Here is a 57671-nt window from a genome sequence, read left to right as displayed (position 1 = left end):
GACGAAGTATAAGGAAGTGTTTAAGTTGATTGTGTTGTTTGTAGAAGGGCAGTACTTTTAATAAGGAGTTATACCTTGTTCTCGTAAGCAATCCATTGCAATTTGCTTTAAATGTATTTCAAAAGTAAACTTCATTTCAGAAGAAGCTTAAAATAAAAAAGGTTACTAATTGCTTAGTAACCTTTTTGCTCCCCCTCTTGGGCTCGAACCAATCCCGACCCCGATAGCTATCGGGGTCGGGACATGATTAACAGTCATTAAAACGTTGTACGGTACGTTCAAGTAATTCAGGATATTTTTTCAAGTCCATAATAAACTTTTTGCTTTTCATATTTTTGATATGTCGTTCAAGTTTCATGGCATGGGCAATAGAATTACAATGCATAGTTAAAAAGATTTCCCACGGCTGACCTCCTTTAGTAGAATAAGAACTATCTGGGTCATTGTGCTGAAGTAATCGCTTATTTATGTCTGTCGTTTGACCGATGTAGAATTTATCAAGTTTGGAAGAATAGAGTGTATATACAGTATCCATAAAAAATAAAATAAAAAAAGCCTTTAGAATTTCTAAAGGCTTTAGTGTGCTCCCCCTCTTGGGCTCGAACCAAGGACCCCATGATTAACAGTCATGTGCTCTAACCAGCTGAGCTAAGGAGGAGTGTCTCCGAATTGGGAATGCAATATTAAGAGTTTGTTTTCTATTTTGCAACAGCTTCAAGCAAATATTTCTCATCTTATTCAGTATGAGTTCATTTAATTATAAAAAAAACCAAATGGACAAATTTATGCTTAAGAGCTGATGTAAACGAAGCGGAATAGGGAGTATTTAAAATAAAGAATCAGCTTAATCGTTTAAATAATCTAAGAAGAAAGGAATATTCTTCAACAATTTATAACTTTAACATACCTAATAGTTATTAGCCCGAGAAATACCATGAACATTAAGAAAATAGGCATATTGGTCGTAATAGCTTCCATTTTTGGAGGAATTACAGCTTTGACAGGATATCATTATTTTGTAAAGTCAAATGAGTTTACAACAATAGAGTCGATGCAGCAACGTGCAACGTTTGCTAACTTTTCAGACACAGCTGGCTTAAGTGTTCCGGCAGGTTTGAATTTTATTTATGCAGCAGAGTTAACAACTCCCGCTGTTGTGCATATCAAGACAACCTATATGCCTGAAACAACCCGGCCAAATACGCGTGATGAAGAATTGTTTAGATACTATTACGGCGATCCATATGAAAATTACAATCAACCGCGCGAGGCTTCAGGCTCAGGTGTAATTGTTACTGCAGGTGGTTACATCGTTACAAACAATCACGTTGTAGAAAAAGCTTCAAAAATTCAGGTTGTATTAAACGATAAAAGAACATACGATGCAAAGCTAATAGGCACAGACCCTACAACGGATTTAGCGTTAATAAAAATTGAAGGAGAAAATCTTCCGTATATAACCTATGGCAACTCAGATAATGTACGTGTTGGTGAATGGGTACTTGCAGTTGGAAATCCATTCAACTTAACATCTACTGTAACGGCCGGTATCATCAGTGCCAAAACAAGAAGTATTAATTTATTGAGAGATAAAGATAATATGGCGATAGAATCGTTTCTTCAGACAGATGCTGTGGTAAACCCCGGCAATAGCGGAGGTGCATTGGTTAATTTGAGAGGAGAATTGATTGGAATCAACACGGCGATTGCGAGTCCTACTGGAGCGTATGCAGGGTATTCATTTGCGGTACCGGTTGCATTGGTTAAAAAAGTAATTGATGATATTATGAATTACGGTCAGGTGCAGCGCGGCTTACTTGGCGTGGTAATTCAGGATATGACAACAACATTAGCTAAAGAGAAATCACTTGACTTTATAACAGGCGTATATGTAAGCGGCGTTAATCAGGGTAGTGCAGCAGATCTAGGCGGAATAAAAGAAGGCGATATCATTACTAAAATAAACGACATCAATATCGGAGCTACTACCCAGTTGCAGGAAGTTGTGGCTAGATACAGACCTGGGGATAAATTGAAAGTTCGCTATATACGTAAGGGTACAACAGGCGAGGCCAATGTTGTTTTGAAAAACAAGTTGGGTGATATGGCAATTGTACCGAAAGGCGACAATTCTGTTAAAACGAAGCTGGGTGCAGATCTACAGCCGGTATCAGGTGGAGAAATGAGTGTGCTTGAAATATCGGGCGGAGCAAAAGTTGCAAAAATATTCAGCGGTAAGTTAAAGGAGGCTGGTGTACGCGAAGGATTCATTATTACATCGATCGATAAAAAACCAGTAAGTTCACCGGAAGATGTTATCCGGATTTTGGAAGAAACAACCAATGGTGGAATTTTGATGGAAGGAATTTATCCGAATGGAAAGAAGGAATTCTATGGAATTGGTTGGTAATAAACTAATTATATAATAGTAAGGCAAAATAAAAAAAGTGTTCGCAGGACACTTTTTTTGTGTTAAAACGTATAATCAAAAATGAATCAGCAGGAATTAATAAAAAAAATCAGTCACAAATTTCAATTGGCAGATCGAAATCCTTCAGGAATGTCGGCATCGGGATCTTTGTCGGGAGAAAAGATTTTTTCTAAACATTCTCCCATTAATGGAGAGCGCCTTGCTGATATTGAGGTTGCAAACAAGGATGCGTACAATAAATTAATAGAAGAAGCGCAACAGGCATATGTGATTTGGTCGGCCATGCCTGCGCCACAACGCGGAGAGATCATTAGACAGATAGGCGAAGCATTCAGGGAAGACAAGGAAGATCTTGGAGCATTGATCTCAATTGAGACGGGAAAGCTCTTGCAGGAAGGATTAGGAGAGGCTCAGGAAATAATAGATATATGTGATTTTGCAGTCGGACTTTCAAGACAATTGTACGGCTTGACCATGCATTCAGAAAGGCCTGATCACCGTATGTATGAACAATATCATCCATTAGGTGTCATCGGTATTATCTCTGCATTTAATTTTCCTGCTGCAGTATGGTCGTGGAATGCAATCATTGCTGCCGTGTGTGGCAACGTGAGCATCTGGAAACCTTCTGAGAAAGCACCATTGTCTGCCATTGCCTGTCAGTACATTGTTTCAAAAGTTCTTAAGAAAAATAATCTTCCTTCAGGAATTTTCACGTTATATCATGGCGGTGCAGAGCAAGGCAGCTGGCTTGCCGAAGATGAACGTATTGCGTTGGTCTCTGCAACAGGATCTGTAGCAATGGGTAAGAAAGTAAACCAGGTTGTAGCAGGTCGTTTAGGGAAAGTATTGTTAGAGTTAGGTGGCAACAATGCAATCATTGTCACTGAAAATGCGAATATAGAAATGGCCGTCCGTGCAATTATTTTTGGAGCAGTAGGCACAGCAGGGCAGCGTTGTACGACTACGCGACGATTGATTGTTCATGAAACGATTTACAACGCCATCGTAGAAAAATTAAAACACCTATATGGACAGTTAGTGGTAGGCAACCCCTTAGAGAAAGGTGTATTGGTTGGGCCATTAATAGATAACAGCGCTGTTGAGCTGTATGAACAGCGGATAAAAATAGCGCTGGCGGAAGGGGCAGTTCTGTTGGCAGGAGGTAAGAGACTAAAGCCTGTTGGATTAGATGGTGGAACATATGTTATGCCAACCTTATTAGAGGCACAACCTTCGCTGCCTTCATTACAAGAAGAAACCTTTGCTCCGATCTTATACGTATCAAAGTATTCAGGAAGTGTTGATGTTGCCATTCAACTAAACAATAACGTGCGGCAAGGCTTATCATCTGCAATCTTTACAAATGATATGCAGCAAATGGAACGGTTCTTATCTAATAGAGGTTCTGATTGCGGAATTGCAAATGTAAACATTGGAACCTCCGGAGCAGAGATTGGAGGAGCATTTGGAGGCGAAAAAGAAACAGGCGGAGGTAGGGAGTCAGGCTCAGATAGTTGGAAAGCTTATATGCGAAGACAAACAAATACAATTAATTATGGAGCCACTTTACCTTTGGCTCAAGGGATAAAATTTGACCTTTAATTTATTAGCATGATTCAATAAATTTTAATAATATTTATTTACATTTGGTTACTTAACTTTTTTATATATGAAAAATACCGAAACTGTAGTGGATACAAAATATCATTCAATCATGTTGGTTGATGACAATGAGATTGACAATCTTATTAATCAGAAAATGATTGAAGCAGCGGGAATATGTACTCACATTTTTGTGCATTCGGGCGCAAGAAGTGCAATAGAATTTTTAAAGAATATTGAAAAACTAGCTAAAGGATCACTGGAACTTTATTTGCCCGATCTTATTTTCCTTGACATAGACATGCCATTAATGGATGGGTTTCAATTCCTGGAAGAATTTGAAAGAATGTCTGATTTGATTAAAAATCAATGTAATGTAATTATGCTTACGTCTTCATTGAATCCTCAGGATCTAATGAAAGCAAAGAAAAATAAGCACATTGTTAAATACATCAATAAGCCGTTGACATTAGACAACCTAAGAAAAATATAATCTTATATCTCTGAAAGTCTGTTAATGAATTGCTCGTTAAGAGGAATGTAATTGAACGGAGAATAATACGTTGGCAAAGCTAAATTAAGTTTTTCTACAAGTTGACTTAGTTTAGCTTTTTTGCCTTTCTTACCTTCATTTAAAGCCGTCTTGCATATTTTTATAATAAGTACTGCATGCGGACAATCATCTTTTCCCAGAAGTCTTATTTGGCGCTGTATGCTGTTCACAAGTTGATTGAACAGATCGTGTTCTTTAACCAACGCATACTGCAATGCCAAAAACAATTTTATTTCAAGAAGGGTATTCGGATATTTTTTTATTGAAGTCTCATTCAATAAGCTATTTAAAAATTTAGCAGCTTCTTCATATTTTTCAGCAAAGAAACAAGCAGTAACTCTGTAGTTGATATAAAGAATAAATTCAGGAAGATTTAATTTATTCGTTTCGTAATCCTCAAACAATTCTTTCGCATCTCCATACATCATTTTCTCGGTACGTTCAGCTAAGTAATGTTTTTGCTTTGCAAGTAAAATACCTGGTGAGAATGTATACAAGGAATAATTAGATACAAATACAGGGATTGATTCTGTGATGTCGTCTATTGCTTTATTTAGAACCTGAGTATTATTAACCAGTGCGTAGTATTCAACTTTTAAATAATCCAGTACTAAGATCAAATGATAATAAATTGCATCTAAATAGTACTGATCAAAAATTGCTTGTATGGATTCAAACGTTTGCTCCATTTCAGGCTTCGCAACCTTTTCAATTTTTAATTCATGGAAAATATTAATGAACGATTGAAAAACAAACAGACGGTGTGATTGATATAAGTTGGCGATGTTATTCATTTCGCCTTGCAACAATTCTAAACCTAGCTTATCTGTTTCGCTTCCGGTAAGGAAATACTCCCCGTATTTTTTGAAGTAATTGCCCAACATGTCTTCAGCCTTGTCTAAAGCAAGCATGTATGCAACGTGTCTGTTGTATTGTTGTGAGTAACTGAAATGATCTTCAGGGGTATTGATTAATAATTTTTTTAATGTTTTATAAATAATTGTTAGTTCATTTGATAAATCATAATCAAGAAGTTCTTTCTCCAATTTCTTAAGAGATGCAATTGCAATGGCACGTTTTTTTGTAAAAATAATGTCGTGTACAGTAGCAACTTTTTTAATCAAAGAAGTTCTCGGACTTTCCATTTCCTGAAGCAGATATTCTTCAATCTTCTGGTTCAAGCGCGATCTAAGCGTATAGTAAGCATTATTATTAACTTCCAACTCTTCCATGATGCGCGTGTCAGAAAGTTGTTTCTCGCGCATGAACTTTAATAAATATGCAGATTTTTCGGCATTGCTGTTTATTAGAGAGTCGTAGATTGCTGTATAATCCTTGGTGGACAGCTGTTTAATGATGTTTTTAAGCTTCGACATGAAAAGTGTTTATAAAACAATACAAATCCTGTTAGTAGGGTGAGTTTACACAAACCAATGTACTAAAAGTAGAAAATAATTTCTATATAATACACATATATTATAAACATTAATCCCCAAATTACTTTTGCAATACAATTTATAGAATCTTGGAATTGTGACTAAAATCCAAAAGAAGTATCAATGGCTTCGGTCCCGCAAGCAGACTGAGATTTAATAAAACGGATGACCTGAATATTCAGCATCCGTGAAGGGGGAAATAAGAAGACCTTATCGCAAACATAAGGCATTTTAGTGGAGAATATCGGATTCGAACCGATGACCTATTGACTGCCAGCCAATCGCTCTAGCCAACTGAGCTAATCCCCCATGATAAGGCAAAGGTATCGGATTATTTTGATTTACAATACTCGCCGCGCTTTTACCAGAATGCTTTCATAATAGCTAACATACAAATCGCTTTCAACAACACCCAGTTTGGTAGAAGAGTGAATGAATTTTACATCCCGTGGTCCGTTTACTTTGCTTACCAGACCAGCATGCACAACTTTGGAGTTGCCCTTTTTATCTGTAAAAAATACCAGGTCGCCTGGCCGAAGATCTGCATATTTGATAGATGTACCTACATTACTTTGCTCGATAGATGTTCGCGGTAAGTCGATATTAACTTCTTTAAAACACAGCAACATCAACCCTGAACAATCCATGCCTGCTCTGCTTGTACCACCATATTTATATGGGGTACCAATGTATGAACGTGCTGCTTTTATTACTTTATCTGCTTTTTCACTACTTTCATGTATATTTCCTTTTGTAGTCTCTTTTTGCTTTTTGTTTTCTGCATCTTTCGATGAGCTAACTTTAGAGCTTTTGCAGCTTAAAAGCAGAGAAATACTTAGTAGAAATATAGTAGGTACGTGACGCATTGGATACTTAATAATTTATTTAACTGAACAAATATGTGTGGAATTACGGGAATTTTTGCTTTTAATCAAATAGGTTCGTTCTACATGATCAACTTGGGCAAAAGTATTGAACTGCTTGCGCATAGAGGTCCTGATGGCAGAGGCACATTTGTAGATGATTTAATAGCACTTGGACACAGACGTTTATCAATCATTGATACCATGAATGGCCGTCAGCCAATGCATGACGTTTCTGATAGATATGTAATTGTTTTCAATGGAGAAATATTTAATTACAAACAGATCAAAGAGGCATTGATCGCTGAATTCGGATGTATGTTCAATACAGAATCGGATACGGAAGTATTATTGTCTGCTTATATTCATTGGGGCGTAGATTGCTTGTTAAAGCTGAACGGATTTTTTGCATTTGCTATTTATGACAAACAAACGCATGAGATTTTTGTAGCACGGGACAGGCTTGGAGTAAAGCCTTTGCTCTACTATATGGATGAGGATAAATTCATTTTTGCATCTGAAATGAAATCTGTATTGGCATTTAATGTCCCTAGAGAAATTGATTGGGCATCGGTTCGTCAATATTTCACATTGGGTTATATACCTGAACCGAATTCAATTTTCAAAAATATTAAAAAGGTTCAGCCGGGAAGCTATCTATTGATAAGCAAAGCGGCTGTAACAAATAAAAAATATTATTCGCTGCCTGAAAAAAACACTATATCAAAGACAGATTCTTTTGAAGACGCCGCACAAAAAGTAAAGGCTTTATTTGAGCAATCCATTACAGACCGCTTGGTTGCTGATGTTCCGGTAGGCGCTTTTCTAAGCGGCGGAATTGATTCATCTATTGTTGTTGCAGCAACATCCAGGCAAGTTGAAAATCTTCATACCTTTTCAGTTGGTTTTAAAGACGCTTCGTTTTACGATGAAACAAAATCTGCAGAATTGGTTGCGAAGACATTCAATACCAATCACACTTCGATCATGCTGAGTCGTACAGATCTGGCGGATAATATCATGGGCTGTTTAGATAGCATGAGCGAACCTTTTGGCGACACTTCAGCACTGCCTTTTTTTGTATTATCTAAAAAAGTAGCGCCCTCAATGAAAGTTATATTGTCGGGCGATGGGGCGGATGAGTTATTTGGTGGTTACAACAAACATCGCGCAGAATGGATGGTTAAAAATCCGACATGGCAAATCCGGATGGCGCAACTGTTTCAATCAATTGTCAGGCTTCTTTCAGGAGACAGAAGTTCGCCCATTGGAGACAAAGTCAGACAGGTTCAAAAACTGTTAAACGGAATGCATCTCACAGATGCCGAACGCTATTATCTATGGTGCTCTATCTTGCCGGATGAACAGCAAACAGAAGTATTGGATCCGTCGATGGAAGGAAAAGAAGAATACATCTTAAGAAAAACGGATGTTATCAGGAGGTTTAAAAATAATAAATACGATTTGAATACAGTATTGAATACGGATCTGGAACTGGTGCTGGGAAGTGATATGCTGCACAAAGTAGACTCTATGTCTATGGCTCATGGACTGGAGGTTCGGGAACCATTTTTAGATTACAGATTACTTGAATATGTTTCAGCACTTCCATCAGATTATAAGGTGAACAAAGATGGTACGAAGATGCTCTTGAAAGAGGCGTTTAAAGATGAGTTACCAAAAGAAATTTTAACAAAACCCAAGCATGGATTTGATGTGCCGTTGACAGCACTTTTTTCTAAAGAATTAAAAACGTGGATTTTAGATGAGCTGCTTTCGGAAGATCTTATAAAAACACAGAAGATATTCAATTGGAATTATATACAAAAAATGCGGGAAGCAATAAATAAAAATAGTAACTTAGACGAAACGCGCATTTGGTCGATTATTGTTTTCCAATATTGGTGGAAGAAATATATGAACTAAGTGATAAAGTCAATAGAAGTATTATTTTTGTATAAATATAAATCGTTTAATTGTTCATTTGGGCAATTATATAAATTAGAAATAACAATAGGATGAAAGTTGCATTAATTACGGGGGTTACAGGCCAGGACGGAGCTTATTTAAGCGAATTTTTGTTGAAAAAAGGATATGAAGTTCATGGTGTAAAAAGAAGATCTTCATTATTTAACACAGACAGAATTGATCATTTGTATGTGGATCAACATGAAAAAAATGTAAAATTCAAATTGCACTATGGTGATTTGACGGATTCTACGAACTTGATCCGTATCATACAGGAAGTGCAACCGGATGAAATATATAACTTGGGTGCAATGTCGCATGTGAAAGTTAGTTTTGATACGCCGGAATATACTGCGAATGCAGATGGTATCGGAACACTTCGTATTCTTGAAGCAATCCGTATCTTAAAATTAGAAAAGAAAACAAAAATATATCAGGCATCTACATCCGAACTGTATGGCTTGGTACAAGAGGTTCCGCAAAAAGAAACCACTCCTTTTTATCCCCGCTCTCCTTATGCAGTAGCTAAAATGTATGCCTACTGGATTACAGTAAACTATAGAGAAGCATATAATATTTTTGCCTGCAACGGAATTTTATTTAACCATGAATCTCCTTTACGTGGAGAAACATTTGTTACAAGAAAAATCACCAGAGCAGTTGCTCGTATTGCTTTAGGCGCACAGGATAAGGTTTATTTAGGAAACCTGGATTCAAAGCGTGACTGGGGACATGCGAAAGATTATGTAGAAGCAATGTGGTTGATCCTGCAACAAAAACAAGCAGAAGACTTTGTTATTGCTACCGGCGTAACAACAACTGTAAGAGATTTTGTTAAAATGGCTTTTGCACGTGTTGGCATTGTAGTAGAATTCAAAGGGAAAGGCATAAAAGAAACGGCTGTTGTTGTGTCATGCAAAAACAAAGAATTTCAGGTTAAAAAAGGTACTGTAGTTGTTGCTGTAGATAAAGCATACTTCAGACCTACTGAAGTTGATTTGTTAATTGGTGATCCAACTAAATGCAAAAAGAAATTGAAGTGGAAGCCTAAATATAACCTTCAGCAGTTAGTGAATGAAATGGTTGATTCTGATGTTAAACTATTCAAGAAAGACGAATATTTGAAACAAGGTGGATTCAAAACATTAAGCCAATTCGAATAGTAATGAATAAAGAAAGTAAAATATACGTAGCTGGACATCGCGGAATGGTTGGTTCTGCGCTTGTTCGGTTATTAGAGAAAAAAGGATACACAAATATTATTACGCGTACCTCTAAAGAGCTTGATCTGAGAGATCAGCAGCAGGTGCGTCAGTTTTTTCAAACAGAAAAACCGGAGTATGTAATTTTAGCAGCAGCTAAAGTTGGAGGGATTCAGGCGAATAATATTTACAGAGCAGATTTCATCTATGATAACATTATCATGGAAGCAAATGTGATTCATCAGGCATATGAAACAAAAGTTAAAAAACTTTTATTCTTAGGGTCTTCATGCATTTATCCTAAAATGGCTCCGCAGCCATTGAAAGAAGATTACTTACTTACCGGTACATTAGAAGCTACAAACGAACCGTATGCCATCGCGAAAATTGCTGGCATAAAAATGTGCGAAGCATACAAAGATCAATACGGTTGTAATTTCATTTCGGCAATGCCTACCAATTTGTATGGTCCGAATGATAATTACGATCTGAACAACTCACATGTGTTGCCTGCCTTGCTGCGTAAATTTCATGAAGCGAAAGAGTCAGGTACTGACACCGTTGAAGTGTGGGGCTCAGGTTCTCCATTAAGAGAATTTTTGCATGTAGACGATCTTGCAGAAGCCTGTTACTATCTGATTCAAAATTACAACGATAAAGAATTTGTCAATATTGGCAGCGGCGTTGATTTGAGCATCAAAGAACTGGCAACACTTATTAAAGATGTTGTTGGTTTTAAAGGTGAATTGAAATTTGATTCTTCAAAGCCGGATGGTACGCCTCGTAAGTTGATGGATGTATCCAAGCTTGAAAAATTGGGATGGAAATATTCAATCGGCTTAAAAGAAGGTATAACCTCTGTATACAAAGAAGCGTTTAAAACAGCATAAAGATACAATATGGTAAGGCCATCTCATGTAAATAGTAGGTAATGCAAAACAAACACATACTATACATTACATACGATGGCCTTACCGATTTTTTAGGGCAGTCGCAGGTATTACCATATATTTTAGGTCTGGAAGAAAAGGGTTACAGATTTTCCATTTTAAGTTTCGAGAAACCGGAGAAATTTAATTCAAATAAGAGCATCATCGAAGGAGTAATCTCCGGAAAAAATATTACGTGGTATCCTAAAAAATACCATAAACGATTTTCAATTTTAGCAACACTTTGGGATCTGATTGCAGGTTTGTTTTTTTTATTTCGTTTAAGAAACAAAGATGTATTTCAAGCAGTGCATTGCAGAAGTTACATTCCTGCAATATTGGGATTACTCTCTAAAAAAATATTTCACACAAAATTTATTTTTGACATGCGCGGCTTTTGGGCTGATGAGCGTATAGATGGCGGTTTATGGAACTTAAAAAACCCTGTGTTTAAAACGGCATATACGTTTTTTAAATGGATCGAAAAGAAATGCATTTTGAATGCAGACTATGTTGTTACACTGACACAAAATAGTTTTGAAGAAATGAAGCAATGGGACTATGTTTCTTCAAAAGTGAAATTTAAGATCATTCCCTGTTGCGCAGACCTGAAGGTGTTTTCTTCGGAAAATAGTTTACATGAAGAAATAGAACTATTAAGACAAAAGCTTTCGTTAGAAAGGAAAACGGTTGTCAGCTATTTAGGATCTATTGGTACGTGGTACATGATCGATGAAATGTTTGATTATTTCAAACGATTCAAGCAAAATTTCCCAGATGCAGTTTTTCTATTTATAACACCGGAAAAGGAAGCAGACATCCTTGAGATTGCTCGCAAACATCAACTGACAAAAGAAGATATTCGGGTAGTTAAAGCACAGCGCGTTGAAGTGCCTTCTTATTTATTGCTTAGCAATCTATCTTTGTTTTTTATTAAGCCTGCCTATTCAAAGAAAAGCTCGTCTCCTACAAAGCTTGCAGAAATAATGGCAATGGGCATACCTGTTGTTTGCAATAACAATGTTGGCGACGTTGAGCAGCAAGTTCTTGAAGCGAAGGCAGGTATTGTTATTAATGCATTTAGTGATGCGTCTTATGATCGTTCAATTTATTTGTTTAAAAATGATTTTGAAAATGTATTCCAAAAGAGTATTTCTTTGAAATATGTGAACGATCATTTTTCATTGTTGAATGGTGTAAATTTATATTCAGAAATTTATTCAGAAGTTATTGCATGATACCGTATAATCAAACATTTACATCTACGATCACGGTTGACGGTACACATATTGATGTGTTTCCAAGTAACGATAATATTGATGTTGAGACAGTCGAATCTTTTGGTGAAGAATGGTCCGCATTTCACACATTCAATGAAGAAGAAATTTTTTCTGCAGGTGATAATTATTTTGATATTGTACCACAAAGTCTGTTGAATAAATCTGCGCATGTATTGGATGTCGGTTGCGGAACAGGGCGCTGGTCGTATTACATTGCAGGAAAGGTTAATTGTGTTGAATGCATTGATCCAAGTAAAGCTGTGCTTGCAGCAGCCAGATTGCTAAAAAACAAACCGAATATTCGCATCAGTCAAGCTTCGGTTGACAACATTCCATTTTCAGATAATTCATTTGATCTGGTGTTTAGCTTAGGCGTATTGCATCATGTGCCGGATACAAAAGAAGCGGTAAAAAAATGTGTGCAAAAAGTCAAACAAAACGGACACATATTATTATATCTCTATTACAATCTTGAGAATAGAGGACTCGCATTTAAAACATTGTTTCATCTATCAAATTCCATACGTTGGATTGTAAGTAAGCTGCCAAGCAAACTCAAAATAGCTGTATGTAATTTATTAGCTATAGTGTTTTATTTGCCGTTTATAGCATTAGCCAAATTGCTATTGGCTGCAGGCGTTTCAGAAAATGTTGTATCTAAAATTCCTTTGTCATGGTATGCCAATAAATCATTTCATATCATTCGTAACGATTCATTAGATCGATTTGGGACACCGTTAGAACAGCGTTTTTCAAAACAACAAATCAGCGGTATGTTAGAGCACGCAGGTTGTACGAATATTGTATTTGCTGATAATGCGCCTTATTGGAGAGTAATTGCACAAAAGAAATGAAAGTAAAACGGATTGTAGTTGTATGCCCCCACCCCGAAGGGGTTGCTCCGGGGCAGCGATTAAAGTACGAACAGTATTTTCAGCATTTCCGTGAAAACGGATACGATATAGCAATCGAGCCTTTTATGTCAAATCGATTTTGGGATATTGTATATAAAAAAGGGAATACGCTTGAGAAGATTTTTTGGACAATATATGGCTATATAAAACGTATTGCCTTACTTCCGTTTTTGCCTTTCTATGATGGCGTGTATTTGTTTTTAAATGTGACACCCTTTGGTTTCCCTATCCTTGAAGGACTCTATACAAAGCTGAATCCAAACGTTATTTACGACATAGATGATCTGGTATTTTTAGGGAAAACATCCAAAGTGAACAGTTTGGTTTCATTATTGAAACGACCTGAAAAATATACATACCTGATGCAGCAGGCAAAACAGGTGATTGTATGTACGCCTTATTTAGAAAAATTTGCATTGGAAAGAAATTCAAATGTGACGGACATTTCTTCAACAATAAATACAGATACATACATTCCGGTGAATACATACAGCAATGATAAACCATTGGTTATTGGCTGGTCCGGAAGTCATAGCACATTAAAATATTTTTACCTGCTTAAAGATATTTTACTTGAATTAAGAAGAGAATACAACTTTAAAATTTTAGTTTTTGGCGTAGATGAATGTCGTATTGAAGGACTGGATATTGAAGTGGTGCCGTTTCATCAAACCATGGAGGTGCCTACATTGCAGCGTTTGGATATTGGTCTGTATCCATTGCCGCTGGACGAACAATGGGTGTATGGTAAAAGCGGATTAAAGGCACTTCAATATATGGCTCTTGGAATACCTACGGTTGCTACCTCCATCGGGGCGAATCTTCGAATAATAGAAAATAATGAGTCGGGATTGTTGGTAACGAGTAAAGAAGAATGGTTATTTGTGTTGAAGCAATTGCTGGACGATTCTCAAATGCGAAAGCGAATCGGTTTAAATGGAAATAAAAAAGTAGTAGCTGAATATTCGATCCATGCGAATAAACATATCTATTTGAAAATACTAGATTCGGTTTTCTAAAGAAGGATTACTTTTTGAAAATATTTTTTTGATTTTCAATTTGCTCGCAGTGGTATTTTCCTGCAAGGTATACAACAAAAGGATAGCAGCAATGTAAAAAGGATATCCTTGTATTTTGTAACGCACAAGGCTTCCGAAATTATATGTTGTAACCCCTACAAAAAAAGAGAAGATCAATCCAAACAATAAAAAGAATTGAAGATTCACATCTTTTGCCAATACATCAATCGTGTTTTTTAATTTTCTTTTCTGAAAAAGTCGAAATGTGATGAAAATTAATATAGACGATTCTATTGCCGAGAGCAGCATGATCGGATTTCTGGATTCCCACAAATAAGGCCTGAACAGCGATACATTTATTGCTGCAGGTATTTTTAATATATAAGCCATCAAGCCATCATCCATATCACCCAGGTCATAGGTAGAACCTTCTGTTTGTAAGGAGACAGAGTGAACATAATTGCGCTGTACTTTAGCTGTCTCCAATAATTTCCCGCTTGAATAACGTTCTTTTTGCGCTCCAAGCTGAGTAACCAATACATAACTGACAACCAAACTCAATACAATAATAAACGGAGCAATCATGGCTCTTAAAATGCGATTCTGGATATAGGTTTTATATTGTTGTGTAACCATAAATGAAAAGCAAGGGGCATATGCCAGCAAGATATAGATCTTAATAGTTAATATAATATAACCTGTGAACAGGATGTAGAATACATAGCTAAGTTTGAATTTATTCTGAATAAATATTCTGAATAAATAATAATGAGAAATGCATAAGCATGAAAAACAAATAGTGTCCTTTAAAATGCCGCTCCCCCATACAATCAAGCTGGGTGCTGCAAAAAAAGCAATTACAATTGTTTGTTTATGGTCCGGGTATAGCTCAAACAATAAAGTTACCAATCGCCAGATGCACCAGAACGAAATGAAACTAAAAAAGAATGTAGTAACCAAATACGAATTGAATGAAAACAAATTAATAAATGCAGTAATTTTTAAAACAATCAATGTATCCGGAGCATTGACGTAGTTCATATGCAAGAAAAGATTTTTCAGTTCGGTATCATTACCTGTCGGGGAATAGAAAAAGATTCTCAGGATACTTTCCGGGTGTTCAAAAATAAGATTGGCAAATATTCGGCCTTCATTATAATAGGTTCCGATATCCCCACCTTTGTAGTAGAAGTTGAAAATCAGTGTAACAAACAATCCTCCAAACACTTTAAGCGACAACCCAAAATACACGTATTTTTGAATGGTTTGGTCTTTGTAAATCAGTTCAACGAGAATTCGCGTGGCTACAAAAAATAAAAAAATGTAAACTGGCAGCAATATATATTCGTAAGGGCTGATCAAATTCTTTCGAATTGATAATTCGAAGATAGAAAGTTTTTGAAAATCGTCCATTAATTCTTTATAGAGCCACCATTTATATTCTTGAAATTAACGAATTAATTGTATCTTGACCAATAAATTCAGCGACAATGAGCATTAAATTAGATTCTATCGATAAGAAAATCCTTGAGATTCTTCAAGCGAATGCTAAAATCACCAATTCACAATTGGCAACTGAGATTGGCTTGTCTCCGGCTCCTACTCTTGAAAGAGTTCGAAAACTGGAAAATATGGGTATAATCAAAAGTTATCACGCTGAAGTTGAACGTGAATTATTAGGCATTGGTACCGCTGTATTTGTTTCTGTGTCCTTATCCGGTCACAAAAAACATCAGATCATGTCGTTTGTTACTCAGATGAATGAAATACCTGAAGTGGTGGAATGCCACCATATCACAGGTTCCGGAGATTTCTTATTGAAAATTCTAGCGAAAGATATTAACTCTTACCAAAAATTAATTTTAGATAAATTGGTAGATATCGAAGAAATCGGAAACATGCAGTCAATGGTTATCCTGTCAACATACAAGGATTCCAAAGTAATGCCTATTTCTTAGCTTTACGCATCCGTTCAATACCTTCGTTGCAATTTCTTGTTACTTCATTGATTGTGGCCGAATAGGTTTTTTCATCTAATTTTTTAACCCGTTGAAGCGCATTTTTGTAATAGGCTTTTGCCCGGTCAGTATAACCTAATTTTTCATACAAAATACCCAACTGACATGAAGCCAATGAATAGCTGTATACCGCTGCATTGTCGCCTTTGTCTTCGCCAAGTTTAATTACTTTTAAAAAGTATTTTTCTGCTTCCGAATGATTCACTAAACGTGTTTCGATTAAGCCCAAATAATAATATGCTGAAAGCGAATATCCCATTTTGGCCATATCGCCGGACTCGGCAAATACAGAGGTTTTCAGTAAATAAAATTTAGATTTTTCCAGCTCACCTTTCTCATATAAAATTCTTCCTAAAAAATAACTTGCATATCTGCCTGTGTTTTCTTCATAGCCAGGCATGGCAATGTTTACCTTATAGTTAATGTCGTAACAAATTTTTTCGCATTCTGCATAATGACCCATGTCCCACGCTGCACGGGCGTACACACGCTGAAAATAAGGATTGTCAGGAAATGTTTCATTCAAATGTTTTGCATAGGGATAAGCCGCTCTTGGCTTATTCTCTTCGTTATTGTAAATGCGCATCAGAAAATATTGCGCTTCAATACGAGTGTAAAATGCGCTGTTTGCACATTCCGTAAGTTGCGACAAACCTACACTTTTACTGCCTTTGGGGAACATGCCTATTAATGGCTTTAACAACGGATATTCTTCTTTCATCCATTCAGCATAGTAATTAAAAATACCTTCACCGAATAAAAACTCCGGACTCATATCGCCCTTGCCTTTTGTATAGGTAAGATAATGCAGTGCACTTTTTCCTTGAAACGCAGCTTTAACATATCCATTGTGTTCTGCAAAATATCTACCTTTAAAACCATGTGCAGCACAAAGAAAAAATGCAGCTTCAATATTTTTATCATCTTCATCAAACAGGGCTTCTCCTTTTTCAATAGAGAGATCTATATATTTCAGAAATTCTTTTTCATATGTATCTTCAAAAGGTTTTGTATCATTATAGGGCATCATCTTCCAGAAATTGCTCAAGCCCATTAAAAAGTAAGGCATCGGATGTTCCGGATATTGGGTTTGGAGATATGAAAAATATTCTTCTGCTTTATCAAATTTAAAATTATACATGTTGTTGATGGCATCTGTAGCTTCCAGTTGAATGGAGTTGTTCGACAACAACATCTCTTCGTCGTCTTGTGAGAAACAACTTAAAGATGCTAAACATGTAATAAATAAAAACAGATACCTTGTCATGTAAATTTTACTATTCAAAATCATTGTATAATTTTAACGAAACAAATGTACATTTATTCCTTTGAGCAATTAATATACCTATGCAACTTTTAAAAGAATTGTGTTCTATACACGCACCTTCAGGGAATGAAGAACCGCTAAAGGATTTTATACTTGATTACATACGTAAAAACGTAGGTCAATGGTCACATAAACCAACGATATATCACGATGGAGATTTGCAGGATTGTATTGTGCTTGTATTTGGCAAGCCACAAACAGCAATCTTTGCGCATATGGACTCAATAGGTTTTACAGTTTCATACAACAATCACCTGCATCCGATCGGTTCGTCATCTGCGAAAGAAGGATATCAATTGGTTGGAAAAGATTCTAAAGGCGAAATTCGCGGAACATTAAGAATTGTTGAGGAAGAATGGATTGTTGAAGCGGGCCGCATCATTGATAGAGGGACGGAATTGACATTCGCTCCCAATTTTAGAGATGAAGGCGATTACATACTGAGTCCATACCTGGATGATCGTTTGGGCGTATGGACAGCCTTGGAAGTGGCGAAAACGTTGGAAAACGGAATCATTGCTTTTACCTGTTGGGAAGAACATGGCGGAGGCTCTGTAGCGTATCTGGCACGCTGGATCTATGAGACGTTTCAGGTAAAGCAGTCGCTGATCTGCGATATCACTTGGGTGACAGATGGCGTGGAAGCCGGCAAGGGTGTTGCCATTTCGATGCGCGACCGCATGATCCCACGTAAAAAATATGTAAATCAGATTATTGAATTGACGAAGCAAACGACTATTCCGTTTCAGTTGGAAGTGGAAGGAGCAGGCGCCAGCGATGGACGTGAATTGCAGCTTTCGCCCTATCCCTGGGACTGGTGTTTTATTGGCGCACCTGAAAAAGACGCTCATACACCAAATGAATGCGTTCATAAAAAGGACATTGAATCCATGGTGGCGTTGTATAAGCATTTGATGGAAAAAATGTAAGTCTGAACCATTGATTAAGCTGATTTAACTGATAGAAAATGATGTTGGATTAATACAAAATAAATTTCAATGTGATTATATGCTCAACATTACATCGAATACTCATAAAAATCATAGAAATCACATAAATCCTGGTTCAGACATCTTACCCTTTCACCGAAAAAGCGTATTTTTGTAACTTCAAAAGAATAAAAAAGAATTAATATGTTGAATATTGTCTTATTTGGCCCTCCGGGAGCAGGTAAAGGAACTCAAAGTGAAAAATTAATTGCTAAATATAAATTAGCGCATCTATCTACCGGTGACATTTTTCGCGATCACATTTCGCGTAAAACCGAACTGGGAGTGAAGGTGAAAGAATATATCGATAATGGTTTATTAGTGCCCGATGAAGTTACTGTTGGAATTTTAAAAGCTGCTATCGAAGCAAATGCCGGAGCAACCGGTTTTATCTTTGACGGCTTTCCAAGAACCGTTCATCAGGCAGAAGTGCTGGATGGAATGTTAACTACATTGAATACAAAAATTCATTCTGTGATTGCCTTAGATGTGAATGAAGATGAGTTAAAAAAACGCATTGAAATTCGCAGACAAACTTCCGGCCGTGCCGATGATGATGCAGAAAAAGTATTGAAACGCATCGACGAATATTTTCAGAAAACCATTCATGTATTGCCATACTACGAAGCACAGGGCAAGGCTGTGAAAGTACAAGGCATTGGCGAGATCGAAACAATCTTTACAGCAATCTGTAAAGCGGTAGATTCAGCAAAATAATAATTCATTTATATCACGACACAGATTGAAATATATAGTTTTCAATCTGTGTTATTCATTTCACCTGGTTAAGCGTTAAGCATTCAGCTTTTCGCCTTTAGCTTTAAGCAAAAAAAAGTGGCTTCATCCAACTTTATAGATTACGTAAAAGTATGCTGCCGCTCCGGTAAAGGGGGCGCGGGTGCTACACATTTTCGCAAGGAAAAACATACACCGCTTGGTGGTCCGGATGGCGGAAACGGCGGCCGTGGAGGGCACATTATATTGAGAGGTAACGTTCAGTTGTGGACCTTACTGCACTTGAAATACACCAAACACATTATGGCCGAAGATGGCGAACGTGGTGGCACAAACAGAGCATCGGGAGCACAAGGTAAAGATCAGATTGTAGAAGTACCGCTGGGTACCATAGCACGTGATCCGGAAACAGGTGAAAAGATTGCAGAGATCACGGAAGACGGGCAGGAACTTATTCTGATACCGGCAGGTAGAGGTGGTTTGGGTAACGAACAATTCAAAACATCAACAAACCAGGCACCTCACTATGCACAACCGGGAGAACCGGGTATAGAGGCATGGGTGGTTCTGGAATTGAAAGTATTGGCTGATGTTGGTTTGGTTGGTTTTCCAAATGCCGGAAAATCTACATTGCTATCGAAAGTATCTGCTGCAAAACCTGAAATTGCAGACTATGCGTTCACCACATTGGTGCCGAATTTAGGTGTTGTAAAATACCGCGACTATCGATCGTTTATCATGGCCGATATTCCGGGTATTATTGAAGGCGCTGCAGAAGGCAAAGGCCTTGGGATCCGCTTCCTGAGACACATTGAACGAAATTCAATTTTATTATTTTTAATAGCTGCCGATTCAAAAGATATCCGTGCTGAATATGAAATATTATTGAACGAACTTCAGAAATACAATCCGGAATTGCTGCACAAAGATCGTATTCTTGCGATCTCAAAATCAGACATGCTGGACGATGAATTGAAAGAGGAAATTAAGAAAGAACTTCCTAAAGGAGTCCAGACCGTATTTTTCTCTTCTTATTTAAATCAGGGATTAACGGAATTGAAGGATTTATTATGGACAACCATGAATAAACCTAAAAATGACTTCATGGATTAAAACTTAACGAGTTGGGCGGTGTCATATTGTCAGAAAAATAGCTTGGCAAACTTATTGACAAGCCTTTCTTGTCAATCATATTATAATTATGGCAAACGAAGAAATTAACGAAGATCAATTGGATAATTCTGCTGAAAAAGAAGTAGTTGCAGAAACTGCGGAAAAGGCACCAGAATTGACAGAATTAGAAAAAGCAACAGCTGATGCGGCTGATTGGAAAGATAAATATGTCAGATTGTACGCTGAATTTGACAACTACAAAAGACGTACAAGCAAAGAACGCATCGATTTGTTGAAAACAGCAAACGAAGATTTGATGAGCAGCTTAATTCCGATCATTGATGATTTTGATCGTGCATTAAAAAACATTCCTGCTACAGAAGAAACAAAAGTATTACGCGAAGGTGTTGAATTGATTCATAATAAATTCAATAAAACACTTCAGCAAAAAGGCCTTACTGCTATGAATGCGCAAGGCGAAGTTTTTGATACGGAGTTACACGAAGCGATTACTCAGATACCTGCACCAACACCGGATTTGAAAGGTAAAGTAGTTGACGAAGTTGAAAAGGGATACCTTCTTGGCGAAAAAGTAATCAGATACGCGAAGGTTGTTATTGGAGCTTAAGAAATGGCAAAGAGAGATTATTACGAAGTACTGGAAATTTCTAAATCAGCATCTGCGGACGAGATAAAAAAAGCGTACCGTAAATTGGCGATTAAATATCACCCGGATAAAAACCCAGACAATCCGGCCGCTGAAGAAAAATTCAAAGAAGCAGCGGAAGCATATGAAGTATTAAGTTCGCCTGAGAAGAAACAGCGTTATGATCAATATGGTCATCAGGCTGCAGGCGGCGGCGGTTACGGTGGTGGCGGAATGAATATGGATGACATATTCTCTCAGTTCGGCGATGTGTTTGGCGGAGGCGGTTCTCCATTTGAAAGTTTCTTCGGTGGCGGCGGTTCAAGCCGTGGCAGAGGCGTACGTAAGGGAAGCAATCTTCGCATTAAGTTGAAATTGAACTTAGAAGAAATTGCGAACGGTTGTGAAAAGAAAATAAAAGTGAAGCGCCAGGTTGCCTGCGACGAATGTAGCGGCACAGGAGCTAAAAATAGTTCGGTACAGAAGTGTGGTACATGTAATGGAACCGGCCAGGTTAAGAAGGTAGTAAATACCATGCTTGGCCAAATGATGTCTGCAGTGACATGTTCAACTTGTAGCGGAGAAGGTACGATCATTAAAGATAAATGTACCTCATGTCACGGACAAGGTACAATTGAAAAGGAAGAGACCATTACAATCAAAATTCCTGCTGGCGTTGTAGACGGTATGCAATTGTCGATGAGTGGCAAAGGAAACATGCCTCCTAGAGGCGGCGTTGCCGGCGACTTATTGATCTTGATTGAAGAGATCGAAGACGAATTATTAAAGCGTGATGGCTTAAATATTATTTATGAACTATATGTAACGTTCTTTGATGCCGTGTTTGGAACAAGCATTGAAGTACCTACGGTAGATGGTAAGGTTAAAATTAAAATTGAACCGGGTACACAAAGCGGCAAGATTTTACGCTTGCGTTCAAAAGGTTTAAAAGACGTAAACAGTTATCAGAAAGGTGATCAACTGATTTATGTGAACGTGTGGACTCCGCAGGAACTTACAAAAGAAGAAAAAGAAATTTTATCATCGATAAAAGATTCAGAAAGCTTCAAACCAAATCCGGGCAAGAATGATAAGTCGTTCTTTGAACGCATGAAAGAATTCTTTTAATAGAAATTATTAATACAGTATTTGAAAGTCCTGCCGATCCCGATCCCGATAGCTATCGGGATCGGGATCGGCAGGACTTTTTTATGCGTATAAATCAAAGAGTTATAAAATTACAATCGATTTTTAGTTATTTAACAAAATCTGCCGAATTAACTATCCTTTTGTTCCCGAAAAACCTTAAAAAACACTATTTTTGCAAGTATTTTTATTAAGATAATACCAATACTATGAAAGTGTTAAAGTTTGGCGGTACCTCTGTAGGTTCTGTAGAGAGCATCCGTAAAGTCGCAGAAATTCTTTCTTCTTATAAAAAGAAGGAAAAGTTTGTAGTTGTTTTTTCTGCTATGTCAGGAATAACAAATTTATTAGTTGAAGTAGGTCAGAAGGCATCCGCTACGGATATTTCATACCAGCAGATTTTAAAGACGATTGAACAGAAACACGTAAGCACGGCAAAGACATTAATTGATGTTAAGAATCAAGGTAAAGTTATTGCACAGCTTAAATTGGTATTGAACGAACTTCAGGATTTATTGCAAGGTGTTTACTTATTGAAAGAATTATCTCCGCGCTCGAACGATTTGGTATTGAGCTTTGGCGAGCGTCTTTCTTCGTACTTGGTTTCAGAATTCTTAAAGCAGGAAGGTGTTGACGTTACGTTCTTAGACGCGCGTAAAGTAATTGTTACAGACAATGGTTTTGGTTCAGCGAAAGTTGATTTCAAAAAAACAGACAAAGCAATCAAAGATTATTTCAAAGATGTTAAGTCGAGTGTGGTAACTACAGGCTTTATCGGTTCAACGGAGAAAGGTGAAACAACAACATTAGGTCGTGGAGGTTCTGACTATACAGCTTCTGTATTTGGTGCTGCGCTTGATAGCGAAGGCATAGAAATATGGACAGACGTAGACGGTATCATGACTGCTGACCCACGCAAAGTAAAACGCGCGTTCACACTTCCGCAGGTTTCATACATCGAAGCAATGGAAATGTCGCACTTTGGCGCGAAGGTTATTTATCCGCCAACGTTGCAGCCGGCATTCAAAAAAAATATTCCGATCTGGATTAAAAATACATTCAATACTGCATTTGAAGGAACATTGATCAATGCGAAAACAAGTGTAACCGATCATTCTGTAAAAGGTATTTCATCCATTGAAAACATTTCAATGTTGAACTTAACCGGAAGCGGTATGGTGGGTGTGCCAGGTGTGTCAGGACGTTTGTTCGGTGCATTGGCAAGAAATCTTATCAATGTAATTTTAATTACACAGGCATCGTCAGAGCATTCAATCTGTTTTGTGATCGACTCCAAAGAAGCTGTTAAAGCGAAAGCTGCAGTAGATGAAGAGTTTGAACATGAAATCAAAGCAGGTAAAATAGATAAGCTTCATGAAAAAGATAATTTAGCAATTGTTGCAGTAGTAGGTGATAACATGCGTCACACACCGGGCATTGCAGGTAAATTATTTTCTTCATTAGGAAAGAACGGTATCAACGTTGTTGCAATCGCACAAGGTTCTTCAGAGATTAACTTGTCTGTAGTGATCGGCAAAGAAGATCTGACAAAAGCATTGAATGTTATTCATGAATCATTCTTCCTGAGTGATGTAAAAACAATCAACGTATTTGTTATTGGTGTTGGTTTGATCGGTAGTGCTTTGTTGAAGCAGTTGCAGAAACAAGGTGCATATCTTTTAAAAGAAAAAGGATTTAAGATCAACGTGGTTGGTTTAGCAAACAGCAAGAAAATGCTTATCAATGAAAATGGTGTAGCATTAACAAGCTGGAAAGAAAAATTAGAAGAGCAAGGTGAGAAGGCAAACTTAAAAGAGTTTGTAAAACGCATGGTTGATTTGAATCTTCGCAACTCAATTTTTGTTGATAATACATCAAACAAAGATGTGGTTTCATTCTATCATAATATTTTAGATGAAAGCATTTCTATTGTTACACCAAACAAACTTGCAAATTCAGGCTTGTTTAAGGATTACAAAAAGCTTCAGGAAACTGCTTTTAAGCGTGGCGTGAAGTTGATGTATGAAACAAACGTTGGTGCAGGACTTCCAGTGATTAATACGTTGAACGATTTAAAAGATAGTGGCGATAAAATTATTCGTATTGAAGGGGTATTGTCAGGCACACTATCATATATCTTCAACAATTTCAAAGGAGATAAAAAATTCAGCGACATTGTTAAAGAAGCAAAGGAAAAAGGATTTACGGAACCGGATCCAAGAGACGATCTCAATGGGAAAGATGTTGCACGTAAGATCTTGATCTTGTCACGTGAAGCAGGGTTCAGTTTAGAGTTTGATGATGTAATTGTTGAAAATATTCTTCCTGCTTCGTGTCTAAAAGCAAAAACGGTTGAAGAATTCTTCGTTGAATTAGAGAAAAACAATAACGTGTTTTCTAAGAAACGCGACGAAGCAGATAAAGTAAACAAAGTATTACGCTTCATTGCAAAACTTGAAAACGGTAAAGCGGAAGTGAGCTTACAAGCAGTTGATGGTACGCACCCATTCTTCTCGCTTTCAGGAAGTGACAACATGATTGCATATACAACAGAAAGATACAAAGAGAGACCATTGGTGATCAAAGGTCCTGGAGCCGGTGCAGAAGTTACTGCAGCAGGTGTGTTTGGAGATATCATCCGTATCAGCAATTACCTAAAAGGGTAAAAGTTTTAAGTTCTAGGTTTTAAGTTTTAAGAAGTTCTAACATACCATGTATGTTAATTTTTAAAATCTTAAAACTTAATACATAAAACTTAAAACTTATTTAATATGAAAGATAGTATAAAAGTATTTGCCCCTGCTACTGTAGCCAACGTTTCGTGTGGTTTCGATGTGCTGGGCTTTGCTGTAGATAATCCCGGCGACGAAGTACTTCTTCGCTTATCAGATAAAAAAGGCGTACGCATTACTTCGATTACAGGAGATGGCGGACGCTTGCCAAAAGATGCCGAAAAAAATACCGTTAGTATTTCTATACTTCGTTATTTAGAAAAATTAGGTATCGAACAAGGAATTGAAATTGAACTGACTAAGAAAATGCCGTTGGGGAGTGGATTGGGTTCAAGTGCTGCATCTACGGTTGCTGGCGTGTATGCGATCAATCAATTGCTAGGCAATAAAATGGAAGTGAAAGATCTTCTTCCGTTTGCAATGGAAGGTGAATTTTTGGCTTGCGGTTCAGCACATGCAGATAACGTTGCGCCATGTTTGTATGGTGGTTTTGTATTGGTAAGAAGTTATGATCCATTAGATGTGGTTAAACTTACTGTTCCATCAAATTTATATGCAACCATTATCCACCCACATGTTGAAGTGCAGACAAAAGATGCGCGCAACATACTTCCAAAACAAATTCCATTAAGTTTAGCTGTTGCTCAGTGGGGTAATGTAGGCGGTTTGGTTGCAGGCTTGCTAATGAACGATACAAGTTTGATCGGTCGTTCTATGCAGGATCTTATTGTTGAACCTGCACGTTCGGTATTGATTCCCGGATTTGATGATGTGAAAAAAGCTGCATTGGATGCTGGTGCATTGGGATGTTCTATCTCTGGTTCGGGTCCTTCGATCTTTGCATTGAGTACAGATCAAGAGACAGCTAACAAAATCGGACAGGCAATGAAAAAAAGCTTTGACGCAATTAATATTGGCACCGATGTATATGTGTCGACGGTAAATCAGCAAGGACCAAAAATTATTTAAGCCGAAGGCTTAAAGCTAAATGCCTAAAGCAAAACAATAAGTTTATTAATTGAAATATTCGCCTTTAGCCTTCAGCTTTAGGCCTTAAGCATAAAAAAATGAAACTATACAGTACAAATCATCAGGTACCTGAAGTAAATTTGAAAGAAGCCGTATTCAAAGGCTTGCCGGATGACAATGGTTTATACATGCCGGAAAGTATTCCGACATTGCCTGCATCTTTTTTTGAAAACATCGACAAACTTTCGTTTCAGGATATTGCTTTTGAAGTATGCAAAACATTGATCGGTGATGAAGTTCCTGAAAAGGAAATCAGAAGCATTGTTGACGATGTATTGACCTTTGAAGCGCCGGTTATAAAGGTTGAAGACAATATTTATGTGCTTGAATTATTCCATGGTCCGACGTTAGCATTTAAAGATTTTGGCGCACGTTTCATGGCGCGGTTAATGTCTTACTTCTTACAAAAAGAAAAGACGGAGATTATGATTCTGGTTGCAACTTCCGGAGATACAGGTAGTGCTGTGGCGCAAGGCTTCTTAGACAAGGCAGGCATTAAAGTAACAATTCTATATCCAAGCAAAAAGGTAAGCGATCTTCAGGAGAAACAACTTACTACACTTGGCAAAAATATCACAGCACTTGAAGTGTTGGGTACGTTTGACGATTGTCAGCGTATGGTGAAACAAGCGTTCTTAGATAAAGAAATTACATCGAAGATCAATTTGTCTTCTGCAAATTCTATTAACATTAGCCGATTGATTCCACAGTCGTTCTACTATTTCTATGCGTATGCACAGGCTAAGAAATTAGGAAAGAAGGTTGTATTCTCTGTGCCAAGCGGCAACTTCGGAAACATTTGCGGCGGTTTGATCGCGAAAAAAATGGGCTTGCCGGTTGATATGTTTGTTGCATCAACAAACGTAAACGACATCATGCCGAAGTATATCAATACAGGTGTATTTGAAGCGAAGCCTTCTATAGCAACAATCAGCAATGCAATGGATGTTGGAAATCCAAGCAACTATCCGCGTGTGATTGAATTGTATGGTAAAGATATTAACGCCTTGCGGAAAGATGTGGTTGGTAAAGCATATACAGATGAGGCAACCGCTGCAGCTGTTAAGTCCGTGTACAAAGCTACAGGATATGTAATGGATCCGCATGGAGCAGTCGGTTATTTAGGCTTGAAAGAATATTTCAAAGAGAGCGGTAAAGATGCTACAGGTATTTTCTTAGCAACGGCACATCCCGCAAAGTTCATTGAAGTAGTAAACGACATCATTGAAAAGGATGTTGAAATTCCGGCACGCTTGCAGGAAGTTGCAAACAAAAAGAAAGAATCGATTGTGATCGAAAATGATTTTGAAAAACTGAAATCGTTCTTACTTAATAAATAATAAAAAAGCCCCTCAAATCAGAGGGGCTTTTTTATTATTTATTTTCTTTTTCAATTGCATCGATTCCTTCATAACTGGCTTTATCATAGTCCGGATGTTCTAAGCCATCCCAAAATTCCTGGCGCACTTCGGTTGTCATAAAATTTGCTTTCCAGGATGCAAAGGTCATGCTGTCGTAATGCAACGTACGCGTATAATATTGCCTGTTAGTCATTGTGCCATATACAAAGCAAAAAATCAGAAGTAGCCCAATACTGTATTTTATTAAGTTATTTTTTAATTGAAACAGATATGTTAGAAATACTGCAAAACCAATTGCTAAGATCCCATACAAGTCAATCATAGGTCTGCAAGCGAGTCCACCTCCATACCACCAGCACCACCAGGCAAAAATTATGTATGTAAATATTACGAATAGCAGTATCGCGCCTATGGTAAATTGACGAACATATTTATATGATAATATTAGTCCCAGTGTTGCAAAAAATAAAACTGGATTGTAAATAAAACATCCTTTTCTAAAACCGAACAATCCTTGGAATACGTGCGAATTCAGCCAATAAAAACGTTCATTAGTGTAAGACCAAAATAAAAAATGCCCGGTTGCATATTTCCAGTAAGCCATCTGTATGCACAAAATTAGAAATGCAGAAAATGCTATTACGAATAATTGCAAACGACTGCGCAAAAAGAATTGAATTTTGTTTTGCAATTCATTTTTTGAAGATATTCCATAAAAAATAAATACTATTAAAATGATGCAATCAATAGGTCTGACCAGAGTGATTAAACCTAACAATAAACCAATGGCAATACTGTTTTTAATACTTGTTTTTTCATGCCAATTGATTGTTAAATAAATAAATATTGTAATCAAACAGAATAAATAACTGTGAGACATTAATTCAAATAAAGAATAATTAAGAAGATTCGTACTGAAGTAAATACTAAGCAAGGTGAGTGCTGTAACTACATCGGAGAAGTAGCGCAACAAAATTTTGCGTAAGAAAACAAATCCAATAAATGTGTAACAGATATTGGACAAAACTAAAAATAAAGAATAAATCATTGAATAGCCGTTGGGCAAATACATATCTGGTTGCAACAAGGCAATACCATGAGCTACGAGAAAAAAAGGAGCATAAAGTATTGCCAGGCCACAGGACATTTTAACGACACGTTTATTGTCGTCCGTCATATTGGTCCAGATTGTAACCCCTTCCGGTATATCTTTATCTAAAAAAGAAAAAGTTAAATCTTTATAAATAAATAAACCCGGAAGATAGGAATAGTAAGAAATCACATCCCATTCTATAACTGTATTTCTATATCTTTGAACAGTTGCTGTAATATAAATCATTGCGATGGCAATGATGAATAAAGAGATTTTAGAAAAAATGAATTTCATTTATTAGTTACTTTGAAGTAGATTTTTCAGGAAAACAGATGAGATAGTAATGTTCCAAAACCGGGCTAAAATCCATGAATTTCACCTTAGAATTATCCATTGTGTTTATGCTTGGAATATTAACTTCTTTATTTAGTGGTACTATAACAATAAATCCATTTGATAACAGCCAATATAGAGTATTAACCTACTAATTTATGAATTTTTGCTCAATCTGCTATAGTAGCATAGAAAGGGCAATTGAAAGGCAAAAATACAACTCCCTGACTACGAATGGATGTAAAAAAAATGACGATTTTCTTTGTATATTAATTTTTATTCATAACTTTAGTATTCAATTAATTACAATACCATTATGAATACGGGAACAGTAAAATTCTTCAATGAAACCAAAGGATTTGGTTTTATACTAGACAATGCAAGCAACAAGGAAATTTTTGTACACGTTTCTGGATTGAAAGAACAAATTACAAAAGACGACAAAGTTGAATTTGAAATTGTTGAAGGTAAAAAAGGAGTTAATGCAGTAGATGTTAAAAGAATCTAATTACTCACTTGCCACATTATAAAAAAAGGACTTAGTTTTAAGTCCTTTTTTTATGCTTTTAGATCAAAGTCCTGAGGCATTTTTTTGATTGACAAGATAGGGTTGAAGAGGTAAGTTGAAATATTTTTTATTCAGATCGTTTTGATTCCAATTTCGGTAGAAAGGAACGCAAAGGAAAAGTACGGAATCTTTGGTATTAATTTGGTCAGGTTCATTTTTATCAGTCAGATAGACTGTTGTTTGTTCCTGTTTTGTATTTAATGCAGATCGCAATAACGTTTCTGTCCCGCATGCCCAGGTTGTATAGTTTTGATCAATGTCGTCTTTAAATACCAATAGTTTTTTTGTTGATTGTGAATGCGCAAGATGAATTAAGGTGTCAACATACTCAAGATGATGTTCAAAATAATTTTTTGCTAAATAAATTTTATTGATTCCTCTGCAAAATATAAACAGACAGAAGAGTAGGGCTACCAGCTGTATTTTTTTAGTAGACATAATATCCTGCAAAAATGGGATGGCAACCAAGAAAGATAATGGCATGAAATATTTTTCCATCGCAATGTGACTGTCTCCTTTATTGAAGGTGATGAAACAAATCAGTAGAAATCCTCCTGTATTTAAAGCAAACCAACCCAAAAGAAGCCAATTCTTTTTTACAATGTAGTATGCCGTAATAGCAAAAAGAAGAAGAGTAACAATTAAATACAAACTGAATAAACGCAGTATGAAGAATTTTGTACTATCCAGAGACAGCAGCTGACTTATTAATTCAGGAGTGCTGTTGAGTTGTCCGAATAGATTACCTTCATAAGAAGCACTGCTTGTAAATAGAATCTTTGATGCATAAAGGATGAAAGTAATCAACAGCAAAACAATGATACGGGGATTTTTATATTTTTTGGTATGTAGTAAATAAACGCCAATGATAAATACGATTGAAAAGAATGTCATTGGGTGAAAGAAGAAGCAAATCAGCAATAGGATTGTCGCAACACCTACATAGATAACAGGATGAATCTGCTTCTGCGTTTTTTCCGGATAAAAGAGCCAGGCATAAAATGTTGTGGTAAATAACATTCCAACGGGCAATTCTGTAACACAATAATAAAATGAATCTTGGATACATACTGTATAGAGGAATAAAACAGCTGTACTCGCAACAGTGTTTTTTAATAGATGTGCATTAATGATAAAGACGATATAACCTATCAATACATAAGACAACGAGTAGGTGATCAATACAGTTTTAAGCGGAAGGCCTAGTTTGATTGCTATAAGCGGAAAGGTCTGGACAAGGATCGTACTCCAGCGCCCGGCTTCAATATTATAAGATTCAGAATTAATAAGCTGAAAACATTGATACGCGGAATCGTAATATAAAACACGCTCAGCATAAAAGTATACAGATAGATAAACTAAAAGGAGCATAAAGAAGTGTCCCAATAAGATCAAACAGGTATCCGGATCAATAGGCCTCTTTTTAAAAATATCTTTTAAATTCATTGCGCTTTATCTAAATAGGAGATGGATAGATTTGTTAATTAAGACCAGATGTCTTCAATCTCATGCACGGGAAGTATTTGTTCGTTCATACATTTGAAATGTTTTTTAGGACACGTATTAAAGCCGATTTTTGAACAGGGTCTGCAGCTAAGATCTTGAACCTGCCATAAAACATATTCTGTTTTATAAGGATACATGCCAAACTCCGGAACGGTATTGCCCCAAATAGAAATGATACGTTTTTTCAATGCGGCTGCAATGTGCATTAAGCCGGTGTCATGTGTATATAGATAATTGCTTTGTTCAACCAACGATGCCGATTGATTTAAGTTGTATGTGCCGCAGGTATTTAAAATGTTTTTTGAAGCTGAAAAATGGCTGACGAGTATATCACCCATAGGAGTGTCTTCTTTACCGCCTAATAACAATATCGGAAGTGAGATTTTTTTAATGAGTTCTTTTAACTTCGTTTCGGGTAAACGCTTTGTTGCATGTTGTGCCCCTATCGCAATAGCTACATACCCTTTGCTTCTATATACGTCAGGTAGACTTGCCAGATCTATAATATCTTTTTTCGGAATAAAATAATCTAAACCCCCGCCATCATTTTTTATACCTAATGTATGCATGGTTTCCAGATATCGATCAACAATATGTTTGTCGGGCATTGTTTTAAACTTCCAATTTACAAACAACCACTTCTGTATATTTAATTTGTCAAATGAATAACTCTTAGCCTTGAGCGCCCATTTGATTTTCAGCGTGCGGATATTTTTATGCAGATCAATAACTACATCAAACTTTTCTAGTTTCAGTTCATTGATCAACTCTGTTGTGGATGTACTTAATACATGTACTTTATCAACGTAAGGATTATTTTCTAAAATACTTTTGAAAGTATTCTTCGTTGCATAATGTATTTCGGCATTTGGTAATTGTTTTTTCAAACACCTTATTACAGGCGTTGTTAAAACAATATCTCCAATAGATGAAAAACGAAGAATTAAAATTTTCATAGTTGATATCCCGCGCGATTATTTGCCTTTAGAAGATAACCACGCACTTACTTTGTCTAACGACCAGGCATTAAATGTTTGCTCAACACAAAGCCCAGCTTTACGTGCAACACAGATTCCAAAATGAACATCTGCTAAACCATTTTTCTCGTGCGCATCCGGATTGATGCTTATAATACAGCCTTTGTCGAGCGCATAACCAATGTGCCGCCAATCCATATCCAGGCGCCAAGGATGAGCATTGATCTCAATGATTACATTGTTTGCTGCACAGGCATCTATGATCTTTTTATGATTAATCGGGTAGCCTTCGCGCTTTAACAACAATCTGCCGGTCGGGTGACCAAGCATGGTTGTATGTGGATTTTCAATCGCTGTGATTAAACGTTGCGTTGCTTTTTCTTCCGTCATTTTTAAATTTGAATGGATTGAAGCAACAATGAAGTCGAACGATTTTAATACATCATCAGCATAATCCAATGCGCCATCGTTGAGAATGTCAGATTCAATTCCTTTGAATATTTTTATTCCTGTCAACGAAGCGTTTAATGAATCTATTTCCGCATGCTGCTTACTAACACGTTCTTCGTTCAGTCCATTTGCATAGAAAGCAGATTTGGAATGGTCCGAGATTCCGAAATACGAATATCCTAAGTCAATGCATGCTTTAGTCATCGCCTCAAGCGTATGCTGACCGTCGCTATAGGTAGAGTGGTTGTGGAAGCTGCCTTGAATAGCCTTATCGGTAATTAATTCAGCCAAACGGTTTTCTTCAACAAGCTTTAATTCTCTGTATCCTTCACGTAATTCAGAAGGAATGAACGGCAGGTTTAATGCAGCGTATATTTCTTCTTCTGTAGCAAACGATTTTGCATCAGCAGTATGCAGATACGTTTTTCCGGAAGAAGATTTTAAACGTACATGCCCTGGGCCGGAAGAAAGTTTAAACAACTCCGAGCCGAATCGATCCGCAGTTGTTATATGAATTTCAATAGGAATGTTTTTCTCAGCATATGTGCCTGCCCATCTGTATAAGCCGGATTTAGCAGCGTCTTCTGTAAGATACGATGTTGCTGAAAGTTTTGAAAAAATGATTGCCGCATTTGGAGCTGCTATTAAAAAGGAAAAACGATCGATCGTCTCCATCATTCTGCGCATCTCGCCACAAAGCTGCGTGCTGGCATCAATATCTGTTTTTAATTTTTTCTCCAGTTGAAATGCAAGGGCTTCAACATCGCCGTATAAAAACTTATCAGATTGCTTCATTACAAATTGAAGTACCTGTATAATATTATCCTGTGTCTTTTCTCCAAAACCTTTGAGTTTCGCAACAGAGTTATTCTTACAGGCTTCCAGCAATTCTTCTTTATTGGTGATCTCTAATTCTTTCCAAAGTGTTTTTACTTTCTTTGGACCAATACCTTTGATTTCAAGCAACTCAATAATGCCTTCAGGTGTATTGGCGCGCAAGGCTTCAAGCTCGGTTAGTTTGCCTGTTTGGGTAAGCTCGACAATTTTGGCAGCAATGCTTTTTCCAATGCCTTCCTGCTTTTCAAGTTCGGCAAGAGGAAGTGTAGATAATGAAATTTCAATTTTTTCAATATTAAATCCGGCACTCTGTATCGATCGGACTTTAAATGGGTTTTCATCATGCAGCTCCATAAGAGATGCTGTAAGTGAAAGTATATCGGCAATTTCCTGATTTGTCAAGGACTAAATGAGTTAGATGGAATATGTAAAGATAAAAGTTTTAAGTTTTAAGTTTTAAGTTTTAGGATATAAAGTATTGTAAACCTGTTTTAATCTGGAACTCTAAACTAAATTCATTAATTTTAACGCAAATAATGTATTAAAGTAACTATTCTTAAAACATAGAACTTTGAACATAAAACTTCAATTATGAACTACTGGTTAATTAAATCCGAACCTTTCAAATATTCATTCGATCAATTCATGGTCGATAAAAAAACATTCTGGGATGGCGTACGCAACTATCAGGCACGCAACAATCTTAGAGATATGAAGAAGGGCGACTTGCTGTTGTTCTACCATTCAAATGAAGGGAAAGAAGTTGTTGGTATTGCGAAGATTGTAAAAGAAGCGTATCAGGATCCTACAACAGACGATGCAAATTGGGTGGTTGTGGATGTTGCGCCGGTTAAGAAACTGAAAAATCCGGTAACGCTTGAAATGGTTAAAAAAGACAAGCGTCTAGCAAATATGGCTTTGGTTAAATTCATGCGATTATCTGTTCAACCGGTTAAAAAAGAAGAATTTGACATCATTTTAGAATTGGCCGGTGAATAAAAAAATCAACTCTTTCGCCTGCGCTAATCTATAAAATTCTATATTTGTAAAATTTAAAGACAAAGTTTATGTCCAAACGCATTATAATCGACAACGATTTGTTGCAGGTCATGTTGGACCGGCTTTGTCAGCAATTGATCGAGTCCCACGACGATTTCTCCAATACTGTTATTTTAGCACTTCAACCACGAGGCGTAGCTACAGGTCAGCGTATTCATAAAAAATTAGAAAAGGCAACAAAAAAGAAGATCAATCTGGGTTATCTGGATGCAACCTTTTTTAGAGATGATTTCAGAAGCCATGCTGGTCCGTTAAAGGCAAATGCAACAAAGGTTCCTTTTCTGATAGAAGGTAAACGAGTGATTCTGGTTGATGATGTGTTATACACCGGCCGTACGGTGCGCGCTGCGATGGATGCGATGATGGCTTTCGGAAGACCGAAAGATGTAGAATTGCTTGTTTTGGTTGATCGTAAATACAGTCGTGATATACCTATTCAGCCCAATTATGTGGGCAAAGAAGTGATGTGCCTTCAATCCGAAAAAGTGATTGTAGACATCAAAGAAGTTGAAGATAAAAAAGAATTAATCTGGTTAGTAAAGAAATAATAATAAAATGAGCCAACTATCAGTAAAGCATTTATTAGGAATAAAAGATCTTACACCAAAAGATATTGAGCTTATTTTAGAAACAGCAAGTCAGTTTAAAGAAGTCATTAATAGACCCATTAAAAAAGTCCCTTCGCTGCGCGATGTAACAATCGCAAATGTATTTTTTGAAAATTCAACCCGCACCCGTTTATCCTTTGAGTTAGCACAAAAACGTTTATCGGCCGATACAATTAATTTCTCTGCAGCAGCAAGCTCTGTTAAAAAAGGAGAAACCCTGCTTGATACCGTTAATAATATTTTAGCAATGAAAGTTGATATGATTGTGATGCGACATGCAAGTGTTGGCGCACCTCATTTTCTTTCAAAACACATCAGCGCAAATATTATCAATGCGGGCGATGGTACGCATGAACATCCGACGCAAGCGTTACTGGACAGCTTTTCGATTAAAGAAAAACTGGGAAGCGTAGCTGGCAAAAGGGTATGTATTTTTGGAGACATTCTGCATTCACGTGTTGCATTGTCAAATATTTTTGCACTGAAAAAACAAGGTGCAGAAGTGATGGTTTGCGGTCCTGCAACATTGATCCCTAAATTCATTGGTGAATTGGGAGTTAAGGTTGAATTTGATTTGCGCAAAGCATTGTTATGGTGCGACGTTGCAAACGTATTGCGCATTCAGCTTGAAAGACAAACGATCAAATATTTCCCTTCGTTAAGAGAATACGCGCAGTATTATGGAATCAATAAGCAGTTATTGGATTCGTTGAATAAGGAAATTGTGATCATGCATCCAGGTCCGATCAACAGAGGAGTTGAATTGAGCAGCGATGTTGCGGATAGTCAGCATTCCATTATCCTGGATCAGGTAGAGAATGGTGTTGCTGTACGTATGGCTGTAATGTATTTGTTAGCAGGCAATAAGTAATTTGGTCGAAACAGTCATAAGTATTAGTATATGAAAAAGGCATTTTTAATTTTAGGAGCATCAATCATTTTATTTGCCTCATTCAAATTTTCAACCCATGCCGCAGACGTAACCGGTAAATATCAGCGAATATTTGATACTCAGCTTGACGGAGTTTGCACAGGGAAGTTGGATGCATTTGGAATAACGTTAACAATGATGCCGGACAATAGCATAAGCGGTTCTTATTGGGGAATAGACAATAACAGTTTGTTTTTTGGAAATGTACTTGAGCCATCTTTAATACAGTTGACACAAAAAGCTCCTAATGGCTATTATGCAGTTTATAATGGATATCTGGATATAGATGGAAATATCTCTGGCACCTGGATTGATATGAGAGGAGCGAAAGGAGACTTTGTTTTTTTCAAGATTAAATAAGAAGAGAAATTATTTTCTATTAAGCATCAGATTTATAATTGAACATAAAACCGATGTTTTAAAATCTTTTCAGATCTGTTAACTCAAACGACCACTCAGGTGTATCAAGACTTCCGCTTTCAGGAATTTCATACCACGGACTTAGCTCTTTCTCGGAATAATTTTTAACAATGTGAATCTCTTGTGCCGGCATATAACTCTGTGCTAACATAAATACTTTTTTCTTTGTTGCAGGATGTATAGCTACATCCATTACAATCATAGCATGTCCCGGAAAGCCCCCATGAATAAATACATCGCCGCCTTTTATCTGCTCAATGGAAATGGATTTTAATTCTTTTGAAAGCGAATAGGTTCCGCAGTACATAAACACCGTATTCATATATTTTCTGAAACAGGCATGGGATGTGTCGGGCTTGGCGCTTTTGACCCAGGCAACGGCATTTCCTGAAACCTGAGCTCGATACCCCTCTCGCCACTTGGAGTAATAGGCTTTTGTGCCATTGGTGAAAGTAAAAACGATTGAATCATACGCCTTTTTTTGATACAGATATTCAGCCCTCAGACGCATAACCGCGTCTGCACACTGTTGCAGATCTTCGCTGCCAACATCAAATGTCAGTACGGCTGCATGTACCCGCTGATTCACTTTTAATTCACCATTAAAAAGGTGTACAGAAGCACCTTCATCTTTCAATGGAACATTTCTAAGCCAGGTTTCAAATGAACTTTTAGGGGCTTCTTTTCGAACGTATCCTTCCGGACAATCAAACCGTTTAAAGAGAATATTAGAGTTAGTTGAGGCTAATTTATCCGAATGCTGTTCTTTAAATCGATGATTTCGTATATTTACAGTCACTGCGAGACAATATCCGACTACAAGAATACCACAAAGGATTGCTGTTGAAACGATTAGTTTTAATTTCATCTTATTGTTAATGAGTTTGTTAAAATAAATAAAATTCTATGAAAATCATCGTGTATGCTATTGTTGGAATCATAATGCAAAGTATGGTGTCTTGTTACGCTTTACAACAAAATAAAGCGGCAAAAAGTCAGCCTTTCAAACCTCATAAAGAATCTAAAATGAAGCATAAAAAGCATCATTAATTAAACAATAAGATTCAGTATATTTAATTCAATTAGAAGTAAAAGATAAAGTTTCAAAATAACATAACATAATTTTATGAAAAAGGCATTGGCATTCATCCTGGTAGGCAGCATATTCGCAGTAGTGATTTTATCTTCTTGCAGCAGTGGAGCTTCGCAACAATCATGGCACCCTAGAACCGGCAAAAAGCCTAAGGCTGGACATAACAGATAATTTTTTAATACATTGCTTTATACGGAAAGTATAAATTAGATTGTGAAGTGAAAGGAGAGCCGCTATGAAAAAAATAATTGTAGCTATTGATGGATATTCGGCGTGTGGGAAGAGTACTACAGCAAAAATATTAGCAGCTAAGTTGGGTTATGTATATGTGGATACTGGAGCAATGTATCGTGCTGTAGCACTATATTTTATTGAACACTACATTAACTGTACAAACCAAAAAGCGGTAACAGAGGCGTTAACTCAAATTCATATTTCATTTATATATAATCATAAGACTGAATCAAGTGATACGTATCTGAATGGATTGAATGTTGAGAATGAAATCCGGAAAATGTATGTTTCTGAAAAAGTAAGTGAAGTAAGTGCTTTGCCTGCTGTACGTAAAAACCTGGTAGAACAACAGCAGAAACTTGCCCGCAAAAAGGGAGTTGTTATGGATGGTCGTGATATTGGCACACATGTATTTCCAAATGCAGAATTGAAAATATTCATGGTGGCAGATATGGAGGTGCGTGCATATCGCAGACAGCAGGAATTATTTGCTCGTAAGCAAATTGTAGACCTTGCAGATATTATTGCAAATATCGAGAGCAGAGACCTCATGGATACAACCAGAGAGGAATCGCCGCTGAGGAAAGCTGCAGATGCATATGAGATTGATACCACTTACATTACGGTCGAAGAACAGGTTGATTGCATCATGAATATTGCTGTTGGAAGGATGATTGAACTTGAATACCGAGTAGAAGATATTTAAATAGTCTTATTAAGAAACCAAACAGCTTTGAATACTGTTCAATGAGTAGCTCAAAGTTTAGTAGAGATAAATATGGAAATTACCATCGACAAAAATTCCGGGTATTGTTTTGGAGTTGAATTCGCTATTCAGATGGCGGAGGATGAAATGGCTACAGGCGAACCATTATATTGTCTTGGGGATATTGTCCATAACAGTATGGAAGTAGAACGTTTGGCGGCTAAAGGTCTAAAAATAATCAACCACGATCAATTGAAAGAACTTTCCAATTGTAAAGTTCTGATCCGTGCACATGGCGAACCTCCTGAGACATATCAACTAGCTCTTGATAATAATATTGAATTGGTAGACGCATCGTGTCCGGTTGTGTTGAAATTACAAAACCGTGTTAAAGCTTCGTTCGATTCAATTGATTCAAAGGATGGACAGATTGTAATATACGGACAGCATGGTCATGCTGAAGTTATTGGGTTGACTGGGCAAACAGGCGATAAAGCAATTGTTATAACAGGTGAACAGGATTTAGACACGATCGATTTTTCAAAACCAGTTACCCTGTATTCTCAAACAACAAAAAGTACTCAAGGCTTTTATAAAATGAAAGACTTGATTGAAGAACGTATAAAAGCAGCAGGAGGAACTCCGGACGAAAGCTTTGATTATAATGACAGTATCTGCAGACAGGTTTCTAATCGTGAACCTCAATTGAGAAAATTTTCAAAGGAAGTAGATGTTGTTGTTTTTGTGAGCGGCAAAAAAAGTTCGAATGGGAAAGCACTTTACGGTGTCTGCAAACAAGAGAATGAAAGAAGTTATTTCGTTGAAAATGAAAACGAAATTGAAGAATCGTGGATTCGATCCACAGATAAAATAGGTATCTGCGGCGCTACGTCAACACCCATGTGGCTTATGGAACAAGTGAAAAGCTATATTCAAACACATGCCTGGGCATAACTCAGCCCTGTAATTTACACCAATACCATGAAACTGTTTATTCGCTATTTTATACAAGGATTGTTATTCTGGACGCCTATATTTATCACGGTGTACATCATCTTTTTTATTTTTAGTGTATTTGACAGAATCATTCCGGCCTTATTTAAAGTTGATCTTACTCCAGGTGTAGGTATTGCAATTGTTGTCGCTTTCTTAGTAATTACGGGCGCATTCACTTCTATGCTATTGGTTAAACCAGCTTTTAGTTTTTTAGAAAACTATGTCTATAAAATTCCTTTTATAAATATCATTTATTCTTCATCTAAGGATGTAGTCAGCGCTATTGTTGGTGAAAAAAAACGATTTGATCATCCGGTAATGGTTAAGACGGGCGGCGGAGAGTCTGGAACATTTAGAATCGGATTTGTAACCAGAGAAGAATTTAATGTTAAGGGAATGGAAGAATTGGTTTCAGTTTATTTTCCCCATTCATATAATATATCAGGCAATATCATTTTTGTACATAAAGACAAAGTCTTAACATTGAATATAACAGGGGCAGAGGCAATGAAATTTATTGTTTCGGCAGGTATGACTGGTAATCTGGACGAAAAAGAAGTAGAGTAATTATTGAATTGTTATTTCAATATTTTTTTAATGTTAAGAAAGTTGCCCTTGTTAACATTGGGGTAACAATCCCTTTAAGTTGTATTAACATCATGGTAAAGTTAGGGTAACAGCATTCCTTTACTTTTGTAGCGTAATCAAACTACAAATTTAAAGCTCGTGATGAATACGCTACGTTTTCCAAAATGGTTGACACTTTCAACTATTTTGCTGTTTAGTTCTTTACTTACTTCTTACACATCAAACGCACAAACCGGTTCTGTTAAAGGTATATTGATCGATTCTTCGGCGAACGAATTGGTTTTTGGTGCCATCATAGCATCTCCGGAAAATCCATCTATCGGTGCGCAATCCGATATGGATGGGGTCTTTCTGATTTCCAATATAAAGCCTGGTACATACAACTTTAAAGTATCTTACATAGGTTACAAAGAATATATATTTAAAGATGTTGTAGTTGTTGCAGGACAAACAACAGATCTTGGCACAGTTAATTTAGAATTGGATGCAGATGTTCCAACAATTGAAATTGTAGGGCAGATTTCTACACATACCGAGACTGCAGTAATTGCGGAAGTTCGTGATAAGGAAGAAGTAGTAAGCGGCATGGGGTCTGAGCAAATTTCAAAATCACAAGATAGAACTGCAGCAGAAGTTGTAGGAAGAATTTCAGGCGTTACCATAGTAGATAATAGCTTTATTCTTGTGCGAGGATTAAATCGTCGCTACAACGGTATTATGTTGAATGGTGTGATGGCCCCAAGTTCTGAAATTGATTCAAGAGCATTTGCATTGGATTTAATACCTAGTAACATGATCGATCGTTTATTAGTATTCAAATCCGGATCCGATCAATTGCCTGGTGATATGACCGGTTCTTTGGTTAAATTATATACAAGAAGTATTGTTACTGAAAGATTCACAAACGTTACAGGTTCTCTTTCATATAGAATGAACACGACGTTTACAAATCAATTCGGACAATCCGTTGGTGGCACAGAGTTTTTAGGATTTAATAACAAAAGAGCATTGCCATCTTCAATGCCTGCAAATTTAAATGATGCTTCTGTAATTTACGATCCGGTTGCTCAAGTCAACGCAGCAAAATCATTGACGAACGATTGGAATTTAAAAAATACGACGGTTATGCCTGACTTGCGTTTGGGCTATAATATGGGAAGGTTCTTTTATTTGAATAAAGTAAAAGTGAGTAACATTACTTCGCTATCATATACAAGAACTACACAGTTTTATGAAGCGCAACGCAGCAGAAATTTATACATTACACCTACAGAGTTTAATCCATTGTTCAATTACACCGATCAGGTGTTGCAAAAGAATACGCGTATAAGTGCGTTAACCAACTGGAGTTTCATAATTAATTCCCGCAACAAAATTGAATTCAGAAACTTATTTAATCAGACAGGTTTAAATCAAACAGTACTTAGGGATGGCATCAACAAAAAAGCAGGTTCGTCACCAGCTTCATGGTTTGCTGTAAAGGATAGAGCGTTGTATTATCAGGAAAGGGGTATCTACTCTGGACAATTAGGAGGGACGCATGATTTGGCAAATAACAAAACATCTATAGAATGGACAACTGGATATTCGTATATATATAGAAACGAACCATCATACAGACGTGGAGGCTCGCAAGCTAAATATGGAACAACCGACCTGCAGTTGGTCGTTATTCCTGGTAATGCTACAGATAACGATGCTGCAACGTATGAATCTAAATTGAAAGAGCACACCATTGCGGCAACTGCAGGGGTTGAGCATATGTTAGTAGGGTTAAAAGATAGTGTAAATCATTTTGGATTAAAGGTGCGTGCAGGATTCTACACAGAAAAAAGATCCAGAACGTTTGAATCAAGATGGTTCTCATACATAAAACAAAACCCAAGCACATTTGACAATTCCATTTCAACTCAACCGATCGAAACTATTTTCGACTCTCAAAACATTGCTTATGGCACAGGTTTTATTTTAAGTGAAGGTACCGATGGTACAAATAAATACGATGCGTCCAATGCCTTGTTTGCAGGTTATGTTGGATCAGGGCTTTATTTTACTGATAAGACAGCGATAACATTTGGTTTTAGAGCGGAGCATAATACGCAAAAAATTAATACTAAAAACCAATCGGGAGTAGATTTACATGTAAGTAATCCGATATTAAATGTATTGCCATCATTAGGTGTCAATTACAATTTTACAAAAAAGATGCAGGTAAGAGCAGCCTATGCTACAACACTCAACAGACCTGAATTCAGAGAAATTGCGCCATTTGGTTTTTATGATTTTGAGAACAATTGGAAGGTGAATGGCAATCCGAATTTAAAAAATTCTGTTGCGCAAAATGTTGATTTGCGTTGGGAATTATACCCTTCAGCTGAACAAGCGATCACAGTAGGAGTATTTTATAAAAACATTGCAAATCCGATTGAGTTTTATGTGCAGCCAATCGGTGGGCAAGATCAAAATTTTTATTATGACAATGCACCTAAAGCAATTTGTTATGGTTTGGAAGTGGAGGTTAGAAAAACACTTGGATTTTTAGCGCCAACTTCAAATTTAGCTAAACGTTTTACTGTGGTATTTAATGGTTCGTTAATTAAAAGTGAAGTGAATTTAAATAGTACGGTAAGTGGGCAAGCAAGCAAACGTCCAATGCAAGGACAATCACCTTATGTGATCAACGCAGCATTATATTATGCAAATGTTGAAAAGAAAATTCAAGCAAATATTGTATACAATGTTTTTGGAAACAGATTATTTGGCGTTGGCGATGCTAGTTTTGCGACAATTTATGAAATGAATAGAAACACCTTGGATTTTACAGTAACTAAAGGCATAACAGAAAAATTGGAAATGAAATTTGGGATACAGGATATCTTAAATGCGAAGTACCGATTAGTGGAAGATTCAAACCGGGATTTTAAAATCGGCAGTGGTGATCAGACAATCTCTACTTATAGAAAAGGTACTTATTTCACGTTAGGTGCTAGTTACAAATTCTGATTTTTATATAAATGTATTGTTTTGAAAGGCCCAGAAGAATACTCTTCTGGGCCTTTCTATGTGATGACAATGTTAAGCATCTACAGACTTACATGATTATTTACTAAACATTAGCTAACATTTTAGTAATACTGGCAAGTTACTTTTGTTGAAGAAAATAAATGACAAACTAATATGAAAAAAGTAATTAGATTAATAATGGTTGGTGTTTTAGCGACAGCTACATTAGCTGGATGTAAGAAAGATGATCCAGCTACTACTCCAACAGCACCAACAGAAAACGTGTTGTCTGGAAATTTAGAAACAATGACTTTAGACGCAAGTAAAGTATATACGTTAAAAGGTCTAGTGTATGTAAATAATGGTAAAACATTAACTATTCCTGCGGGCACACTTATTTTAGGCGATAAAGCCTCCAAAGCTTCATTAGTAATTAACAGAGGTGGTAAATTAATTGCAAATGGTACGGCTTCCAAGCCGATTATATTTACTTCTAGTGCACCTGCACCATATAAAAACTACGGTGATTGGGGCGGTATTGTAATTTGCGGTAAAGCACCGAACAACCAAGGTACTGATATTACGGTTGAAGGCCCAACAGATTTCTCTGTAACAACGGGCAACGGTATTTATGGTGGTACAGACGAAGCAGATAATTCAGGTTCTTTGTCTTATGTGCGTTTAGAATTTGGCGGGATTGTTTATTCTCCAGATAAAGAAATTAATGGCTTAACATTATGCTCAGTTGGTAGCGCTACAACAATCGATCACATTCAAGTATCTTACTCTGGTGATGACGCTGTTGAATGGTTTGGTGGTTCAGTAAACTGTAAATACTTAGTTCAATATAGAACATGGGATGATGATTTCGATACAGATTTCGGATATCATGGTAATGTTCAGTTTGGTGTTTCTATGAGAGACAGAACAGTTGCTGACGTTTCAGCATCAAATGCGTTTGAATCTGATAACGATGCTACAGGATCTACTAAAACTCCGCTTACAAGTGCTAAGTTTTCTAACATTACAATCATGGGTCCACTTGTTTATGGACAAAGTAATGTGAGTGCTAACTTCGGTGCTGGAATGCACTTAAGAAGAAACACTAACTTGACTGTACAAAACTCAATTATTGCTGGTTACCCTACAGCTGCTAATTTTGACAAATACAATACAACAGTTGCAAATTTTGTAAAAAACAACTTATATGGTTCTTGGAAAGCTGCAAACTCTTCTAATGCAAATGGCGCATTGTTTACTGCAGGTAATAACAATGACACAACAGGTTTCTGGGCTGCAAATAAATTTGCAGCAGTTTCTTCTGCAACTTCTGCAGCTCAAATATTTGACTTTACTGCAAACACAGGTGGTTTACCAGATTTGTCTTCTGGAAATGCAACACAAGTTTCAACTTCTAAAGGTTTAACAGGTGCTAGCTTTACAGATTTGCCAGCTCCATTCTTTACTACAACTACATACTTAGGTGCAATGGGTACAACTCCTGATGCAGCTTGGGATTGGACTTCAGGTTGGTTGAACTTTACTCCTGAATCTACTACATACTAATATCGATTCAACGAATAGATATAATTAATAGCAAATCAACGCTGGATTTTCCAGCGTTGATTTGCTATTAATATTGAATATTAAATTAAGACTCTGTTTAAAATAATTTACTAATGAAACAATTTATTGTATGCCTGATAGCTCTGGCAGCACTTACAATTTCCTGTTCAAAACCTGCATTAGATTTGAATCCTGATTCTTATTTGTCAAAAGAAGAACAAACGAATTTTAAAATTGACCTATCAAGATATATTCACAAGTTACCTCCCAGAACAACTATGGAAATGCGTTGGGATTCTTCGGCCTATAGTTATTATAAAAACAATGCCAATATTATAGAGCTAGTTAAGCTCTATAAAGCAGAAAACGACTCTACGTATTATTTTTACATTACACGTATTGCCCCCAGTGTAAGACAAGGCGAGCGTAAAGCTATAGCAGGCAAGTGCAACTACTCGAACAAAAGAATTTCAAACATAGAAGAAATCTTCATTAGTACTATTGAAAGCGTAGAAGTATTGGAAGAGCATGCAGAAGAATTGCTGACAGAAGTAATAAAAACAAATAAGGCTCCCATTCCGAATAAATTGATTGAATGGCCAAACGATTATTTCTATTACAATAAAGGCACCAATCAATGGGATCGCGTTTCCTCTAGGAAATAACCGGACCTTGTTAACAATTCAGTAAAGATTCAATAATATATACTTAGCCGTTTGGTAACATTTGTAATGTACCTTTGATACTGAAAACAGAGCTATTCAATTTTTTAATCTTATGGGCGTCAGACGGACGCCCTTATTTTTTTCTGTTTTCTTGATTATAAAGAAACTTCTATAACAATTAACGATACTAAAAATGCCCTCTTCTTAAATTAAGGAAAGGGCATTTTTCAATAAAACAACTCTTGATTTTACCTTTCAAATAAATCTCTACCCATTTTAAACAATTGTAAAACGATTGCATTTTTTCGAATGCGCAATAAGAATTTATAACTCTCCGAATTTTCGGAATAGTTATATTGTCTTTCATAGAAATTACGTGTACCTGTGCTGTTATGTAATTTTATGAATTCAGAATCGAAAGAGTGAATGTTGTACATCATGATTACTCTATAGCTAGTTTGTAATACAAATATCCCTATTTAGTATTTCGCTATCGTTATGCAAATTCTAACCTATTATTAACGTTGGAGTATGTGTATTATAGAGAAACTGAATTTATAGAGGTGAAAAATCTTAGTTGCTTCCTTTTCAGCAGTAGTATAAAAGGTTGCACGAACATGAAAATATAATATACAAATAGGGAGGCTTATAAATAAAAAAGGTCTCGCATTGCGAGACCTTTTTTATTTATAAAGAGTGTAATAAAATCAATCAGATTAGTTAATGATTATTTTTTCTGTTTTACTAAAATCGCCTTGTTTAATTTTGAAAAGATAAAATCCTGCTGTTAGATCGTTAACAGAGATGGTATTTGATTGTGTTTGAGTTGATATTGTTTTAATCAAAGTACCTTCCATCGAATAAATAGTGATTTCTCCCGCTATATCTGAGCTAGGTAAGTTTATAGTCAAATAATCGTCTGCAGGATTGGGAGAAATAGATAATGTTCCTGTTGAATTGGATGCATCAATATTTCCTATTCTCGCACAATCTGAACCGGCATTAATGAATAGTGAAAAATTGCCAGATGCAATGCCTTTACCTTCAATAACAATGTAATAATAGTTTTCAAACACTTGCCTACCAATTCTTGATAATAAAGTATTAGTGCTTGCATTGTCATTTGATTGTAGCCAGTTCCCATTAGCATCTAATAAATGTATATATGTGTCGAAATCAGTATATGTGGGATCACCCGTAGAGGTGCTAACTTCAAACATTGTACCTTCCCCTTGATAACTGTCATAATAAATTTTGAAATAGATATCGTCACTTGCTTGACCATTTGGTTTATTCGTGCCATAATCGTTACCATAATTATTGGACGTAGAATTGTTATAAATTTGAGTAAATATCATAGGACAAGTATAGAATGAACCCAGGTCAATTGCGTTGGCAAGTGTTGAACCGCATGGACTAACAACGGTTACCGGAACTGTTTTGGTTTGTGGGCATACACCATTTTTAGTACTTGTAACGGTATAGGTAGTGTTAACTGTTGGGGTAGCAATTACCGTCGCACCAGTAGTTGTATTTAAACCAGTTGGAGGTGACCATGAATAAGTTGTAGAGCCAGAAGCAGTAAGTGTAGTACCTTGATTTGGGCAGGATGTTGCAGCTGTGGGAACAACGGAAAGATTATTGGCTTTGGTAACAGAAACTGTTTTAGTACTTGCACAACCATTTGTAGTGGCAGTAACGGTGTATATCGTACTGGCATTTGGGGAAGCATGTACATTATATCCGCTTGAGGTATTTAATCCTGTTGCCGGTGACCAGCTATATGTTGCGCCTGACACACCTGTCGCTGTAAGAGATGCATAGGCAGGACTTGCTGTTGGACAAAAGGAGGTAGCAGGGGATACACTCAGTGCAGTTCGCTGAAACTGAAAAAATTGTGAGCTAACAAAAGATGGGCTTCCGAGAGTAATACTTGAAAATTGTATATATACTTTGCCAGAGTTTATTAATCCCGCAGTTCCATTTACACCATTACTGGTATTGCTTAAAGCAAGAGCATATGTATTGGTATATGTATTTTCGCCTGTAGGAAAAAGAAGATCACTGATAGTTTCAATTGTAATTTTATTTGTTTGTCCGGTGGAAGCATTTGTAAAAATCAAAGTAACGGTTCCAGAAAATTGTTGATTGGTGTTTTTTGTGACTGTATACATAATGCCTTGATTCAATGGATTGTCATTTAAACAAATCATATTGCCATTAGGAGCGCTATAGCTCATTAAATCAGGACTCTGTATGAAAAGATTGATGCCAGTTTGTGCATTGGAAATTAAAAAACCTGCAAGCATTGCCAGTGAAAGAAATAGTTTTTTCATAAAATTTAGCTGTTTAGATTGATTAAAATATTGGTTTAAAATATTTACAAGCTAAAAAACCTAACATTATGAAAAAGTTAAGTAATAGGATTTAGAATTAAGGTTTTAGAGGATTGAATAATGTTAAAAATAATGTCGTATAATTTAATTAGTCAAAAAAAACAAAGTGTTTCGAAATAAAAAAGGGTAACCAAACTGGTTACCCTTTTTTATAATTGTAAACGCTTCAATTATAATTGCGCATCAATTTTTTGTGCTAATACAGATTTAGGAACAACGCCAACTTGTTTGTCAACGATCTCACCTTTTTTCAATACCAACAATGTAGGAATAGAACGAATACCAAACTTAGCTGATACAATTGGGTTCTCATCCACGTTTAATTTTGCAATTACTGCTTTACCAGCATAGTCACCAGCAAGTTCTTCAACTACCGGTCCGATCATTTTACATGGTCCACACCATTCAGCCCAGAAATCTACTAATACGGGTTGATCTGTATTGATTATCTCTTCAAAGTTCGCGTCTGTTATTTCTACTGCTTTTCCCATAATTGAAAATGTGTTAACTGTATACTGTAAACTTAATGAAATTTTAATAAAAATGGTTCCTTATGCACCTATTTTGTAGGATATCCCTTCCAGTTTAGTCAACTCACTCAGAAATACATTATTGGGATCTACTCTATAACTACGTGAGAATGTTTTTACTGTGTGCTCATTCGTGTTTTTTGTCAAGGTTAAATACAACAAACAGCTTCCTTTGTGTTCCGAAACGATCCGGTCAATTTCAACAACCGTAACTGCATTGATTTGATCCAGATTGACACTGATGTTAACGCTCTTGCATAATTTTGCACGAACATCTGCAAGTAATTGTGTAAAGTTAATTTTAAAATCCAGCTCACCTTCACGTCCCCATTTCGGTTTAAGGCTACCTTTCATAAACAGGAATTCACCTATATTTATGAAATGCGCATGTTTTAAATAATCTTCGCCAAATAAGGCTAAATCAAGCGAGCCGCTGTAATCTTCAATAGTAAATAATACAAACGGTTTTCCGTTTTTACTCTGGCGAACATTTACTTTGGTAACAATGCCGGCAACAGTCAGATCCTTGCCTTGCGGACTGCTCATTACATTTTCCAGCGGGCAATTACAGAAATTATCAATCTCTAGTTTGAACTGATCCAACGGGTGTCCGGAAATATAGAAACCAACAATGTCTTTTTCTTTTTTCAGTTTTTCAATATTTCCCCACTCTTCGCACGGAACAATTTTAGGTGGCGCAGGTTTTGCGCTTGAACTATCACCAAACAACGAAGATTGATTGCTGTCGTCTTCTGTTTGAAATGCATTGCCATAACGGATCGCTTTTTCTAAGAAGGTAATGGTTTCGCGTTCTGCAATATTAAAGTACTGTGCTCTATGTAATTCTTTGAAATAATCCAGTGCACCTGCAAGGGCCAACGATTCAAATGTCTTTTTACTTACCGCACGAAGATTCACACGAGAAACAAAATCAAAGAAGTCTTTAAATGGTCCATTTGCTTTGCGTTCTTCAATAATCGCTTGTACCGGACCTTCACCAACTCCTTTAATAGCACCCATTCCAAAACGGATCTGGCCATTATCATTAACAGAGAATTGATAACTACTTTCGTTTACATCCGGACCAAGCACGGCCATGCCCATACGCTGACACTCTTCCATAAAAAAAGAGATCTTGTCGAAGTTGCTCAAGTTATGCGTCAATACAGACGCCATATATTCAGAAGGATAATTCGCTTTTAAATAACCTGTTTGATAAGCAACGAATGCATAACAGGTAGAGTGAGATTTGTTGAAGGCATATTGTGCAAAGGCTTCCCAGTCGGTCCATACTTTTTCACACACTTTCGGATCCAGACCTTTTGCTGCAGCACCTTCAATGAATTTGCCTTTCATTTTGTCCAGCGTTGCACGGTCTTTCTTACCCATTGCTTTACGCAGTACATCGGCATCACCTTTGGTGAAGCCTGCAAGCTTCTGTGACAAAAGCATTACCTGTTCTTGATAAACGGTGATGCCATACGTGTCACCTAAATATTCTTCCATCTCTGGCAAGTCGTAAATGATCTCTTCCTTGCCGAGTTTACGAGAAATAAATTTTGGAATATATTCGATCGGGCCCGGTCTGTACAAGGCATTCATAGCGATCAAATCTTCAAACTTATCAGGCTTTAAATTGATCAAGTGTTTCTGCATCCCTGCAGATTCAAACTGAAACGTAGCATTGGTTTCACCTTTTTGATACAATTCAAATGTTTTTGCATCATCAAGTGGTATGTAATCAATCTCAATTTTTACACCGTGATTTTCTTCGATCATTTTTAACGCATCACGAATGATGGTAAGGGTTTTTAAACCCAAGAAGTCCATCTTGATTACACCAGCATCTTCAATTACTTTACCGTCGAACTGTGTAACAAGTAAGTCCGAATCTTTTGCAGTGAATACTGGGATGATGTCATACAAATCCTTCGGCGCAATGATGATACCTGCGGCGTGAATACCCGTACCACGTACAGAGCCTTCAAGTATCAATGCTTCTTTTAATACATCTGAAGCTAGTGTTCCATCATCATCTAGAAATTCACGAAGCTTCTTAACATTCTCTAAATCTTCCGGAGTAAGTTCTTCTGTAAGTGTTTTTTCTTTATCATTCTTTTTATCCGATGCTTTCATCGGACCTTTCATTACCCAGTTCAATTCAATACCCGGCTTATCCGGAACAAGTTTTGCAAGCGCATTTGAATCCTGCAAAGGAAGATCCAATACACGCGCAACATCTTTGATACTCATCTTTGCAGCCATTGTACCATAGGTTACAATTTGTGCTACCTGAGTCTTGCCATATTTATCTACCACATAATCGATCACCTTCTGACGACCTTCGTCGTCAAAGTCCGTATCAATATCGGGCATGCTCTTACGATCCGGATTTAAGAAACGCTCAAACAGTAAATTATATTTAATCGGGTCAATGTTTGTGATACCAATGCAATAAGCAACAGCAGAGCCTGCTGCAGAACCACGACCCGGCCCGATCAATACACCAATCTCACGACCTTTGTTAATGAAATCCTGTACGATAAGGAAATACCCTGCAAAACCCATTGTTCGAATGGTATGCAATTCAAAATCCAACCGCTCTTTAATTTCAGGTGTTACATCTCCATAACGTTTGTTTGCGCCTTCGTAGGTTAGGTGTTGTAAATAATTATCCTGATCTAAAAATGTTGCAGGAATTTCATAATTAGGTAAAAGAATATCCTGTTTTAGCTTCAGTATTTCAACCTTATCAACGATCTGCATTGTATTGTCAATAGCTTCCGGAACATCGCTGAACAAAGCAGACATTTCTTCTTTCGTCTTGAAATAGAATTGATCGTTGGCAAATGCAAAACGTCTTCCCTTCATCATCGATTCGTCATCCGAAAAATCTTTCATGGTAGGTGTGCTTTGCTTTTCACCTGTGTTTATACATAAAAGAATATCGTGGGCGTTTGAATCTTTTTGATCTACATAATGCGAATCGTTTGACGCAATGATCGGCACCTGATACTTACGTGCAAGCTTGATCAAAACTTCATTAACTATGTTTTGTTCTTTGATGTCGTGGCGCTGCAGCTCAACATAATAATCTTCACCAAACAAATCTAACCACCACTTGAATGCTTTCTCACCAGCTTCTTCGCCTTTAGATAAGATTGTTCTAGGTACTTCCGCACCCAAACAGCAAGTAGTAGCAATTAAACCTTTGTGGTATTTAAGCACCAATTCTTTATCGATACGCGGGTACTTACCATACAAGCCATCAATATAACCAAGTGAACAAAGCTTAATCAGGTTTTTATACCCCTCCGGATTTTTTGCTAATAGCAACTGATGATAACGGACATCTTTATTGTCTTTTGTAAATTGCTTTTTAAAGCGATCCTCGACTAAATAAAATTCGCAGCCAACAATTGGTTTGATATTATTTTTAACGGCCTCTGCAACAAATTGAAAAATACCATGCATGTTTCCGTGGTCCGTTAACGCAAGGGCTTTCATACCATTCGCTGCGGCTTTGCCTACCAAACCTTTTATGCTGGCAGCACCATCTAATAAAGAAAACTGTGAATGGACATGTAAATGTGCGAAATCTGGCATGTTATGAATAATTGTGGAAGTACAAGTTACTCAATAACAAAAATGAGATATTCAAAAGTTTTCAACAAGCCAATTATTTTCAGAAAAGTACCATTGCCCCAAAACAACCTTGTTTCAAATGGCATTATGAAAAAGGAATTCATGAAGTTTTGATAGCTTAATTTAAGCGTGGTAGCGAGTTGTTTAGTAGAATATTCAGACTGAAGGTCTGAAATAACACAACTTGGGGCATCGCCCCAAGAAGGAGACGTCTAATATTGTTGCTTCTTTCAAAAAACCTCTGCCCAGCTTCATTGCCAGCCCTTTTAAGGGGCGGTTTCATAATAAATTCGACTCTTCAGTAAGTTGAATCTGCAGTGCTTTAAAATAAACTCTTTCAGTACGTTTCAACTCAAGCTCCCAGGTTTGAATCCCATTGGTGCAATCAACAAACAACGTATCCAATTCTTCCAATTCATCCAGCGAACATTCAGCAGCAGGGAAACTATTGATACGAAGAATGCGATCACCTTTTCCTAGCATTGAAACATAAGGAGATGCATCATCTACTGTTTGAACCGTGAATGCTGGATCGCATAGAAAACCGAAGTTTCGTCCGAGAAAATTTGTATGCGCTTCTTCAGTTACAGGAATTTTAAAATAGTTGAATGCATTCATCAAATCCGTTTTTAAATCGCCCGATTCATAGATCCAACGTTTGAAATCTTCTGTATATTGATTTGAAGTTATCGAATGAAAAAGTGTTGCAATCGAATCTTCTGTATAGCCTTTTCCTTCTGATTTGTATGTGTTCCACAATGCCAGCATCATGTCGCGTAATGTTAATTTGTTTGAAGTTGTTTTACGGATCGCTGTATCTATAAGAAATGCAACAATTGCACCTTTAACATAGATAGAAACTTTTCTATTCGGAATACCTGCATCATAACCATCAACCCATAGATCAAAAGAACTTTCTGCTAAAGAAAGATGATGATTTCCGAAGGAATAAAAATGACGTTTCAATAAAATGTTCAGTTCTTCCTGATACCATTTTTTATTAAATATATTGGAAAGAGCAACATAATAATCGCCCAAATAGGTTGTAATACCTTCTGCAACAAAACCGGTATTGAAATATTGTGCTTCAAATAAATTGTAGGGAGACATTTCAGAAGGCCTGATTTTACAGATGTTCCAGGTATGATACAATTCGTGTGAACAAATACCTATTAGTTCAGGGTAAAGTTTTTCTTTTACATCGATAGCTGGTCCAAGACAGATCACAGTTGAATTTCGATGCTCGACTCCATGGTAATGCTGGTAAGGCATTATTAATAATAAGAAGTGATATTCTTTTTCAGGAAAATCTCTAAAGTCTTGTATCTGAGTAGCTGTAAAGGCTTCGAAATCTTCTAAGATTGTTGAAGGAAAATAAGAAGCATCAACCGTTGAATGAATATAAAAAGAAATTCCCTGAACAGTATACGATAGTGTAGTTAGAGCAGGCGACGCAAGTATTGGGGAGTCGCTTAACGCAAGGAAAGAATCAGACTTATAAGTAAAGTCTGATTCTTTCGGCATTCCTGTTTTTACAATAAAAGAAGGAGGCAAGTTCAGTTTTAGTGAACAAGCTAAATTTTCTTGTTCATCTACTGCCATCAGACAGGTAATTGGGTTGATATAGAAAAGTTCAGAATCCGACCAGCAACCACCGGCATCCATTTGTCTGCAATAATATAAATAGCTAAAGCTGATTACGGAACCTGCTTCTGCCTCAACCCCCCAGGAATTTCTGTTAATCTTTTTTACAAGCAAAAAAGCGCCATTTTGATCCTTCGCAGAACAATCCCGGATATTAGCTGCATAATTCTGCAAAATATATCTGCCTGGTCTCCAGGAAGGTATTTTTAAGATGGGATTTGCTTTTATGGATTCAAAAGAAATTGTTACCTGAATAAAATTTACAGGCAAATTGATAGTATCTATTTGATATTCAATTGATTTTAATGTTTTTCGCATAAAGGCTAACCAGAATAGCAGTAGTTTTAACAAAGATTAATAAGTTATTTTTAAAAACAATATTGTTAGTTCGAAAAAGGATTGGTATATTTGCAACCCTATTTGTATGAAAGAAACAGATTCTTGTCTTCAATAATAAGTAGGATAACGATTTACAATTATGAAAAGGACATTTCAGCCATCAAACCGTAAAAGAAAAAATAAGCACGGATTCCGCACTAGAATGGAAACTGCTAACGGTAGAAGAGTTTTAGCTGCAAGAAGAGCTAAAGGTCGTAAAAGATTAACGGTATCAGACGAGATTCCTCGTAAAGGATAATTAGTTGCAAAGCTTGTTACCGTTTTAGGTGAATCGTTAAGAATATTAACATGCACCCAAACAATAAACATATAGACGGTAACAGGCTTTACTCTTTTCCTAAAAAGGAAAAGCTTACTAGCAAAATTGTTATTGATCGTCTTTTCAAAGATGGTCAGTCTAGATTTAAATACCCTTTCAGGGTATTATTTTTATCGGATGAAACATACTCCGAATCATTCCCCCAATTAGTCATTTCAGTAAGCAAGCGAAACTTTAAACGCGCCGTTGACCGTAATCGGATCAAGCGTTTGATTCGTGAAGCGTACCGACTTCAAAAAGAAGAACTTCTTTCATTGTTTCCATCTAGACCCTCATATGTGGCAATTCTTTATACAGCCAAAGAGGAAATTCAACTGAAGGAATTAAAAAAAAAGTTATATTTAATAATTAAAATGACCCAGTCAGACAATAACACGTCTAAGTAGGTCGTAAAGTATTATACGTTATTTAGTATAGCATTCATTCTTTATTAATTTTATAAAATGAAAATTAAACGTTGGGGAGTAGTTGCGGTTGTTTGCATTGGTCTGATCGCGTCGTTATCAGCATTTAAACAAACAGACAAATATTTTGAGATCGCTAAAAACATGGAGATTTTCTCCAGTGTTTATAAAGAAGTCAACCTTTTATATGTCGATGAAATAAATCCGTCACAAATTATGACTACAGGTATTGATGCCATGCTTGAGTCGCTGGATCCATACACGAATTATATTCCGGAAGACAAAATTGAAGATTTCAGAACGCAGTTAACAGGACAGTACGGCGGTATAGGTGCTGTGATCGGCGAGCGCCATGATAAAATAATGATCTTAATGCCTTACGAAGGATTTCCCGCACAAAAATCAGGGCTGCAGATCGGTGATGAAATTCTGAGTGTCGATGGTATTGTTACTACAGCTAAAAATTCGAATGATGTAAGTAAGCTACTAAGAGGTCAAGTTGATACGCCTTTAAAAATTAAAGTAAAACGTTATGGTCATGCTGATCCTCTTGAATTTTCGCTTACACGACAAAAAATAAAAATCAGTAATGTTCCTTATTACGGTATGGTAAACTCAAATACCGGCTACATCAAATTGACGGAATTTACGCAAGCTGCTTCCGTGGAAGTGAAGAATGCATTGACAGAACTGAAGACAAAAGGAGCAACGCAAATCATTTTTGATTTAAGAGGCAATCCAGGCGGATTGATAACAGAGGCTGTTAATATCTCAAATATTTTTATTCCGAAAGATAAACTGGTTGTAAGTACAAAAGGTAAAGCTGCAGAATGGAACACAAAATACATTACTGAACTTATGCCGGACGACTTATCAATTCCAATGGTAATTTTAATAAGCGGAAGAAGTGCTTCTGCATCTGAGATTGTGTCGGGCGTTATTCAGGATTACGATAGGGGTGTAATTGTTGGCCAACGTTCATATGGAAAGGGATTGGTACAATCAATTCGTGATCTTCCATATAAATCACAGATAAAAATTACTATAGCTAAATATTATACTCCAAGTGGACGCTGTATTCAGGCGATTGATTATGCACACAGAGGTGCAGATGGTACGGTTGCAAAATTCGCAGACTCATTAAAAGTAGCATTTAAAACAACAAATGGTAGAACGGTTTACGATGGAGGTGGTGTTACTCCGGATATAACAGTTGCTCAGGATTCTATTTCGTCTATATTGATTTCATTGGTTTCAAAAAGTCTATTGTTTGATTATGCAACAGAATATCGTGCGAAACATCCAAGTATCGGTGATGCTAAAACATTTAAGTTGACAGATGCCGAATATCAGGATTTTGTTAATTGGTTGAAGGGGAAAGACTACACTTACATCACAAAAGTTGAGAAGTCTTTAGATGAAATGACAAAACAATCTAAGCAAGAGAAATATTACGATGCGATGAAGTCTCAGCTGGATCAACTGAAAAATGTGATCACTCAGGATAAAGAAAATGACCTTATTAAATTTAAAGCTCAAATCGTCGAATATCTTGAAGAAGAAATTGCGTCAAGATATTATTTACAAAAAGGAATTATTGAATCGTCTTTCGATAGTGACAAAGAAATTCAGGCTGCACTTGACGTATTGAATGACAAAGCGAAATACAAAAGTATTTTGTCAGGTAAATAAAACGAGTTGATCTCACCATTCATATAAACAGGAGAATCAAGCAATTGATTTTCCTGTTTTATTATATACTATATACAACTTCATCACAGAACATCGTATGGCATATATATTAAGTGTTGATACAAGTACATCTATCTGCTCCGTTGCGTTGCATTTGGATGGAAAGTTAATTGCACATACAGAGACATTTCTTGAGCGCTCACATTCCCGAAATATTGCGCACATGGTCGATCATATTTTAGCGATAAGTGAAATTACGCCACAATCATTAGATGCATATGCAGTGTCTGCTGGCCCTGGATCTTATACAGGAATGCGTATCGGAACCTCTACTGTAAAAGGCTATTGTTTTGCATTAGATAAGCCACTCGTTTCCGTCTCCTCTTTATATAGCCTTGCTGCAAAATTAGAATATAAACAGCCTGGCTTACTATATGTCCCAATGATTGATGCGCGACGCATGGAAGTCTATACAGCAACTTTTGATTCGGAATTAAGAGAAATTTCAAACGAGGAAGCATTGGTTTTAGATGAAAGCTCTTTTCAGGAACAATTGTCTAGGGGAAAAGTGTTATTCGGTGGAGATGGGTCTTCAAAATTTGAAAATATTTGTAGCAATGCCAATGCGCTATTTGCCTCAAAAGCATATCCGTCGGCAGAATTCATGGGAATAAAAGCTTTTGAAAAATTTTCAAATCAAAAATTTGAAGATATCGCCTACTTTGAACCCAATTACATCAAAGAATTTCATACCAACAGCAAAATTAATTGATCTAAATCAGTGTCGAAAATGAGTTCAGATACCATAATTAACAAAGTTCAGCAAAGTGGATTGATTACAATCGATCTGGAAGACTATTACCATCCTGGTGAAAAAGTGCTTTTTGATATAAAAGATTACTTGTATGAAGGTATTATTTTGAAAGAAAAAGACTTTAGAACATTTTTAAAAGAACATAATTGGGAACAATATGAAGGAAAAAATGTAGCAATTACATGTTCTGTTGATGCCATAATACCAACCTGGGCATACATGTTAGTAGCAACAAAGCTGCAACCGGTTGCCAACTTGATTCTATTTGGGACAATAAAAGACCTGCATGCAAAAATATTTTCAAACGCAATTGCACAAATAAATGCCTCTGATTACACGCAATCGAAGGTTGTAATTAAAGGATGTGGTAAGTTGGAAGTACCTGTTTCTGCGTATGTTGAATTGACAAACAAGCTCCTTCCTGTTGTCTCCAGTATTATGTATGGAGAACCCTGCAGCACGGTTCCGGTATACAAGCAATTAAAATAATTCAAATTCTCATTTGGATGCTGTGAATTAAAAACCTACCTTTGCACTCCCAAATCGATAACAAGGCACTTTTTGGGAATGTTCATTAAAGTTTTTCAGTTTAACTCTTCTGGATTTAGTACAAGAAAGGAATAAAAACTTTTCAGACTGATTTGGATTCTGGGATAAAAATTATCACCTTTGCAACCCGATAAGTTTGGAAGGAGCTTTTGAGGTAATTGGCAAGTTGAGTAATGAAAAAAAGAAAAATAATTTTTGTAAAAAGGTTGTTTGGAATAAAAAAGTAGTTACCTTTGCAGCCCGTTAGATTGTAAACGGGAATAAAAGTTGATCAGACGGAAGGTTTGATTGAGATTGAAAAAAAGGAGTTAGGTAAGGCAGCGATGTTTGACTAATTACAATTCGGAAGC

At 36.6% G+C, this 57671-nt stretch carries 49 protein-coding genes and 2 tRNA genes (1 of these 51 running past the window's edge); 35 read left to right on the top strand and 16 right to left on the bottom strand.

Annotated features, from left to right (window positions below; translation table 11 throughout):
* On the top strand, positions 1-61 hold the 3' portion of the coding sequence (locus A3EE_RS0100280) for a M28 family metallopeptidase (protein ID WP_018341412.1). 1205 nt of this gene lie to the left of the window's left edge; only the last 61 of its 1266 coding nucleotides appear in the window; its start codon lies beyond the left edge, outside the window; it ends in the stop codon at positions 59-61.
* Positions 62-247: 186 nt separating this feature from the next.
* On the opposite strand, the gene A3EE_RS19795 is transcribed toward A3EE_RS0100280, so the two are convergent.
* Complete coding sequence (locus A3EE_RS19795) at positions 248-535, bottom strand: GIY-YIG nuclease family protein (protein ID WP_018341411.1); 288 nt, start codon at positions 533-535, stop codon at positions 248-250.
* A 49-nt stretch (positions 536-584) separates the two neighbouring features.
* A tRNA-Asn gene (locus A3EE_RS0100270) sits at positions 585-658 on the bottom strand.
* 276 nt (positions 659-934) lie between these two features.
* Between A3EE_RS0100270 and A3EE_RS0100265 the strand changes: the two genes are divergently transcribed.
* The 3 genes from A3EE_RS0100265 (at position 935) to A3EE_RS0100255 (ending at position 4529) form a co-directional block, all read left to right on the top strand.
* Positions 935-2410, top strand: a complete 1476-nt coding sequence (locus A3EE_RS0100265; protein ID WP_018341410.1) for a Do family serine endopeptidase — start codon at positions 935-937, stop codon at positions 2408-2410.
* Positions 2411-2491: 81 nt separating this feature from the next.
* Positions 2492-4036 carry an L-piperidine-6-carboxylate dehydrogenase gene (gene amaB, locus A3EE_RS0100260; RefSeq protein ID WP_018341409.1) on the top strand — a complete coding sequence of 515 codons (1545 nt, stop codon included), beginning with the start codon at positions 2492-2494 and terminating at the stop codon, positions 4034-4036.
* A 67-nt stretch (positions 4037-4103) separates the two neighbouring features.
* Positions 4104-4529 carry a response regulator gene (locus A3EE_RS0100255; protein WP_018341408.1) on the top strand — a complete coding sequence of 142 codons (426 nt, stop codon included), beginning with the start codon at positions 4104-4106 and terminating at the stop codon, positions 4527-4529.
* A 2-nt stretch (positions 4530-4531) separates the two neighbouring features.
* Here the strand turns inward: A3EE_RS0100255 and A3EE_RS0100250 are convergent, their stop codons facing one another.
* The 3 genes from A3EE_RS0100250 to A3EE_RS0100240 form a co-directional block, all read right to left on the bottom strand.
* Positions 4532-5965, bottom strand: coding sequence for a hypothetical protein (locus A3EE_RS0100250; RefSeq protein WP_018341407.1), 1434 nt, complete (start codon positions 5963-5965; stop codon positions 4532-4534).
* Positions 5966-6260: 295 nt separating this feature from the next.
* Positions 6261-6334, bottom strand: a tRNA-Ala gene (locus A3EE_RS0100245).
* Between the two features lie 32 nt (positions 6335-6366).
* Positions 6367-6891, bottom strand: coding sequence for a C40 family peptidase (locus A3EE_RS0100240; protein ID WP_018341406.1), 525 nt, complete (start codon positions 6889-6891; stop codon positions 6367-6369).
* A 33-nt stretch (positions 6892-6924) separates the two neighbouring features.
* On the opposite strand from A3EE_RS0100240, the gene asnB reads away from it, so the two are divergent.
* From asnB to A3EE_RS0100210, 6 genes are all read left to right on the top strand, one after another.
* A complete protein-coding gene (asnB, locus tag A3EE_RS0100235) occupies positions 6925-8814 on the top strand; it encodes an asparagine synthase (glutamine-hydrolyzing) (protein WP_018341405.1) in 1890 nt (629 codons plus the stop codon).
* Positions 8815-8906: 92 nt separating this feature from the next.
* Complete coding sequence (gene gmd / locus A3EE_RS0100230; RefSeq protein WP_018341404.1) at positions 8907-10019, top strand: GDP-mannose 4,6-dehydratase; 1113 nt, start codon at positions 8907-8909, stop codon at positions 10017-10019.
* 2 nt (positions 10020-10021) lie between these two features.
* Complete coding sequence (gene fcl / locus A3EE_RS0100225; RefSeq protein ID WP_018341403.1) at positions 10022-10948, top strand: GDP-L-fucose synthase; 927 nt, start codon at positions 10022-10024, stop codon at positions 10946-10948.
* A 41-nt stretch (positions 10949-10989) separates the two neighbouring features.
* Complete coding sequence (locus A3EE_RS0100220) at positions 10990-12225, top strand: glycosyltransferase (RefSeq protein WP_018341402.1); 1236 nt, start codon at positions 10990-10992, stop codon at positions 12223-12225.
* Positions 12222-13121 carry a class I SAM-dependent methyltransferase gene (locus A3EE_RS0100215; RefSeq protein WP_018341401.1) on the top strand — a complete coding sequence of 300 codons (900 nt, stop codon included), beginning with the start codon at positions 12222-12224 and terminating at the stop codon, positions 13119-13121. Before A3EE_RS0100220 ends, A3EE_RS0100215 begins: the two co-directional genes overlap by 4 nt.
* Positions 13118-14200 (top strand): glycosyltransferase family 4 protein, encoded by a 1083-nt coding sequence (locus A3EE_RS0100210; RefSeq protein WP_018341400.1) that lies wholly within the window; start codon positions 13118-13120, stop codon positions 14198-14200. The genes A3EE_RS0100215 and A3EE_RS0100210 overlap by 4 nt, the downstream gene beginning before the upstream one ends.
* Here the strand turns inward: A3EE_RS0100210 and A3EE_RS0100205 are convergent.
* Positions 14183-15613, bottom strand: a complete 1431-nt coding sequence (locus A3EE_RS0100205) for a hypothetical protein (protein WP_018341399.1) — start codon at positions 15611-15613, stop codon at positions 14183-14185. The two genes, A3EE_RS0100210 and A3EE_RS0100205, sit on opposite strands and share 18 nt — an antisense overlap.
* A gap of 77 nt (positions 15614-15690) precedes the next feature.
* Here A3EE_RS0100205 and A3EE_RS0100200 point away from each other — a divergent pair, with 77 nt between their 5' ends.
* Positions 15691-16158, top strand: coding sequence for an Lrp/AsnC family transcriptional regulator (locus tag A3EE_RS0100200; RefSeq protein WP_018341398.1), 468 nt, complete (start codon positions 15691-15693; stop codon positions 16156-16158).
* Here the strand turns inward: A3EE_RS0100200 and A3EE_RS0100195 are convergent.
* Entirely contained in the window at positions 16148-17485 is a 1338-nt protein-coding gene (locus A3EE_RS0100195; RefSeq protein WP_018341397.1) for a tetratricopeptide repeat protein, read from the bottom strand. The genes A3EE_RS0100200 and A3EE_RS0100195 overlap by 11 nt on opposite strands.
* 80 nt (positions 17486-17565) lie before the next feature.
* Here A3EE_RS0100195 and A3EE_RS0100190 point away from each other — a divergent pair, with 80 nt between their 5' ends.
* The 8 genes from A3EE_RS0100190 to thrC all read left to right on the top strand — a co-directional run bounded on the left by A3EE_RS0100190 (position 17566) and on the right by thrC (position 27275).
* The gene (locus A3EE_RS0100190) at positions 17566-18474 is read left to right on the top strand and encodes a M20/M25/M40 family metallo-hydrolase (protein WP_018341396.1); all 909 of its coding nucleotides are present in this window, start codon (positions 17566-17568) and stop codon (positions 18472-18474) included.
* A gap of 204 nt (positions 18475-18678) precedes the next feature.
* A complete protein-coding gene (locus A3EE_RS0100185) occupies positions 18679-19251 on the top strand; it encodes an adenylate kinase (RefSeq protein ID WP_018341395.1) in 573 nt (190 codons plus the stop codon).
* A 117-nt stretch (positions 19252-19368) separates the two neighbouring features.
* Positions 19369-20382 carry a GTPase ObgE gene (obgE, locus tag A3EE_RS0100180; RefSeq protein WP_018341394.1) on the top strand — a complete coding sequence of 338 codons (1014 nt, stop codon included), beginning with the start codon at positions 19369-19371 and terminating at the stop codon, positions 20380-20382.
* Positions 20383-20470: 88 nt separating this feature from the next.
* Complete coding sequence (locus tag A3EE_RS0100175; RefSeq protein ID WP_018341393.1) at positions 20471-21010, top strand: nucleotide exchange factor GrpE; 540 nt, start codon at positions 20471-20473, stop codon at positions 21008-21010.
* 3 nt (positions 21011-21013) lie between these two features.
* Positions 21014-22156 (top strand): molecular chaperone DnaJ, encoded by a 1143-nt coding sequence (gene dnaJ / locus A3EE_RS0100170; RefSeq protein WP_018341392.1) that lies wholly within the window; start codon positions 21014-21016, stop codon positions 22154-22156.
* 227 nt (positions 22157-22383) lie between these two features.
* Positions 22384-24840: a bifunctional aspartate kinase/homoserine dehydrogenase I gene (gene thrA / locus A3EE_RS0100165; protein ID WP_018341391.1), complete on the top strand. Its 2457-nt coding sequence runs from the start codon at positions 22384-22386 to the stop codon at positions 24838-24840.
* A 105-nt stretch (positions 24841-24945) separates the two neighbouring features.
* Positions 24946-25875, top strand: coding sequence for a homoserine kinase (locus A3EE_RS0100160; RefSeq protein WP_018341390.1), 930 nt, complete (start codon positions 24946-24948; stop codon positions 25873-25875).
* Between the two features lie 98 nt (positions 25876-25973).
* On the top strand, positions 25974-27275 hold the full coding sequence (gene thrC, locus A3EE_RS0100155) for a threonine synthase (RefSeq protein ID WP_018341389.1): 1302 nt from the start codon (positions 25974-25976) through the stop codon (positions 27273-27275).
* Between the two features lie 34 nt (positions 27276-27309).
* On the opposite strand, the gene A3EE_RS0100150 is transcribed toward thrC, so the two are convergent.
* Positions 27310-28683: a hypothetical protein gene (locus tag A3EE_RS0100150; RefSeq protein ID WP_018341388.1), complete on the bottom strand. Its 1374-nt coding sequence runs from the start codon at positions 28681-28683 to the stop codon at positions 27310-27312.
* A gap of 355 nt (positions 28684-29038) precedes the next feature.
* Here A3EE_RS0100150 and A3EE_RS0100145 point away from each other — a divergent pair, with 355 nt between their 5' ends.
* Positions 29039-29230, top strand: a complete 192-nt coding sequence (locus A3EE_RS0100145) for a cold-shock protein (protein ID WP_018341387.1) — start codon at positions 29039-29041, stop codon at positions 29228-29230.
* A 63-nt stretch (positions 29231-29293) separates the two neighbouring features.
* Here A3EE_RS0100145 and A3EE_RS0100140 read toward each other — a convergent pair whose 3' ends face one another.
* From A3EE_RS0100140 to polX, 3 genes are read right to left on the bottom strand one after another with little or no spacing between them, the layout of a single operon-like run.
* Positions 29294-30736, bottom strand: a complete 1443-nt coding sequence (locus A3EE_RS0100140; protein WP_018341386.1) for a hypothetical protein — start codon at positions 30734-30736, stop codon at positions 29294-29296.
* Between the two features lie 38 nt (positions 30737-30774).
* Positions 30775-31752, bottom strand: coding sequence for a glycosyltransferase family 9 protein (locus A3EE_RS0100135; RefSeq protein WP_018341385.1), 978 nt, complete (start codon positions 31750-31752; stop codon positions 30775-30777).
* A gap of 18 nt (positions 31753-31770) precedes the next feature.
* On the bottom strand, positions 31771-33462 hold the full coding sequence (gene polX / locus A3EE_RS0100130) for a DNA polymerase/3'-5' exonuclease PolX (RefSeq protein WP_018341384.1): 1692 nt from the start codon (positions 33460-33462) through the stop codon (positions 31771-31773).
* Between the two features lie 189 nt (positions 33463-33651).
* Between polX and A3EE_RS0100125 the strand changes: the two genes are divergently transcribed.
* The 4 genes from A3EE_RS0100125 (at position 33652) to A3EE_RS0100110 (ending at position 36018) form a co-directional block, all read left to right on the top strand.
* The gene (locus A3EE_RS0100125; RefSeq protein WP_018341383.1) at positions 33652-34059 is read left to right on the top strand and encodes an EVE domain-containing protein; all 408 of its coding nucleotides are present in this window, start codon (positions 33652-33654) and stop codon (positions 34057-34059) included.
* Positions 34060-34127: 68 nt separating this feature from the next.
* Complete coding sequence (gene pyrR, locus A3EE_RS0100120; protein ID WP_018341382.1) at positions 34128-34667, top strand: bifunctional pyr operon transcriptional regulator/uracil phosphoribosyltransferase PyrR; 540 nt, start codon at positions 34128-34130, stop codon at positions 34665-34667.
* 7 nt (positions 34668-34674) lie between these two features.
* The gene (locus tag A3EE_RS0100115; protein WP_018341381.1) at positions 34675-35598 is read left to right on the top strand and encodes an aspartate carbamoyltransferase catalytic subunit; all 924 of its coding nucleotides are present in this window, start codon (positions 34675-34677) and stop codon (positions 35596-35598) included.
* A 30-nt stretch (positions 35599-35628) separates the two neighbouring features.
* Positions 35629-36018 carry a hypothetical protein gene (locus A3EE_RS0100110; protein ID WP_018341380.1) on the top strand — a complete coding sequence of 130 codons (390 nt, stop codon included), beginning with the start codon at positions 35629-35631 and terminating at the stop codon, positions 36016-36018.
* A gap of 58 nt (positions 36019-36076) precedes the next feature.
* Here A3EE_RS0100110 and A3EE_RS0100105 read toward each other — a convergent pair whose 3' ends face one another.
* Positions 36077-36946: a DUF4846 domain-containing protein gene (locus A3EE_RS0100105; protein ID WP_018341379.1), complete on the bottom strand. Its 870-nt coding sequence runs from the start codon at positions 36944-36946 to the stop codon at positions 36077-36079.
* Between the two features lie 460 nt (positions 36947-37406).
* On the opposite strand from A3EE_RS0100105, the gene cmk reads away from it, so the two are divergent.
* The 6 genes from cmk to A3EE_RS0100065 all read left to right on the top strand — a co-directional run bounded on the left by cmk (position 37407) and on the right by A3EE_RS0100065 (position 44929).
* The gene (gene cmk / locus A3EE_RS0100090; RefSeq protein ID WP_018341376.1) at positions 37407-38111 is read left to right on the top strand and encodes a (d)CMP kinase; all 705 of its coding nucleotides are present in this window, start codon (positions 37407-37409) and stop codon (positions 38109-38111) included.
* A gap of 72 nt (positions 38112-38183) precedes the next feature.
* Positions 38184-39065, top strand: a complete 882-nt coding sequence (locus tag A3EE_RS0100085) for a 4-hydroxy-3-methylbut-2-enyl diphosphate reductase (RefSeq protein WP_018341375.1) — start codon at positions 38184-38186, stop codon at positions 39063-39065.
* 27 nt (positions 39066-39092) lie between these two features.
* Positions 39093-39674 (top strand): DUF502 domain-containing protein, encoded by a 582-nt coding sequence (locus tag A3EE_RS0100080; RefSeq protein ID WP_018341374.1) that lies wholly within the window; start codon positions 39093-39095, stop codon positions 39672-39674.
* Positions 39675-39836: 162 nt separating this feature from the next.
* Positions 39837-42698, top strand: a complete 2862-nt coding sequence (locus tag A3EE_RS0100075) for a TonB-dependent receptor (protein WP_018341373.1) — start codon at positions 39837-39839, stop codon at positions 42696-42698.
* A gap of 174 nt (positions 42699-42872) precedes the next feature.
* Positions 42873-44264 carry a hypothetical protein gene (locus tag A3EE_RS0100070; RefSeq protein ID WP_018341372.1) on the top strand — a complete coding sequence of 464 codons (1392 nt, stop codon included), beginning with the start codon at positions 42873-42875 and terminating at the stop codon, positions 44262-44264.
* A gap of 113 nt (positions 44265-44377) precedes the next feature.
* Positions 44378-44929 (top strand): hypothetical protein, encoded by a 552-nt coding sequence (locus A3EE_RS0100065; RefSeq protein ID WP_018341371.1) that lies wholly within the window; start codon positions 44378-44380, stop codon positions 44927-44929.
* 716 nt (positions 44930-45645) lie between these two features.
* Here A3EE_RS0100065 and A3EE_RS0100055 read toward each other — a convergent pair.
* The 4 genes from A3EE_RS0100055 to A3EE_RS0100030 form a co-directional block, all read right to left on the bottom strand.
* On the bottom strand, positions 45646-47265 hold the full coding sequence (locus tag A3EE_RS0100055) for a T9SS type A sorting domain-containing protein (protein WP_018341369.1): 1620 nt from the start codon (positions 47263-47265) through the stop codon (positions 45646-45648).
* Between the two features lie 230 nt (positions 47266-47495).
* Entirely contained in the window at positions 47496-47816 is a 321-nt protein-coding gene (trxA, locus tag A3EE_RS0100050) for a thioredoxin (RefSeq protein WP_018341368.1), read from the bottom strand.
* Positions 47817-47876: 60 nt separating this feature from the next.
* On the bottom strand, positions 47877-51461 hold the full coding sequence (dnaE, locus tag A3EE_RS0100045; protein WP_018341367.1) for a DNA polymerase III subunit alpha: 3585 nt from the start codon (positions 51459-51461) through the stop codon (positions 47877-47879).
* A 318-nt stretch (positions 51462-51779) separates the two neighbouring features.
* The gene (locus A3EE_RS0100030; RefSeq protein WP_018341366.1) at positions 51780-53462 is read right to left on the bottom strand and encodes a M61 family metallopeptidase; all 1683 of its coding nucleotides are present in this window, start codon (positions 53460-53462) and stop codon (positions 51780-51782) included.
* 160 nt (positions 53463-53622) lie between these two features.
* On the opposite strand from A3EE_RS0100030, the gene rpmH reads away from it, so the two are divergent.
* From rpmH to A3EE_RS0100010, 5 genes are all read left to right on the top strand, one after another.
* The gene (gene rpmH / locus A3EE_RS21575; RefSeq protein ID WP_083921225.1) at positions 53623-53781 is read left to right on the top strand and encodes a 50S ribosomal protein L34; all 159 of its coding nucleotides are present in this window, start codon (positions 53623-53625) and stop codon (positions 53779-53781) included.
* Positions 53782-53831: 50 nt separating this feature from the next.
* Entirely contained in the window at positions 53832-54248 is a 417-nt protein-coding gene (rnpA, locus tag A3EE_RS0100025; RefSeq protein ID WP_018341365.1) for a ribonuclease P protein component, read from the top strand.
* A 57-nt stretch (positions 54249-54305) separates the two neighbouring features.
* A complete protein-coding gene (locus tag A3EE_RS0100020; RefSeq protein WP_018341364.1) occupies positions 54306-55958 on the top strand; it encodes a S41 family peptidase in 1653 nt (550 codons plus the stop codon).
* 97 nt (positions 55959-56055) lie between these two features.
* The gene (gene tsaB, locus A3EE_RS0100015) at positions 56056-56730 is read left to right on the top strand and encodes a tRNA (adenosine(37)-N6)-threonylcarbamoyltransferase complex dimerization subunit type 1 TsaB (protein WP_018341363.1); all 675 of its coding nucleotides are present in this window, start codon (positions 56056-56058) and stop codon (positions 56728-56730) included.
* Between the two features lie 18 nt (positions 56731-56748).
* Complete coding sequence (locus A3EE_RS0100010) at positions 56749-57261, top strand: DUF2480 family protein (RefSeq protein WP_018341362.1); 513 nt, start codon at positions 56749-56751, stop codon at positions 57259-57261.
* The last annotated feature ends 410 nt before the right edge of the window (positions 57262-57671 follow it).

This window comes from Cytophaga aurantiaca DSM 3654 (assembly GCF_000379725.1).
GTDB classification, from domain to species: Bacteria; Bacteroidota; Bacteroidia; order Cytophagales; family Cytophagaceae; genus Cytophaga; species Cytophaga aurantiaca.
Note: the sequence above shows the minus strand (reverse complement) of the source record. Positions and strands in the feature narration are given on the sequence as shown.

Excerpts from the sequence above, each read along its gene's own strand:
- A3EE_RS19795 (WP_018341411.1), bottom strand. The coding sequence starts at position 535 with ATGGATACTGTATATACACTCTATTCTTCCAAACTTGATAAATTCTAC.
- A3EE_RS0100265 (WP_018341410.1), top strand. The coding sequence starts at position 935 with ATGAACATTAAGAAAATAGGCATATTGGTCGTAATAGCTTCCATTTTT.
- amaB (WP_018341409.1), top strand. The coding sequence starts at position 2,492 with ATGAATCAGCAGGAATTAATAAAAAAAATCAGTCACAAATTTCAATTG.
- A3EE_RS0100255 (WP_018341408.1), top strand. The coding sequence starts at position 4,104 with ATGAAAAATACCGAAACTGTAGTGGATACAAAATATCATTCAATCATG.
- A3EE_RS0100250 (WP_018341407.1), bottom strand. The coding sequence starts at position 5,965 with ATGTCGAAGCTTAAAAACATCATTAAACAGCTGTCCACCAAGGATTAT.
- A3EE_RS0100240 (WP_018341406.1), bottom strand. The coding sequence starts at position 6,891 with ATGCGTCACGTACCTACTATATTTCTACTAAGTATTTCTCTGCTTTTA.
- asnB (WP_018341405.1), top strand. The coding sequence starts at position 6,925 with ATGTGTGGAATTACGGGAATTTTTGCTTTTAATCAAATAGGTTCGTTC.
- gmd (WP_018341404.1), top strand. The coding sequence starts at position 8,907 with ATGAAAGTTGCATTAATTACGGGGGTTACAGGCCAGGACGGAGCTTAT.
- fcl (WP_018341403.1), top strand. The coding sequence starts at position 10,022 with ATGAATAAAGAAAGTAAAATATACGTAGCTGGACATCGCGGAATGGTT.
- A3EE_RS0100220 (WP_018341402.1), top strand. The coding sequence starts at position 10,990 with ATGCAAAACAAACACATACTATACATTACATACGATGGCCTTACCGAT.
- A3EE_RS0100215 (WP_018341401.1), top strand. The coding sequence starts at position 12,222 with ATGATACCGTATAATCAAACATTTACATCTACGATCACGGTTGACGGT.
- A3EE_RS0100210 (WP_018341400.1), top strand. The coding sequence starts at position 13,118 with ATGAAAGTAAAACGGATTGTAGTTGTATGCCCCCACCCCGAAGGGGTT.
- A3EE_RS0100205 (WP_018341399.1), bottom strand. The coding sequence starts at position 15,613 with ATGGACGATTTTCAAAAACTTTCTATCTTCGAATTATCAATTCGAAAG.
- A3EE_RS0100200 (WP_018341398.1), top strand. The coding sequence starts at position 15,691 with ATGAGCATTAAATTAGATTCTATCGATAAGAAAATCCTTGAGATTCTT.
- A3EE_RS0100195 (WP_018341397.1), bottom strand. The coding sequence starts at position 17,485 with ATGACAAGGTATCTGTTTTTATTTATTACATGTTTAGCATCTTTAAGT.
- A3EE_RS0100190 (WP_018341396.1), top strand. The coding sequence starts at position 17,566 with ATGCAACTTTTAAAAGAATTGTGTTCTATACACGCACCTTCAGGGAAT.
- A3EE_RS0100185 (WP_018341395.1), top strand. The coding sequence starts at position 18,679 with ATGTTGAATATTGTCTTATTTGGCCCTCCGGGAGCAGGTAAAGGAACT.
- A3EE_RS0100175 (WP_018341393.1), top strand. The coding sequence starts at position 20,471 with ATGGCAAACGAAGAAATTAACGAAGATCAATTGGATAATTCTGCTGAA.
- dnaJ (WP_018341392.1), top strand. The coding sequence starts at position 21,014 with ATGGCAAAGAGAGATTATTACGAAGTACTGGAAATTTCTAAATCAGCA.
- thrA (WP_018341391.1), top strand. The coding sequence starts at position 22,384 with ATGAAAGTGTTAAAGTTTGGCGGTACCTCTGTAGGTTCTGTAGAGAGC.
- A3EE_RS0100160 (WP_018341390.1), top strand. The coding sequence starts at position 24,946 with ATGAAAGATAGTATAAAAGTATTTGCCCCTGCTACTGTAGCCAACGTT.
- thrC (WP_018341389.1), top strand. The coding sequence starts at position 25,974 with ATGAAACTATACAGTACAAATCATCAGGTACCTGAAGTAAATTTGAAA.
- A3EE_RS0100150 (WP_018341388.1), bottom strand. The coding sequence starts at position 28,683 with ATGAAATTCATTTTTTCTAAAATCTCTTTATTCATCATTGCCATCGCA.
- A3EE_RS0100145 (WP_018341387.1), top strand. The coding sequence starts at position 29,039 with ATGAATACGGGAACAGTAAAATTCTTCAATGAAACCAAAGGATTTGGT.
- A3EE_RS0100140 (WP_018341386.1), bottom strand. The coding sequence starts at position 30,736 with ATGAATTTAAAAGATATTTTTAAAAAGAGGCCTATTGATCCGGATACC.
- A3EE_RS0100135 (WP_018341385.1), bottom strand. The coding sequence starts at position 31,752 with ATGAAAATTTTAATTCTTCGTTTTTCATCTATTGGAGATATTGTTTTA.
- A3EE_RS0100125 (WP_018341383.1), top strand. The coding sequence starts at position 33,652 with ATGAACTACTGGTTAATTAAATCCGAACCTTTCAAATATTCATTCGAT.
- pyrR (WP_018341382.1), top strand. The coding sequence starts at position 34,128 with ATGTCCAAACGCATTATAATCGACAACGATTTGTTGCAGGTCATGTTG.
- A3EE_RS0100115 (WP_018341381.1), top strand. The coding sequence starts at position 34,675 with ATGAGCCAACTATCAGTAAAGCATTTATTAGGAATAAAAGATCTTACA.
- A3EE_RS0100110 (WP_018341380.1), top strand. The coding sequence starts at position 35,629 with ATGAAAAAGGCATTTTTAATTTTAGGAGCATCAATCATTTTATTTGCC.
- A3EE_RS0100105 (WP_018341379.1), bottom strand. The coding sequence starts at position 36,946 with ATGAAATTAAAACTAATCGTTTCAACAGCAATCCTTTGTGGTATTCTT.
- cmk (WP_018341376.1), top strand. The coding sequence starts at position 37,407 with ATGAAAAAAATAATTGTAGCTATTGATGGATATTCGGCGTGTGGGAAG.
- A3EE_RS0100085 (WP_018341375.1), top strand. The coding sequence starts at position 38,184 with ATGGAAATTACCATCGACAAAAATTCCGGGTATTGTTTTGGAGTTGAA.
- A3EE_RS0100080 (WP_018341374.1), top strand. The coding sequence starts at position 39,093 with ATGAAACTGTTTATTCGCTATTTTATACAAGGATTGTTATTCTGGACG.
- A3EE_RS0100075 (WP_018341373.1), top strand. The coding sequence starts at position 39,837 with ATGAATACGCTACGTTTTCCAAAATGGTTGACACTTTCAACTATTTTG.
- A3EE_RS0100070 (WP_018341372.1), top strand. The coding sequence starts at position 42,873 with ATGAAAAAAGTAATTAGATTAATAATGGTTGGTGTTTTAGCGACAGCT.
- A3EE_RS0100065 (WP_018341371.1), top strand. The coding sequence starts at position 44,378 with ATGAAACAATTTATTGTATGCCTGATAGCTCTGGCAGCACTTACAATT.
- A3EE_RS0100055 (WP_018341369.1), bottom strand. The coding sequence starts at position 47,265 with ATGAAAAAACTATTTCTTTCACTGGCAATGCTTGCAGGTTTTTTAATT.
- trxA (WP_018341368.1), bottom strand. The coding sequence starts at position 47,816 with ATGGGAAAAGCAGTAGAAATAACAGACGCGAACTTTGAAGAGATAATC.
- dnaE (WP_018341367.1), bottom strand. The coding sequence starts at position 51,461 with ATGCCAGATTTCGCACATTTACATGTCCATTCACAGTTTTCTTTATTA.
- A3EE_RS0100030 (WP_018341366.1), bottom strand. The coding sequence starts at position 53,462 with ATGCGAAAAACATTAAAATCAATTGAATATCAAATAGATACTATCAAT.
- rpmH (WP_083921225.1), top strand. The coding sequence starts at position 53,623 with ATGAAAAGGACATTTCAGCCATCAAACCGTAAAAGAAAAAATAAGCAC.
- rnpA (WP_018341365.1), top strand. The coding sequence starts at position 53,832 with ATGCACCCAAACAATAAACATATAGACGGTAACAGGCTTTACTCTTTT.
- A3EE_RS0100020 (WP_018341364.1), top strand. The coding sequence starts at position 54,306 with ATGAAAATTAAACGTTGGGGAGTAGTTGCGGTTGTTTGCATTGGTCTG.
- tsaB (WP_018341363.1), top strand. The coding sequence starts at position 56,056 with ATGGCATATATATTAAGTGTTGATACAAGTACATCTATCTGCTCCGTT.
- A3EE_RS0100010 (WP_018341362.1), top strand. The coding sequence starts at position 56,749 with ATGAGTTCAGATACCATAATTAACAAAGTTCAGCAAAGTGGATTGATT.